This is a genomic window from Ruegeria sp. K7 (genome assembly GCF_056531785.1).
The window spans coordinates 1-57,671 of sequence record NZ_JBQFMJ010000019.1 but is presented as its reverse complement, the minus strand read 5'-3'; the positions used below and the strand labels follow the sequence as shown (position 1 = coordinate 57,671).

At 56.0% G+C, this 57,671-nt stretch carries 46 protein-coding genes and 3 pseudogenes (1 of these 49 running past the window's edge); 23 read left to right on the top strand and 26 right to left on the bottom strand.

Features of this window, described 5'->3' with window-relative positions; genetic code table 11:
- From ACR0FE_RS21710 to cobU, 7 genes are all read right to left on the bottom strand, one after another.
- Positions 1-532 carry the 5' end (the start) of an alpha/beta hydrolase gene (locus tag ACR0FE_RS21710; protein ID WP_170499405.1) on the bottom strand. 593 nt of this gene lie to the left of the window's left edge, so 532 of the gene's 1,125 nt are visible here — the first part of the coding sequence; its start codon is at positions 530-532; the stop codon falls past the left edge of the window.
- A gap of 474 nt (positions 533-1,006) precedes the next feature.
- Complete coding sequence (locus ACR0FE_RS21705) at positions 1,007-2,611, bottom strand: hypothetical protein (RefSeq protein WP_480915226.1); 1,605 nt, start codon at positions 2,609-2,611, stop codon at positions 1,007-1,009.
- A 365-nt stretch (positions 2,612-2,976) separates the two neighbouring features.
- Entirely contained in the window at positions 2,977-4,482 is a 1,506-nt protein-coding gene (locus ACR0FE_RS21700) for an LCCL domain-containing protein (protein WP_480915233.1), read from the bottom strand.
- A 325-nt stretch (positions 4,483-4,807) separates the two neighbouring features.
- On the bottom strand, positions 4,808-5,344 hold the full coding sequence (locus ACR0FE_RS21695) for a hypothetical protein (RefSeq protein ID WP_480915224.1): 537 nt from the start codon (positions 5,342-5,344) through the stop codon (positions 4,808-4,810).
- 919 nt (positions 5,345-6,263) lie between these two features.
- Positions 6,264-7,136, bottom strand: a complete 873-nt coding sequence (locus ACR0FE_RS21690) for a glutathione S-transferase N-terminal domain-containing protein (RefSeq protein ID WP_480915222.1) — start codon at positions 7,134-7,136, stop codon at positions 6,264-6,266.
- A gap of 58 nt (positions 7,137-7,194) precedes the next feature.
- Positions 7,195-7,773: a histidine phosphatase family protein gene (locus tag ACR0FE_RS21685; protein WP_170615706.1), complete on the bottom strand. Its 579-nt coding sequence runs from the start codon at positions 7,771-7,773 to the stop codon at positions 7,195-7,197.
- A complete protein-coding gene (gene cobU / locus ACR0FE_RS21680; RefSeq protein WP_170615708.1) occupies positions 7,770-8,291 on the bottom strand; it encodes a bifunctional adenosylcobinamide kinase/adenosylcobinamide-phosphate guanylyltransferase in 522 nt (173 codons plus the stop codon). The genes ACR0FE_RS21685 and cobU overlap by 4 nt, the downstream gene beginning before the upstream one ends.
- 98 nt (positions 8,292-8,389) lie before the next feature.
- On the opposite strand from cobU, the gene ACR0FE_RS21675 reads away from it, so the two are divergent.
- From ACR0FE_RS21675 to ACR0FE_RS21655, 5 genes are all read left to right on the top strand, one after another.
- The gene (locus ACR0FE_RS21675; RefSeq protein ID WP_480915220.1) at positions 8,390-9,268 is read left to right on the top strand and encodes an RNA polymerase factor sigma-32; all 879 of its coding nucleotides are present in this window, start codon (positions 8,390-8,392) and stop codon (positions 9,266-9,268) included.
- A complete protein-coding gene (locus ACR0FE_RS21670) occupies positions 9,265-10,089 on the top strand; it encodes a ChaN family lipoprotein (protein WP_480915218.1) in 825 nt (274 codons plus the stop codon). The genes ACR0FE_RS21675 and ACR0FE_RS21670 overlap by 4 nt, the downstream gene beginning before the upstream one ends.
- A 63-nt stretch (positions 10,090-10,152) precedes the next feature.
- A complete protein-coding gene (gene coaBC / locus ACR0FE_RS21665) occupies positions 10,153-11,349 on the top strand; it encodes a bifunctional phosphopantothenoylcysteine decarboxylase/phosphopantothenate--cysteine ligase CoaBC (protein ID WP_480915231.1) in 1,197 nt (398 codons plus the stop codon).
- A gap of 37 nt (positions 11,350-11,386) precedes the next feature.
- A complete protein-coding gene (gene dut, locus ACR0FE_RS21660) occupies positions 11,387-11,842 on the top strand; it encodes a dUTP diphosphatase (protein ID WP_480915216.1) in 456 nt (151 codons plus the stop codon).
- A complete protein-coding gene (locus tag ACR0FE_RS21655; RefSeq protein ID WP_480915214.1) occupies positions 11,842-12,885 on the top strand; it encodes a HesA/MoeB/ThiF family protein in 1,044 nt (347 codons plus the stop codon). The genes dut and ACR0FE_RS21655 overlap by 1 nt, the downstream gene beginning before the upstream one ends.
- 90 nt (positions 12,886-12,975) lie before the next feature.
- Here ACR0FE_RS21655 and ACR0FE_RS21650 read toward each other — a convergent pair whose 3' ends face one another.
- Complete coding sequence (locus ACR0FE_RS21650; protein WP_480915212.1) at positions 12,976-14,187, bottom strand: trans-sulfuration enzyme family protein; 1,212 nt, start codon at positions 14,185-14,187, stop codon at positions 12,976-12,978.
- Between the two features lie 142 nt (positions 14,188-14,329).
- Here ACR0FE_RS21650 and ACR0FE_RS21645 point away from each other — a divergent pair, with 142 nt between their 5' ends.
- Complete coding sequence (locus tag ACR0FE_RS21645; protein WP_480915210.1) at positions 14,330-16,345, top strand: M3 family metallopeptidase; 2,016 nt, start codon at positions 14,330-14,332, stop codon at positions 16,343-16,345.
- 13 nt (positions 16,346-16,358) lie between these two features.
- On the opposite strand, the gene ACR0FE_RS21640 is transcribed toward ACR0FE_RS21645, so the two are convergent.
- From ACR0FE_RS21640 to ACR0FE_RS21615, 6 genes are all read right to left on the bottom strand, one after another.
- Complete coding sequence (locus ACR0FE_RS21640; protein WP_480915209.1) at positions 16,359-17,291, bottom strand: 2-hydroxyacid dehydrogenase; 933 nt, start codon at positions 17,289-17,291, stop codon at positions 16,359-16,361.
- A 15-nt stretch (positions 17,292-17,306) separates the two neighbouring features.
- Entirely contained in the window at positions 17,307-18,446 is a 1,140-nt protein-coding gene (rodA, locus tag ACR0FE_RS21635; protein ID WP_170615727.1) for a rod shape-determining protein RodA, read from the bottom strand.
- Positions 18,443-20,392, bottom strand: coding sequence for a penicillin-binding protein 2 (mrdA, locus tag ACR0FE_RS21630; protein WP_170615729.1), 1,950 nt, complete (start codon positions 20,390-20,392; stop codon positions 18,443-18,445). The genes rodA and mrdA overlap by 4 nt, the downstream gene beginning before the upstream one ends.
- The gene (locus tag ACR0FE_RS21625) at positions 20,389-20,925 is read right to left on the bottom strand and encodes a rod shape-determining protein MreD (protein WP_480915207.1); all 537 of its coding nucleotides are present in this window, start codon (positions 20,923-20,925) and stop codon (positions 20,389-20,391) included. The genes mrdA and ACR0FE_RS21625 overlap by 4 nt, the downstream gene beginning before the upstream one ends.
- Positions 20,918-21,820 (bottom strand): rod shape-determining protein MreC, encoded by a 903-nt coding sequence (gene mreC, locus ACR0FE_RS21620; RefSeq protein ID WP_480915205.1) that lies wholly within the window; start codon positions 21,818-21,820, stop codon positions 20,918-20,920. Before mreC ends, ACR0FE_RS21625 begins: the two co-directional genes overlap by 8 nt.
- Before the next feature lie 61 nt (positions 21,821-21,881).
- A complete protein-coding gene (locus ACR0FE_RS21615; protein ID WP_039523195.1) occupies positions 21,882-22,928 on the bottom strand; it encodes a rod shape-determining protein in 1,047 nt (348 codons plus the stop codon).
- A gap of 156 nt (positions 22,929-23,084) precedes the next feature.
- On the opposite strand from ACR0FE_RS21615, the gene ACR0FE_RS21610 reads away from it, so the two are divergent.
- Positions 23,085-23,870 (top strand): 23S rRNA (adenine(2030)-N(6))-methyltransferase RlmJ, encoded by a 786-nt coding sequence (locus tag ACR0FE_RS21610; RefSeq protein WP_480915204.1) that lies wholly within the window; start codon positions 23,085-23,087, stop codon positions 23,868-23,870.
- Between the two features lie 167 nt (positions 23,871-24,037).
- On the opposite strand, the gene ACR0FE_RS21605 is transcribed toward ACR0FE_RS21610, so the two are convergent.
- A complete protein-coding gene (locus ACR0FE_RS21605) occupies positions 24,038-25,612 on the bottom strand; it encodes a 2-isopropylmalate synthase (protein WP_480915203.1) in 1,575 nt (524 codons plus the stop codon).
- A 286-nt stretch (positions 25,613-25,898) separates the two neighbouring features.
- Here ACR0FE_RS21605 and ACR0FE_RS21600 point away from each other — a divergent pair, with 286 nt between their 5' ends.
- Positions 25,899-26,564 (top strand): SDR family NAD(P)-dependent oxidoreductase, encoded by a 666-nt coding sequence (locus tag ACR0FE_RS21600; protein ID WP_480915202.1) that lies wholly within the window; start codon positions 25,899-25,901, stop codon positions 26,562-26,564.
- A gap of 7 nt (positions 26,565-26,571) precedes the next feature.
- On the opposite strand, the gene ACR0FE_RS21595 is transcribed toward ACR0FE_RS21600, so the two are convergent.
- Positions 26,572-28,044 (bottom strand): 2-isopropylmalate synthase, encoded by a 1,473-nt coding sequence (locus ACR0FE_RS21595; protein ID WP_170615741.1) that lies wholly within the window; start codon positions 28,042-28,044, stop codon positions 26,572-26,574.
- A gap of 156 nt (positions 28,045-28,200) precedes the next feature.
- Here ACR0FE_RS21595 and ACR0FE_RS21590 point away from each other — a divergent pair, with 156 nt between their 5' ends.
- From ACR0FE_RS21590 to amaB, 4 genes are all read left to right on the top strand, one after another.
- Positions 28,201-29,859, top strand: coding sequence for an NAD+ synthase (locus tag ACR0FE_RS21590; RefSeq protein WP_480915199.1), 1,659 nt, complete (start codon positions 28,201-28,203; stop codon positions 29,857-29,859).
- 301 nt (positions 29,860-30,160) lie between these two features.
- Positions 30,161-30,436 (top strand): hypothetical protein, encoded by a 276-nt coding sequence (locus tag ACR0FE_RS21585; protein WP_170615745.1) that lies wholly within the window; start codon positions 30,161-30,163, stop codon positions 30,434-30,436.
- Between the two features lie 399 nt (positions 30,437-30,835).
- Positions 30,836-31,942 (top strand): saccharopine dehydrogenase family protein, encoded by a 1,107-nt coding sequence (locus tag ACR0FE_RS21580; RefSeq protein ID WP_480915197.1) that lies wholly within the window; start codon positions 30,836-30,838, stop codon positions 31,940-31,942.
- A gap of 18 nt (positions 31,943-31,960) precedes the next feature.
- Entirely contained in the window at positions 31,961-33,457 is a 1,497-nt protein-coding gene (gene amaB / locus ACR0FE_RS21575; RefSeq protein ID WP_480915196.1) for an L-piperidine-6-carboxylate dehydrogenase, read from the top strand.
- A 148-nt stretch (positions 33,458-33,605) separates the two neighbouring features.
- Here the strand turns inward: amaB and ACR0FE_RS21570 are convergent, their stop codons facing one another.
- A complete protein-coding gene (locus tag ACR0FE_RS21570) occupies positions 33,606-34,805 on the bottom strand; it encodes an ROK family transcriptional regulator (protein WP_480915194.1) in 1,200 nt (399 codons plus the stop codon).
- A gap of 186 nt (positions 34,806-34,991) precedes the next feature.
- Between ACR0FE_RS21570 and ACR0FE_RS21565 the strand changes: the two genes are divergently transcribed.
- From ACR0FE_RS21565 to ACR0FE_RS21550, 4 genes are all read left to right on the top strand, one after another.
- The gene (locus ACR0FE_RS21565) at positions 34,992-36,011 is read left to right on the top strand and encodes a substrate-binding domain-containing protein (protein WP_480915192.1); all 1,020 of its coding nucleotides are present in this window, start codon (positions 34,992-34,994) and stop codon (positions 36,009-36,011) included.
- Between the two features lie 117 nt (positions 36,012-36,128).
- Entirely contained in the window at positions 36,129-37,199 is a 1,071-nt protein-coding gene (locus ACR0FE_RS21560; protein ID WP_170615753.1) for an ABC transporter permease, read from the top strand.
- The gene (locus ACR0FE_RS21555; RefSeq protein WP_480441651.1) at positions 37,199-37,981 is read left to right on the top strand and encodes an ATP-binding cassette domain-containing protein; all 783 of its coding nucleotides are present in this window, start codon (positions 37,199-37,201) and stop codon (positions 37,979-37,981) included. The genes ACR0FE_RS21560 and ACR0FE_RS21555 overlap by 1 nt, the downstream gene beginning before the upstream one ends.
- Entirely contained in the window at positions 37,978-38,649 is a 672-nt protein-coding gene (locus ACR0FE_RS21550) for a nucleoside triphosphate hydrolase (RefSeq protein WP_480915190.1), read from the top strand. Before ACR0FE_RS21555 ends, ACR0FE_RS21550 begins: the two co-directional genes overlap by 4 nt.
- 35 nt (positions 38,650-38,684) lie before the next feature.
- On the opposite strand, the gene ACR0FE_RS21545 is transcribed toward ACR0FE_RS21550, so the two are convergent.
- The 3 genes from ACR0FE_RS21545 to ACR0FE_RS21535 form a co-directional block, all read right to left on the bottom strand.
- Positions 38,685-39,653, bottom strand: coding sequence for a metallophosphoesterase family protein (locus ACR0FE_RS21545; protein ID WP_480915229.1), 969 nt, complete (start codon positions 39,651-39,653; stop codon positions 38,685-38,687).
- A 581-nt stretch (positions 39,654-40,234) separates the two neighbouring features.
- Positions 40,235-40,624 carry an ectoine synthase gene (locus ACR0FE_RS21540; protein ID WP_480915188.1) on the bottom strand — a complete coding sequence of 130 codons (390 nt, stop codon included), beginning with the start codon at positions 40,622-40,624 and terminating at the stop codon, positions 40,235-40,237.
- An 18-nt stretch (positions 40,625-40,642) separates the two neighbouring features.
- Entirely contained in the window at positions 40,643-41,392 is a 750-nt protein-coding gene (locus ACR0FE_RS21535) for an SDR family oxidoreductase (protein ID WP_480915186.1), read from the bottom strand.
- Between the two features lie 109 nt (positions 41,393-41,501).
- Here ACR0FE_RS21535 and ACR0FE_RS21530 point away from each other — a divergent pair, with 109 nt between their 5' ends.
- Both ACR0FE_RS21530 and aspT read left to right on the top strand, forming a co-directional pair.
- On the top strand, positions 41,502-42,383 hold the full coding sequence (locus ACR0FE_RS21530) for a LysR substrate-binding domain-containing protein (RefSeq protein WP_480915185.1): 882 nt from the start codon (positions 41,502-41,504) through the stop codon (positions 42,381-42,383).
- Positions 42,384-42,944: 561 nt separating this feature from the next.
- Entirely contained in the window at positions 42,945-44,645 is a 1,701-nt protein-coding gene (aspT, locus tag ACR0FE_RS21525) for an aspartate-alanine antiporter (protein WP_480915183.1), read from the top strand.
- 120 nt (positions 44,646-44,765) lie between these two features.
- Here aspT and ACR0FE_RS21520 read toward each other — a convergent pair whose 3' ends face one another.
- Entirely contained in the window at positions 44,766-46,397 is a 1,632-nt protein-coding gene (locus tag ACR0FE_RS21520) for a bifunctional aspartate transaminase/aspartate 4-decarboxylase (protein WP_480915182.1), read from the bottom strand.
- Between the two features lie 650 nt (positions 46,398-47,047).
- Between ACR0FE_RS21520 and ACR0FE_RS21515 the strand changes: the two genes are divergently transcribed.
- Together ACR0FE_RS21515 and ACR0FE_RS21510 are read left to right on the top strand one after the other, a co-directional pair.
- A complete protein-coding gene (locus ACR0FE_RS21515) occupies positions 47,048-47,512 on the top strand; it encodes a GNAT family N-acetyltransferase (protein WP_480915180.1) in 465 nt (154 codons plus the stop codon).
- Positions 47,513-47,849: 337 nt separating this feature from the next.
- Positions 47,850-48,959, top strand: coding sequence for an HlyD family secretion protein (locus ACR0FE_RS21510; RefSeq protein WP_480915179.1), 1,110 nt, complete (start codon positions 47,850-47,852; stop codon positions 48,957-48,959).
- Between the two features lie 401 nt (positions 48,960-49,360).
- Here ACR0FE_RS21510 and ACR0FE_RS21505 read toward each other — a convergent pair whose 3' ends face one another.
- The gene (locus tag ACR0FE_RS21505) at positions 49,361-50,332 is read right to left on the bottom strand and encodes an adenylate/guanylate cyclase domain-containing protein (protein WP_321254686.1); all 972 of its coding nucleotides are present in this window, start codon (positions 50,330-50,332) and stop codon (positions 49,361-49,363) included.
- Between the two features lie 407 nt (positions 50,333-50,739).
- Between ACR0FE_RS21505 and ACR0FE_RS21500 the strand changes: the two genes are divergently transcribed.
- Positions 50,740-51,054, top strand: a complete 315-nt coding sequence (locus ACR0FE_RS21500) for a hypothetical protein (RefSeq protein ID WP_480491486.1) — start codon at positions 50,740-50,742, stop codon at positions 51,052-51,054.
- A 302-nt stretch (positions 51,055-51,356) separates the two neighbouring features.
- Here the strand turns inward: ACR0FE_RS21500 and ACR0FE_RS21495 are convergent.
- Positions 51,357-51,993: pseudogene (locus ACR0FE_RS21495) on the bottom strand (IS6 family transposase); the annotation flags it as partial.
- A 372-nt stretch (positions 51,994-52,365) separates the two neighbouring features.
- Here ACR0FE_RS21495 and ACR0FE_RS21490 point away from each other — a divergent pair.
- Complete coding sequence (locus ACR0FE_RS21490; protein WP_480915177.1) at positions 52,366-52,884, top strand: hypothetical protein; 519 nt, start codon at positions 52,366-52,368, stop codon at positions 52,882-52,884.
- A 26-nt stretch (positions 52,885-52,910) separates the two neighbouring features.
- Here the strand turns inward: ACR0FE_RS21490 and ACR0FE_RS21485 are convergent, their stop codons facing one another.
- The 3 genes and pseudogenes from ACR0FE_RS21485 to ACR0FE_RS21475 form a co-directional block, all read right to left on the bottom strand.
- Positions 52,911-55,757: an AsmA family protein gene (locus ACR0FE_RS21485; RefSeq protein WP_480915175.1), complete on the bottom strand. Its 2,847-nt coding sequence runs from the start codon at positions 55,755-55,757 to the stop codon at positions 52,911-52,913.
- Between the two features lie 24 nt (positions 55,758-55,781).
- Entirely contained in the window at positions 55,782-56,411 is a 630-nt protein-coding gene (locus ACR0FE_RS21480) for a DUF502 domain-containing protein (protein WP_480915173.1), read from the bottom strand.
- A gap of 518 nt (positions 56,412-56,929) precedes the next feature.
- Positions 56,930-57,450: pseudogene (locus ACR0FE_RS21475) on the bottom strand (IS5 family transposase); the annotation flags it as partial.
- On the opposite strand from ACR0FE_RS21475, the pseudogene ACR0FE_RS21470 reads away from it, so the two are divergent.
- A pseudogene (locus tag ACR0FE_RS21470) lies at positions 57,404-57,671 on the top strand (hypothetical protein); the annotation flags it as partial. The pseudogenes ACR0FE_RS21475 and ACR0FE_RS21470 overlap by 47 nt on opposite strands.

The window sequence follows — 57,671 nt, the reverse complement described above, 5'->3', positions numbered from 1 at the left end:
AGGAGAACAAGACAGGCACGCCTTTAAAGTCCGTGTCTTCTACAAACTGGGCCAGCCTAAGGATCGAATCGCTGATAGTGTTGTTGTAGCCATGCACAAAGAACAGAATGTCGCGATCACCGGGTGGCAACTTGGCGAGCGCTCCATTCAGGGACCTGATGAATGCATCGTCGGTTTGATAGACTGTCGGTTCGATGACCGCAAATTCAGTTCTTGGGTCCGGCGGCATCCTCTTGGAACGCTCTAACTCTCCTGAAACATGATTAGGTGGTATCGATACTACAACCGATGCTAATCCCAGTTCTGGAGCTCTTTGGCCAGAGTAGAATGCTCCAACAACCTCTGTCGCTTGCCTTGTGGTGGTGATGAAAATCTTTTGCCGCGTTGCCTCCGTGACAGAAACGGCAGGGATCTTGGAGTTGTCGATACCAACCAGTTCTGGGGAACGGGAACAAGACGTAAGCGCACCAGTTATCAAAAGAACAGTGAGAAAACCTCGAAACCAATCCACAACGACACCAAAATGATTCATAAACATAATCTTCCCAAATTCTAGTTATCACGGGCAAACAAGGCTTCACGAGCTGACACCCTATGTATAGCCCAATAGAAGCTTGAAGCTATTGATCTCGATCACAGCACTCAAATCCAATGAATCGATATTTGTTATTAAGTCCTTTTGTCGCTATTTTCAGGGATTTCGATACACGGTTGCCAACGCAAAATATTGGTCATCTAAGGCTCAAAAGTGTAAATTCACCGCGACCGGCAAAAAGGTCGGGTTCGGGCCAGAAGCCGCCGTCGGGCCAACCAGAACGAAGGTCTGGAAAGTCCGCACTGTGGTCCTTGCCCCGTTTTCAGCCAACGTCCGCTGTCTAGAGAAGCGGTCGCTCGTTTATAGGTCCTGACCCTAGACTTACAATCAAACCAAGTGAAAGCAATCCAACTTACCCCTGACTTACACATAGCTAATTGATGCTACATAGCAGTGGCTACAGTAATGGAATTATTGCAAAACTGCCTGAGCGGTTGGTATTCCGTTAGGTGTTCTCGACCATGACCAAACATATAACCCGTTCGCCATTTGCGTTAAACTCGAGTAGCCACTGGCGCAATTTGATCCGCCAGAAACAATCTGCTCTTGAAAAACAGATTTCCCAGTTATTTCGCTGTGCAGTTGCCAAACTCCAGTACAGTTGAGCTCTGGATACGCGATTTCTATTGTATCGCCTGTCTTTGTTATCTTGACGCTGTAGCTTAACGACCCTTCACTTGCCGTTCCCGATAGACCTGCCTCAAGAGCAGACGAGATAGTTTGAGGAACAGACTCAATCGCCGGATCTACTTCTTGCTTTTTCGGTTCGGATGAGGACGACTGACTTGGTTTGGCGGATTCGACTGATACATCCTGATAAGGCATCCCCCAAATACCTTCTACGCCAGACACAGCGCACTTGTTTCCTCTCGCTAGTGTGGTGTCTGGCTTTCCCGGTAAACGTGTGAATTCGATACGCTGACTGCTTCGCTCCCAACTGCTCCAACTTGCATCAAACGCGGATTTCAGACTTGTGAGTGCTTCATTCGAGAATTTACCAAAACTCAAAAGATTCGTGATTGAAACGGCTCCAGGTAGTTGCGCATCATCATAATTGGCTAGTTCCTTCAAAACTACGTCATAGTTGCCCACGCTGCGCCCGGAACCATTGTGGATTTTATTTCCTTGGTTGTCGTTGTCGATACTCCAATCAACCCATAGAGCGTAAGGCATTACGAATATGCGTTCTTTTTGGTGGAACATACCTCTAACACGCAAGTCAACATCCGTAAAAATGAACTGTACAGGCACTTCCCGACCAAGGTCGCTTGTCTTTGCAACAACGGTTGATAAATGCTCGGTCGGGGTGGTCGCCTTACACAGACTATTGACGAATGCTTGCTGCGCATTTTGAAGTTCTGTGTTACGTCGCGCTACGGACTGACGATAAGACAGAACTCTTCTATTCATATAGTCAATGTCGGAATTGGTCATCTCATAGGGAGCACCACCTCCCTGCACCTTTAATTCGTTAATTCTCCAACCATCGTCGTATAATCTGACTTGAGCTTGCCCGATCCCGCCTTGCACTGCAAACGCCGCAATTTCAGTCGGTACACTCAAATACCTCCAATCAAACTCGACAAACTTTATGCTTGGCGAAGTTGTTTCCATGATTCCTGTCACCGCTACTTCTGTGCGAAACTTCGACGCCATTGCTGGCGTCATCATCAAGAGTACAGGTGAAGATCTTGGGGCAATAGCGAATGAATAATCTGGGTTTAAGTTAAAGTTGAAGCCTCCACGGGATGTCCATACACCCATCTCCAAAGCCCGTTGGTTTGCCTGCGAGTTTGTCCAGATTGACTGGGATGTGTACTTTGCGAAATCTGGGGACTCAACAATCATAGCCTTAGCATCAGGCCTGCTAAGTTTTGTTTGTGCTACAGCTGTCGCATAAGTTAAACCAAGTGAAAAAATCGACATGAATGCTAAGAAGAAAATGGCCTTCAACAACGCTAGACTTGCAAGGCGATTTGGAATTGTCGACTTACTCAAAACTTGTTTTCTGATCATAAATTCACTTCCCAAACACGTGGCAAAATACCATCTAACAAAATTGAGCTTACTTACCCCTTTGAAAGACGCCAAAATGGGCGGCCACAAGCTGAACCCGTCAGAATAATGCCCAAAACGAAAGTACAGTGATGGCCTTCGATGTTATCGGAGCCGTCAACGTAACCGGGTGATTCAAGACATTGTTATCTAAGCGCTCCGTAATATCAAGCTTTGGGACAGTACGCTCTCTTTGGGTACTTGTGTTGGGGGGGCGCGGATCGGACCACAAAATCTCATCTTCTTGATGTTGCGGACATTGGGCTCAGGACTTCATCGATTCTTGCTTTAGTCGGATTGCGTGAACAACATTGTTTGGTTGAAACTCACTTTGCGTTTCGCTGAAAGCGGCCCCATTCATCGAATACGCTGGAAAGTTGACCGTAGCTTTCCTTCAGAATCTCTAACGTTAATTCGGTAAGCTCTAGCTGCCGAGGCTCCATTGTTATCTCGCCGCGTCGGTGCGCAATGATCTGACTCTGAATGTCATTTTGATTCTCTAGGTTCGCATCCAGTTTAGATTCAACCTCGTCGTAATATGCCCGCAGTTCTATAAAATCTTGGACGGTCTCAATCGCTCTTTTTCCTGTTATTTGAACTGATGTAGCAATGGCTGGTATTGGACCAGCTTGTGAGTACGAAACCCCAATTTGAGCAAAATCCAGCAGCGATCTTGCCAGGACGTATTCTAAAGATCCTTTCCCTAACGATTGCGCGAACGCATCGTCGATCATCTCCACGATCGCATCCGTCGCCGCCGACACCACGATACCAGTTCCGAATTTTGCGAAATCCCTGTTTACCACCATTCTTTTAACAACACGTGTGGATCTCTCAGGGTCGAGTAAAAGCTCCAATGGTTCCCATAAAAACCTCTGAGCAGTAACATTTGTGGAGCCTTGGTAGACTGCGCCGCGAAGTAGATACCTCATCATCGAAAAATATACATCGAGGTAAGCATCTGTTACGTGGGCAGGGACGTCTTTGAGGTTTTCAGAAAAACTCATCAGAAACAGACGACGCTGTTCTTCCAAGAAGCGATCAAGTTCAGCGTCACTTAGCAACCATGGTTGAGCAGGCAGCGGATCAGTGGGGACTGAAGTGCCATTGGCTTTGGGGTAATCGACATCACCTACGTAACGATTGGGGACTACTGGAAGTGGAAGCCTCATTGGCGTCGAAGTTCGGCGACTAAACTGTTGCCCAATACCTTGCCTTCGACCGGACTGATCTATTTTGACCAGATTCATAAACTCGTCTTCGATAACTATTTCAGCGACCACGTTTCCCCAAATTTGGTCTTCAAACAACCAATGGCCCAAGATGCCTTTACTATTCTTTTCAGATGCGCGGAACAAAATTGCTCCAGGCGGGAAAGTTCCAAGATAACCCTCTTTGTTTGTGTTGATTTGACCAACTCGTCCGCGAACGGAAGAGAGAGCTATCATTCTGGATCCGTCGAAGTAGTAATCGTCTTCCCCGTCCGACCAAACACCTATTAAATTTGGGAAATATGCAAGCGGTCCAACTTGGTTCGCGCTTTCTTCTCTAATTCGATCAAGATCTGTGACGGAACTGATTAGGGAAACAGTGTAACCGGGGCCGCCAACTGAACTGTGAGTTCTGACACCGTTCTTAGCGGTCCCTTCATAGATCGACGAGCCAATATTCGGTTTGACCGCAATTACCCCACCGAGATCGCGTTGGATGGTTCCGTTGTGTATAGCTGCCTTGCACGGGTCCGAGCCTTGTTTGTAAATTGTATCACCCACGACCCACCCCAACGATCGTGAATTTGGTTCGCATTTGCAGATGGATACTCGCCATGGCATGCGAGACAAAAAACAACTGTCGATGTAGTCAGGATGAAGTGGTGAGACGGTTTCACCTGAAACAGCCGAGGCAAACAAGCAAAAGGCCACAACGCAGTTTCGAAGCGTTGGAATTCTTGTGCCGGAGGTCGTAGTGGTTAATCCTATTTCATACGGCAACATAGCTTACCATTGGGTAGAAATGAACTAAGGCAGTCTGCCGTTCTGCATTTGCGACGTCAATCTCAAGCCCTTTGCCTACATGTGGAAGTATGGGCTATTTTGGCTTGAAGCGATCCGTTGCTGTTGGTGTGTGGGCAATCGATTTCAAAAGTTAGTTGCCCTTCTACTCAGCCATATTGTGCGTGCTTGAAAATAGGTCTCCGGTACACCGATAAATTGAGCTATTTTTCTCATATATGTCAGCTTTTACTTGGAACATTTTGTCCAACTCCGCTCCCAGCTTTACTTTTTCAGAGCCATCCAAGTTGTCGCCCTCGCTTGAATTGAAGTGTTCAGAGAAGTGGGTGTGAGGTAGACTATTTAATAGTTTGCCGTCTTGCGGGTGAATTCCAGCACTTGCTCTGATGCCCCAAAAGAAGTTGTTGCAGGCAGCAAGTGAATCCGATTTGGAAGTTGTCTCAATACTTGCGCGAATCAAAATTACGTCTCGTGCAGGAAGGTATCTGACGCGGATATCGAATGGCGGATGCGGTTGTTGTGGGTTGCCCAGCGCAAATGACAAATTATGTTCGAGCATATGGGCACCCCAATCCATCATGTTGGGAGATCGCTCGAATAGGTCATTAATTTTCGCATCTGCTGATACTGATGAAGTTGAAAGAAGGGTTGCGAGAACGGCATTGGCGACGGAGATTTTCATTTTTCTTGTCAATCCTCTAAAGCAAACGCATATCTTAATAAGAGCAGTCTCTTCACTCAAGTCATATGGCACAATTCGACTTTGGACACCTTAAGAAGTTCGAACCTGACCAGTTCAACAACCATGTCACTACTAAACTGGAACTTGTGGCCAGAAACCTCTCGGAAGACTGGATTGAATCAATCACAGAAATTGCCGAGAGGGCGAAATAAAGAGCGTTACCGATCTTGAGATCATCGGTCTTGCTTAGCAAATCGAACAGCTAACATGGCCAAGGCCCGATTTTGTTGGGCGATTTTCCGATCTCTAATCCTTGGATTCCGCTCTTTGTTAACTTGGCGGGTCAACAGCTCGATCCGACCCAAAAGTTGTGTCACAGGGTCGACGGGTCGCTTTCTTTTCGTTCTAGACGCCTCCAGAAGACACCACTCCCGAAATCCGATAAGGCCACAGGGGGCGCTGGTCGCTGCGAGGGTGCCAGAAGACTTCGCATTGCTGGAACTATTATCGATCATAGAGACGATCCCTCCAGGAATCTCCTGCGTCCTCTGGCGGCAGATTGACGACATTTGGTTTTGATCTTTGCTCTTTAAGAAACTCCCGGATCATCAGGTTTAACCTTGCGGTCATGCTGATGTGTTGGTTCCGGCAAACCTTTTGGAAGTCAGACTTCAAGGAAGGTTGAATCCGGAAATTCATCAGGATTCCGGGAATTGGATCGTAGTGGGTAAGAGGGTTCATTGGTAACCTCGTTGCTTAGGGTGGCAACCCCGGTGAAACGGCGCACTGAACTTCGACCGGACGGGCATCAACCCCTTGAAATGCGACAGTGTGGGCGCGGGCAACCATTGTCTTCCTGTTGTTGGTTAACAGGACGTTGCTGCCATGGGTGCGGTTTAGGAATGGTTAACGGCGGTGTTCATTTCCCGACCATCGCCTTGAATTTCGGCCATGCTTCGGGGTCGGCGACCGTCTTGTCCCGACAAAACGCGTTGCAGAACCCCCAACTTGCGCCGTCAAGCTCCAGGAAGTGGGTGGCTACTTTACCGGAATAGGGACAGTTTTCATTGGCGGAGGGGCCGCTTGCAACTGGCCTGGCCTGTGAAACCCCGCCGATGGGCCACGGGATTGAAGAAAGGTCCTGCGCGTAAGGAAAAGGATCGTATTGCACGGTCAACCCCATGGCCCGCCATTGCCTTACGCAAGGGTCCGAGAGCAACTCCAGGCAATAGTCGCGGCTCGCCGAGGACACCGGCAGCCCATAGCCAATGATGCGGGCCGCAACTGGTGTATAGAATACATCTGCCAGAGAATACGCGCCGAACAACGGACCCGAAGCCGCACCGGACACCGAACGGGCGTGATCCCACAATGTTTCGATGCGCTTCAGGTCTGACAGGGTTTCGGGCGAAGGGTCCAAACCCACCCAGCAGTGAAGCAGTTGCATCGGGCATTGGCTGCGTAACGCCGAAAAACCCGACACCATTTCTGTGCAAAGCCAGCGCGCGGTTGCGCGGGCCGCCGGTTCGTTGGGCCACAAGCCTGCCTCGGGGTGCCGTTCAACCAGCGTCTCGGCCATGGCCAGGCTTTCACCAACCACAGTTCCGTCCGGCAAACGCAAGGCCGGCACAAGCCGTGCCGGAGCCAGAGATTTCATGTCTTCGTCCATTGTGCCGGAATACAGACCGATCAAATGGCTTCGATAAGGCAGGCCGAACTTTTCCAGCATCAGCCATCCACGCATGGACCAGCTGGAAAACAGGCGGTCCCCGATATACAGGTCATAAGTCATGCGGCAACGATGCCGCAGGGCTTTGCATCAGTAAATCAGAGAATTGTGGGCACTCTTATCACGGAATGTGATTAATAGACCCAACCGACCATGTGCTGCCGTCCCGCGAAATCCGCGTCACCGACAGATTGTCGATCCGGTGTGAAAATGCCTGTTGCGCATCCAGATCAAGCGCGCGTTGCACCTGTGTCAGGATAACGCCGAAATGGGCGACAATGACCAGATCCGCGCCTGTGTGCGCTGCGATCAGCCGATCAATGGCCCGGTCCACCCTCAGGCGCACGTCGTTCCAGCTTTCGCCACCGGGCGGGCGTATGTCGCCGGGATTGTCCCAATAGGCAAATGCAAGTTCGGGATCTTCCGCCTCGATCTCGGCAAAGGCGCGCATCTCCCAGCGGCCAAAGTTGATTTCCCGCAAATCACGGTGATGCGGCAACCGTCTCCGCGTGCCCTGAATGGCCGTTGCCGTATCCGCCGCACGGGACAAGTCGGATGACACGATCAGAGCATCTGATGGCAGGTGCTCGTGCAACCGGTCAATTGCGGCCTGATCGCTCAGATCAGCAGGCAGATCCGACCAGCCGACCATGGTTTTGGCATGTGTGGGCCCGTGTCTGACAAGAAACAAACGTGTCATGGCAATTGCCCCTTGAGGACCAGCGGCAATCCGGCTGTCACCTGCACGACCAGCTTGGCCTGCGCGGCCAGCGCAATGTTCAGACGCCCCTGCGCCTCGCGGAACCGGCGGGCCAGCGCGTTTTCGGGCACGATGCCATGACCGACTTCGTTGGACACGACAACCAGCCGGGCCGGGCAATCGCGCAGTGCGTTCAGCAAATCCTCCTGCGCAGATTGCAGATCGGATTCTGCAAGCAAATGGTTGGTCAGCCACATGGTGGCGCAATCGATCAGACAGATCTGATCCGCTGCCAGTTCGGCCAGAACCGGGGCCAGATCCATGGGCGCCTCAATCGTGGTCCAGCCTTCCCCGCGCTGATCCAGATGGCGCTGAACCTTGGCGTGCATCTCGCCATCAAGCACTTGTGAAGTTGCAAGATAAACCCGGCTTTTTGCAGTTGAAACAACCAGTTGTTCCGCAAAGGCAGATTTCCCCGAGGCCGCCCCGCCCAGTACAAAGGTTAAATCGGAGCTCACGATCCCTACCTTTCAAATGATCCATCTGGTCTTTCTGTGCGTATCGACACTAGGTCGGCATGGCAAGCCCGGCCCGCGCCTGTGAAGGGGAGATTTGCATGGCACTGGATAACGCAAAAGATTTTTCGATGTCCCGGCAGGCAATGAAAGCCGAGCTGCTGGACGCTGAAACCGAACTTCGGCTGGCTTATGCATGGCGGGATGAACGAGATGAGCAGGCGCTGCATCGCCTGATCACCGCCTATATGCGTTTGGCGATTTCAATGGCCGCCAAGTTCAAGCGCTATGGCGCGCCGATGAATGATCTGATTCAGGAGGCCGGGCTGGGCCTGATGAAAGCCGCCGACAAGTTTGATCCGGACCGCGGCGTGCGCTTTTCGACCTATGCGGTTTGGTGGATCAAGGCCAGCGTGCAGGATTACGTGATGCGAAACTGGTCGATGGTGCGGACCGGATCGACCTCTTCGCAGAAATCTCTGTTTTTCAACATGCGGCGTGTTCAGGCCCGGTTGGAACGTGACGCAGCGACCGAGGGTATGGAACTGGATCGCCATCAGCTTCACCAGATGATCGCGGCCGAAATCGGTGTCCCACTGCGCGACGTCGAAATGATGGAGGGGCGTCTGTCCGGTTCAGATTTCTCGCTCAATGCGGTGCAGTCAGCCGATGAAGACGGGCGCGAATGGATCGACGCGCTTGAGGACGATCGCGAGCAGGCCGCTGAAACCGTGGAAAGCCGTCATGACACCGAACAGTTGCGTGAATGGCTGCTGAAAGCGATGCAATCGCTGAATGAGCGCGAGCGTTTCATCGTGCGCGAGCGCAAACTGCGTGAACCTTCCCGGACATTGGAAAGCCTCGGGCAGGAACTGGGATTGTCAAAGGAACGGGTGCGTCAGCTTGAAGCCGCCGCCTTTGTGAAAATGCGCAAGAACCTTGAAGGCCAATCGCGCGAGGTGCAACACTTCATCGCATGAAACATTTTGCGATTCTTGTTTGGGCCCTGATCCTTACCTCTGGGTTGGCGCGACCCGGGCAGGCCGACAGCCTGATCCCCGATGATGTGACGTCCGCCATGCAGGCGGCGGATGTGGTCATACTGGGTGAAATTCACGACAACCCGCGCCATCACATGGTTCAGACCCAGGCGCTTGAGGCAGTTTCGCCTTCTGCCGTAGTTTGGGAAATGGTGACGGAAGAGGGTGCCAAACGTCTGGCTCAGACGGCAGCCTCCGACCCCGAGGAATTGTCACGTATTCTGCAATGGGCCGAGTCAGGCTGGCCACCGCTCAGCATGTATTACCCCGTCTTCGAGGCAACGGATGCGCCGGTTTACGGGGCGATGGTTCCACGAAAGGCCGCCCGAACTGCCATGGAACGAGGTGCCGCCACGACGTTCGGCGCCGATGCGGCGCGCTACGGTCTGACCGTTCCCCTGTCAGCCGATGATCAGGCCGCGCGCGAGGCCGATCAGCTTGCCGCGCATTGCAATGCGGTACCGACCGAGATGTTGCCCCAGATGGTTGCGATTCAAAGGTTGCGGGACGCAGTTCTGACCCGCGCGATCCTGCGCGCAAAGGATGAAACCGGCGGGCCGGTCGCGGTTATCACGGGCAACGGCCACGCTCGCAAGGATCGCGGTATTCCGACCTTCCTGTCGCGCCTGAGCCCCGGTCTGAAGGTTTATGTTCTGGGCCAGTCCGAAGACGGCGTTATTGATGGCACATTTGACGCTGTAATCGACAGCCCCGCTGCCCAGCGGGAAGATCCGTGCAAAGCCTTTGGTGTGCAGAATTAACAACTGGAACAACCTGCCTGCGTTGCCTAATGTCGGGGCCGACCGGGACGGGAAGGGCATATGATGCTGGCATCCAAACGCATATTGCTGATCATTGGCGGCGGGATTGCGGCTTACAAGTCGCTGGACCTGATCCGGCGGCTGAAAGAACGCGGTGCGGCGGTGACTCCGGTCCTGACGGGCGCAGCAGAAGAATTCGTGACGCCCTTGTCCGTGTCCGCGCTGGCCGGAGAAAAACTCTACCGAGATCTGTTCGATCTGACGGATGAGGCCGAGATGGGCCATATCCAGCTGTCCCGTTCTGCTGACCTGATCGTAGTGGCTCCGGCAACGGCGGATCTGATGGGCAAGATGGCTGCTGGGCTCGCTAATGATCTGGCCTCGACCCTGTTGATGGCAACGGATACGCCCGTGCTGTGCGCACCCGCCATGAATGTGCGTATGTGGGATCATCCCGCGACACGACGCAACCTAAGGCAATTGCAGGCCGATGGCGTCCGGTTCGTCGGTCCGAACGAAGGCGATATGGCTTGCGGCGAATACGGACCGGGCCGCATGTCGGAACCTCTGGAGATCGTGGCCGCGATCGAGGCCGCATTGGGCAAAGGCCCCCTGTCCGGCAAGCGTATTCTGGTGTCGTCGGGACCGACCCACGAACCCATCGACCCGGTGCGCTATATCGCCAACCGGTCGTCTGGCGCGCAAGGCACGGCCGTGGCCCGCGCGCTGGCGTCCCTGGGGGCCGAAGTGATCTTTGTGACCGGCCCAGCAGATGTACCTCCGCCCGATGGCGTGCAGGTCATCCGGGTCGAAACCGCGCGCGAGATGTCCGATGCGGTCGATGCAGCCCTGCCTGTCGATGCCGGCGTGTTTGCCGCGGCCGTGGCTGACTGGCGGGTTGCCAGCGCGTCCGATCGGAAGCTGAAGAAAAGCCGCGACGGCCTGCCCGCGCTGGAGTTTGCCGAAAACCCTGACATCCTGAAACGTGTGTCGCACATGACGGAAGGGCGACCCAGACTGGTTGTCGGCTTTGCCGCCGAAACCAATGACGTAGTCGAAAATGCGACGGCCAAACGCACGCGCAAAGGATGCGACTGGATCGTCGCGAACGATGTCAGCCCCGCCACGGGCATTATGGGCGGTTCGGAAAACGCCGTGACCCTCATCTCGCAAGATGGAGCCGAAAGCTGGCCTCGCATGGGCAAGGATGAAGTCGCCCGGAAACTGGCCGCCAAAATCGCCGACGCTTTGAAAGAATAAGATACCGGCCCCGCGTGGCACGGCAAGAGGTGCAGCTATGGTAGCAATTCGTGTAATCCGTGAAGATGGAGCGGACCCTTCGGTTCCCCTGCCCTCGTATGAAACATCGGGCGCGGCGGGCGCGGACGTGCGGGCCAATCTGCCGGGTGGCGCGCCGATACGGCTTGAACCCGGTCAGCGTGTGCTGGTGCCGACCGGGCTGCGGATCGAAATTCCCAACGGGTATGAGGTGCAGGTGCGCCCCCGTTCCGGGCTTGCGCTGAAACACGGAATTACCTTGCCAAACACGCCCGGCACCATCGACAGCGACTATCGCGGCCCGTTGGGTGTGATCGTTCTGAATTCTGGGCAGGATGTGTTCGAGATCACGCATGGCGAACGCATTGCGCAACTTGTGGTGGCCCCGGTTGTGCAGGCCGTGTTCGAGGCCGCGGTTGCCCTGTCCGACACCGAACGCGGGGCAGGTGGCTTCGGTTCGACCGGGCGCGGCTGATGATACTGGTTCTGGGGCTTGCCGCCGGGCTTTGGGGCATCGGGTATTTTGCCGGAGTTTCGCGCGGGGCGCGGACTGTATCCGTTGCTGTATTGTTGGCCGGGGTCATCATTGCCCAACTGGTGCTGCCGGATGGAAACCCGCTAAGGCAGGCGACCGGCGGATCGGCGGCCGTCTGGCTGATCCTGGGTGGCGCGGCCGGTCTTGCTCTGATTTATGGCAGGTTGTTGAGGGTGCTGCGCGCTCGCGCAGTGCCTGCCAAGGAGCCTGCCATGCCATCCGATCAATTCAGCCAAACCGAACTTGACCGCTACGCCCGACACATCGTTCTGCGCGAACTGGGCGGACCCGGACAGAAACGGCTGAAAAAGGCGCGGGTGCTGGTCATTGGTGCCGGCGGGCTTGGCGCCCCGGCCCTGCAATATCTGGCAGCGGCAGGTGTCGGCACAATCGGCGTGATCGACGATGATGAGGTCGAAAACGCCAACCTGCAGCGGCAGGTAATCCATCGGGACGCGGATATCGGCATGCCCAAGGTGTTTTCCGCCCAACAGGCAATGGAGGCGCAGAACCCGAATGTTGTGGTCCTGCCCTATCATCGTCGCCTGACAGACGACATCGCCGAAGAGCTGTTCCGCGACTTTGATCTGATCCTGGACGGTACCGACAATTTCGGCACTCGTTATCTGGCCAACCGAACGGCAGTGGCGCTTGGCAAGCCTCTGATCTCAGGCGCGCTGTCGCAATGGGAGGGGCAACTGAGCGTCTTTGATCCGGCTAGGGAAGGCCCCTGCTATCAATGCATTTTCCCCGAAGCCCCGGCCCCCGGGCTGGCTCCTTCCTGTGCCGAAGCGGGTGTCGTTGGCCCCCTACCCGGTGTGGTCGGATCCATGATGGCGGTGGAAGCCATCAAGGTCATCACCGGCGCGGGGCAGGCCTTGCGCGGCGAGATGCTGATTTATGACGCGCTTTACGGCGAAAGCCGCAAGATCACCCTGTCCAAACGCGACGATTGCCCGATCTGCGCAAGCGCCGGGGTTTAACCCAATCCGCCGCGCGCCAGCGGCGCGCGGCCCTGCCCAACCCCGCCGGGGCACATCTTTGATGTGTCCCGCGGGGGCGGGAGCATACCGTTAGCCCAATGCGCGATCCAGATCGGCGATCAGGTCTTCGGCGTCTTCCAGCCCGACAGACAGGCGGAAAATCCCGTCGCCGGCATAGGCGCGGTAGTCCTCAAGCTGCGCGCCACTCAGTTGGAAGGACGTCTCCATCAGACCATCGGTTCCCATCCAGAAAATCAGGCTGCGATGATGTCCCAGCGACACCGCGTAGTGAATCACCTCAAGCCGCTCGATCATCTGCTGCGCGATACGCTCGCCATCGGCGGCGCTACCTACCTGAAACGAAATCATGCCGGATTTGTTCGACATCTGCCGTTCCGCCAGGTCCGACTGCGGATGCGAGGCAAGACCCGGATAGATGACTTTCGAGACGCGCGGATCATTCTCCAGCCATTGCGCCACGGCCTTTGCACCCGCCTCATGCGCTTTCATTCGCAACGGCAGGGTCGAAGCCCCGCGCGCGATCAGCCAGGCGTTGAAGGGGGACAAAACGCCTCCATGATGAATACCCGCCTCGATCCGCATTTTCGCGATCAGTTCGGCGGACCCGGCAACGGCACCGCCAATCGCATCACCATGGCCGCCGATATATTTGGTAATCGAATGCATCGTCAGATCAACGCCAAGACCCACTGTGTCCATGCCCAAAGGCGATGCAAAGGTCGCATCACAGCTGAGCAACGCCCCGGCGTCACGCGCCAGTTTCGAGACGGCGGCCAGATCGGTCAGGCGGCCGATCGGGTTCACCGGCGTTTCCGTGTGGATCAGGCGGGTGTTGGCGCGAATTGCGACCGCCACCGAGGCCGGATCGGACATGTTGACCGCCGAGACTTCGATCCCCATACGCGGCAAAGTCTCGCGTGCCAGTTCCGCGACCCCTGCATAAGAAACATCCGACACGATCAGATGATCTCCGGCAGACAGAAAGGTGAAAAAGATCGCTGACGCAGAAGCCATCCCGGACGCGCTTGCCAGACAGGCTTCAGTCCCCTGCAACGCGGCAATCTTGGCCTCCAGACCCGCGACCGTCGGGTTCGCCCAGCGCGAATAGACAAACGGGCTGTCCGGCGTCAGGTCATGGGCCGAAAAACCCGCCAGATCCTCGGTCACATAGGTCGAGCTCATGTGGATCGGCGGAGCAGACGCGTTGGTCGAAGCATCCGGCGGATCGCCTGCGTGGATGGCCCTGGTCATGATCCCGGCAGGACGGTTCGGCTTGGTCATATCCTGTCTCCCTTTGCCGACGACCCTGCGTGCGCCACGCTGCCGATGCAAGCCGGATTGCGACTTTTTCAGGCGACTTGCGCGCCCGCCCTCTGGACCATCACAGGCAGGCTGCCTACCTTGTCGGACAAAGGAGATCTGAATGACCAACCCGATCCTGTCCGACTGGAACACCCCCTTTGCAATCGCCCCATTTGCCGAGATTTCGGACGATGATTTTGCCCCGGCGCTGGATCAGGCATTGGCCGCGCACACGGCCCAGATCGATACAATCGCGACAAATCCGGACGCCCCGACATTCGCCAATACAATCGAGGCACTCGAAGCCGCCGGGGAACAGCTGGACAAGGTTCTGGCGGTCTTTTTTACCGTCGCAGGTGCGGACAGCAACCCGGCGCGCGAAGCCCTGCAGCGCGATTTCTCACCCAAACTGGCGGCCCATTTTTCCGCGATCTCATCCAACAAACCTCTGTTTCAGCGGGTCGCCGATCTTTGGGCGCGGCGCGGTGAATTGGGCCTGACCGACGAACAGGCGCGTGTCCTGATGCTGACCCATCTCGGTTTTGTGCGCGCGGGTGCGGCGTTGCAGGGTGATGACGATACCCGCATGCAGGAAATCAAATCCCGCCTGGCCACGCTGGGCACATCCTTCACCCAGAACCTGCTGGCGGATGAAAGGGACTGGTTCATGGAGTTGACTGAGGGTGATCTGGCCGGTCTGCCCGGTTTTGTTACCGATGCCGCCCGTGCGGCTGGCAAGGAGAAAGGGCTGGATGGCCCGGTTGTGACTCTGTCACGGTCCTTGATCGTGCCGTTTCTGCAGTTCTCGCCCCGCCGCGATCTGCGCGAAAAGGCGTATCTCGCGTGGGCGGCGCGTGGTGCGAAAGGCGGGGAAACCGACAACCGCGAGATTGCCGCTGAAATCCTTTCGTTGCGCGAAGAACGCGCTACGCTTCTAGGTTATGGCAGCTTTGCCGATTACAAACTGGAAACGGAAATGGCCCGAACGCCGGATAGGGTGCGGGACCTGCTAATGCAGGTTTGGAAGCCTGCTAAGGCGCGCGCAGATGCCGATACCGAAACCCTGACGCAAATGATGCAGGAGGACGGGGTCAACGGGCCGCTGGAAGCCTGGGACTGGCGATATTACGCGGAAAAACGGCGCAAGGCCGAGCATGATCTGGATGAGGCCGCGCTCAAGCCGTATCTGCAGTTGGAACGTATGATCGAGGCGTCCTTTGCCTGCGCCAATCGGCTGTTCGGGCTGGAATTCAAGCCGCTGGATGTCCCGCTCTATCACCCCGATTGCCGCGCATGGGAGGTGACGCGCGATGGCAAGCATATTGCGGTGTTCATAGGGGACTACTTCGCGCGCGGTTCCAAACGGTCCGGTGCCTGGTGCAGCGCAATGCGCGCGCAGGCGAAATTCCCCAAGGAACAGGCGCCAGTTGTCATCAATGTCTGCAACTTCGCCAAAGGCGACCCGGCGCTGCTGTCCTACGACGACGCGCGCACCCTGTTTCACGAATTTGGCCATGCCCTTCATCAGATGCTGTCGAATGTGACCTATGAAAGCATCTCGGGCACAAGCGTTGCGCGGGACTTTGTGGAACTGCCCAGCCAGCTTTACGAACACTGGCTGGAAGTGCCCGAGGTACTGGCAGAATACGCAACGCATGCAGAAACCGGCGAACCGATGCCGCAGGACATGTTGGAGAAGGTACTGAAAGCGGCCAATTTCGATCAGGGCTTTCAAACCGTGGAATATGTCGCCTCGGCTCTGGTCGATCTGGCATTCCACGACGGCGCGGCCCCAGCCGACCCGATGGCGAAACAGGCTGAGGTTCTGGCCGAAATCGGAATGCCGCGCGCCATCGGAATGCGCCACGCCACTCCGCATTTCGCGCATGTCTTTTCCGGGGACGGATACAGTTCCGGCTACTACAGCTACATGTGGTCCGAAGTTATGGATGCCGACGCTTTTGCGGCATTTGAGGAGGCGGGCAGCGCCTTCGATCCCGATCGCGCCCAGGCGCTTGAGGACAACATCTTGTCCACCGGAGGCTCACGCGAGGCCGAAGATCTGTATCTGGCCTTTCGCGGCCGTCTGCCGGGTGTCGAGGCATTGCTGAAAGGGCGGGGCCTGATCGCCGCCTGAATTGGATGGGTCGTCAGTACCCCAACTGGCGATCCACCAGAAGCAGGAAGGGCTCACCTGCCTCACCGCGCCGGATGTTTTCGCAAATGACCTGCGCGGCAGTGATCTCGCGGGTTTCGGACGCGATATGAGGTGTCACAGTCACGTTGGGATGTGCCCAGTACGGATGCTCGGGCGGCAGTGGTTCGGTCCGGAACACGTCCAGCGTGGCATGACCCACTTGCCCTGAATTCAACGCATCCAGCAGGGCATCATCGTCGATCAACGGCCCGCGACCCGGGTTGAGGATCCGTGCACCTTTGGGCAACAGGGCCAGCGTTTCCGCGTTCAGCGTGTTTTCCGTCGCTGCCGTATCGGGCAGCAACAGAACCACAATTTCTGCCTGTGACAGCGCCGTTTCCAATCCCTTCTGCCCATGCAGACAAGTCACGCCGTCGACGTCCTTGGGCGTGCGGCTCCAACCGGTAACATTGAAATTCAGCGCGGCCAGTGCCTTGGCGCAGGCCAGCCCCAAAGCGCCCAGACCCAAAACCGTTACATGCCGTTGCTGCGCGAGCGGCGGTGCTTCGGGCGTCCAGACGCCGTCCTGGACGGTGATGTGACGATCCATCCCCAGATGGTAGCGCAGCACATGCCCGACGACCCATTCTGTCATACCTTGTGTCAGCCCGTGATCGACCATCCGGGCCAGCGGCACGGTCAGGGTTTCATTGTCCGCGATACTCTCGATCCCGGCCCACAGGCTGAGTACAGCCTTGAGCCGACTGAAGGGCCCGAAATCCCGCAATCCGCCCGTCGGTCCGTAAACCACGTAGTCGACCTGTTCCGGTGAAATCTCTGGCGACAACTCAAACTCCAGCCCGGCTTCGGACAGGCCCTGGCGCAGCAACGGCTCATAAACAGGCCAAAGCCCGGGACGTGCGGAAAACAGGACATTCACTGTCATGGATTGCCTTTCAGATTAACGAGGACGATGGATATGCGCGCTTTGAACGATGCCGAACGCGGCCATCAGAACCAGCATGGCCGAGCCGCCATAGCTGACCATGGGCAGCGGAACGCCGACAACCGGGGCAAGACCCATGACCATGGACATGTTGACGGCAAAGAACAGGAAGAAGTTCAGTGCAATGCCCAAAGTCACAAGCGATGAGAAACGGTCTTTGGTCGTCAGCGCGGTAACCATGCAGAAAATCAGGATCAGAGCATACAGGATCAACAGCGTGATGCCGCCGACGAACCCGAACTCTTCGGCCAGTGTGGTAAAGATGAAATCGGTATGTTTCTCGGGTAGGAAGTTCAACCGCGACTGAGTGCCCTGCATAAACCCGCGTCCGTTCCAGCCCCCGGATCCCAGGGCAATCTTGGACTGTGTAATGTGGTAACCCGCGCCAAGCGGATCGGTGGAAGGATCGAGAAACGTATCGATGCGCCTGAACTGGTAGTCCTTGAGCAATTGCCAGTCTGTCCCACGGCTATTGAACACTGTGGCGATCAGCCCGACACCTGCTGCAATCACGGCGGCGAAATAGGCCCAGTGGACACCAGCCAGAAACATCAGGCCACCGCCAGCAGCCAGCAACAGGATCGACGTACCCAGATCAGGCTGTTTGAGCACCATGAACGTTGGGATCAGGATCAGGGCAACAGGGATAAGCACCCAAAGCGGGCGCGAGGTCTTGTGCGACGGCAACCAGTCGTAATAGGCGGCCAGCACCATGACCAGGGCAACCTTCATGACCTCGGACGGTTGAAGCCGCATGAACCCAAGGTCGATCCAGCGCTGCGCGCCCATGCCGACCGTGCCGAAAAGCTCGACAAAGATCAGCAGAACGATCGAGCCGAGATAGGCCAGAACCGACATGTTGCGCCAGAACCAGATCGGCACAAGCGCCACGATGAACATGGCCGCCAGACCCATCCCGAACCGCTCCATCTGCGGTTCGGCCCACGGGGTCCACGAACCGCCCGCCACCGAATACAGCATCAGGAACCCGGCACTGGCCGTGCTGATCAACAGCAGGGTCAGCGGCCAGTTCATATACAGAAACTTGCGAAACCCCGACGGCGTGGATTTGACGGCATATTCAAGATAGCTCATGCGCGGTCCTTTTCATCCGGACGCGCTTTGGGGCGGCGATCGCCCTCCAGCCGTTTTTGCTGTTCCTTGATGCGCTCGCGGTCGGCAACCGGATACGCCTCAAGCGGGGGCGTACCGTTGTAGAGCGCCTGAAGCATGATGTCCCGCGCGACAGGGGCCGCCGCCTTGGACCCACCGCCGCCATGTTCAACGACGACGGCTATGGCGTATTTCGGATTATCGTACGGGGCAAAGCTGACAAACAGCGCGTGGTCGCGCCGTTCCCAGGGCAGGTCTTCGTTTCGGATCACGCCAGCGGCGCGTTCAGCTTTGGTAATATTGCGGACCTGACTGGTACCCGTCTTGCCCGCCATGCGAAACTCATCTGCGATGATACGGCTGCGGTAGGCCGTTCCGCGCCGGTCATTGGAGACCGAGAACATCGCTTTGCGCACCTGTGACAGGTTCCGCTGATTGACCGCAAGTGGCTCACCCGCGCCCGAGGGCTGTTCGACCCCGTTGACCGACCGGACCAGGCGCGGCGTCACGGCGCGGCCTGTGGCGATCCGCGCGGTCATGACGGCGAGCTGCATGGGCGAGGCCAGCATGAAGCCCTGACCGATCGAGGCGTTCGCGGTGTCCCCGACCAGCCATTCCTGCCCGTGGACCCGCTGTTTCCATTCCTGATTTGGCGCCAGCCCCCCTGCCACGGCCGACATCGGAATATCGTGCTTGATGCCCAGCCCGAAGGTTCGGGCCATGTCGGATATCCTGTCGATGCCCACGCGCAGGGCAACATCATAGTAGTAGACGTCGCAACTGCGTTTGAGAGAGGTTTCCAGATCGACCGTACCGTGCCCGCCGCGCTTCCAGCAATGGAACCTGCGGCTGCCGACTTTCAGATGACCGGGGCAATATACCGTGTTGCCGGGTCCGATCACACCGGCCTCAAGCGCAGCCATGGCCGTGATCATTTTGAACGTCGACCCCGGTGGATAGGTACCCTGTACCGTCTTGTTTGCCAGCGGGCGATACTTGTCCTGTGTCAGCGATCTGTAATCGGCGACCGAGATACCACGTACAAACAGGTTGGGATCAAAGCTGGGGGCCGAGGCAATCGCACGCAGATCGCCGGTTTCGCAGTCAATCACAACCGCCGCCGCGCTTTCCCCGGCCAATCTGGCCTGTGCGTATTGCTGCAGATCGGCGTCGATCGACAATTGCAGGTCGGCCCCGGCTTCACCCTCCTGGCGGTCCAGTTCCCGCATCACGCGACCGGTCGCGTTGACCTCGACCCGCTTGGCCCCGGCCTTGCCGCGCAGGGTGGCCTCCTGCTTGGCCTCCAGCCCGACCTTGCCGATCTGAAACCGGGGGATGCGCAAAACCGGCTCGGGGTCTTCCATTTGGCTCAGGTCGTAGTCGCTGACCGGGCCGACATAACCGACGATATGGGCGAAATCCTCATACCGGGGATATTGGCGGGTCAGACCGACTTCGGGCGTCACGCCGGGCAGGGCCGGCGCGTTCACCGCCACTTTCGAGATGTCCTCCCACGTAACCTGATCTGCCAGCGTGACCGGCAGGAAGGGTGCGGACCGGCGCATTTCCGTGCGGGCACGCTCGATCTCATCCTCGTTCAGGGGGATCAGTTCCGAAAGCTTGGCAATGACCGAGTCGATATCACCCGCGTCTTCGCGCACGATCACGATCCGGTAGGACGGCGAGTTCTGGCCAATGACCTGTCCGTTCCGGTCATAGATGCGCCCGCGTGTCGGCGGGATCAGGCGGATGTTGATCCGGTTCTCTTCGGCCAGCAGCCGGTACTGATCGGCCTGATCAACCTGCATAAACCGCATCCGCGCAGCCAGACCACCGATAAAGACCGCCTGCAAACCACCCAGAACCAACGCCCGGCGCGGCAGACGTTTGTAGGCAAGACCCTGGGATTTGGTGCGTTTCTGCTTCATGCCCGCGCCCCGACAATACCGGCATCCGCAGCTGAAACACGGCGGACGCCCATACCATTCTGACTGATCAGCACAATCAAGGGATAGATGGCGATGGTCAAAATCAGTTGAACAACTGTCGGCCAAAAGGCGGCCTGCTGGACCGACAGAACCGACAGAATGAAACGGTTCAGCACAAAGATACCGGTCATCACCGCCGCGACCGAGCTCCATTCGCCAAAAAATCCGATATCCCGCATTCCCGGCGCTGCCGAGCGCAAATAGTTTGTTGCGACAACGACAAGTGCCGCCAGCAACCCCGGCGGCCGTTGCAGAAGCAGGTCGGCCATCAGCATGACAACGGCCACAGTTGCGATGGGCGTGTATTCGGGGCGCCGAAGCACCCAGGCGAATGTGAGGGCGATCAGAACATCCGGAAACGGCCAGCGGTCCGGCTGCGTGTTCAGCGGCAACAGATGCAGAAACAGCACTAGAACCACCAGAAAAACATAGAGGCAGCGCATGGCCCAGAGATGGGAAACAGCCTTATCCATCTGCGGCCTCATCCGGAGTCAGGGATGCTTCGGGCCGCAGCGGACCAACGATATCCCCGGAATCACGAATGGCGGGCGCCGACTGGTAGCGCAGCACGCGCAGAAACTCGAGCCGCTCGAAATCGGCGGACAGACGCACGCGCAACCTGCCACCCGGATCGGCGGTGATCTGACCGATCAGCAATCCTGCCGGGAAAACGCCACCGTCGCCCGACGTGATGACCCGGTCGCCGGGTCGGACGAGTTCACGGTTTTCCAGAAACTCGACCAATGGCACTGCCGTATTGTCCCCCTTGATCAAGGCGGTCTGCCCGGACGGCTGGATGGTGGCAGGAATAGCGCTCGAGGCGTCCGTCATCAGGATGACACGCGCGGTGTCGGCGCCGACGCCAGAGATGCGCCCAACCAGCCCGATCCCGTCCATGGCGGCCCAGCCATCAACAACGCCGTCCCGCCGGCCCACGTTAAGAAGAACAGACTGCCGGAAGGGGGAGCCGCTGTCGGCCATGACTACACCGGTGATATAGGTCAGGCGCGGATCCAGCCGGACGTTGTTCAGGTCCAGCAACCGGGCGTTTTCCTGTTCCAGTTGCAGCGCCGCCTCTTTCCAGGCGCGCATCCGGCGCAGTTCACTGCGCAATTCCCGGTTCTGCTCGCTCAGCCGCTGATAGCTCTGGAAATCGCGGACCAGGTTGACCGTGGCCGTGACCGGCACCATGGCCCATTCCATCGAGGGCACCACGGCATCCACGACCTGAGCGCGGAATCTCTCGACCCGTGGGCTGTCAATGCGCCAGACCAGAAAGATACCCAGCAGGCACAAAACAACGATCCCCAGCAACAAGCGGCGTAAGGGGGTGGTGTATTCGTCGCGCTGTGATCGGTCCTTTGCCACAGGACTCCTTCCCGTGCTGCTCGCGCCCGATTGTTAACCCTGTATTGTAAGGGTGCGCGCCTTAGCTTTCGTAGTCAATCGCGTGGCGCAGTTGTTTTTCGTATTCCAGCGCCTTGCCGGTTCCCAAAGCCACACAATTCAGGCTTTCATCGGCAATCGACACGGCCAGACCGGTCTGTTCGCGCAGCGCCAGGTCCAAATCACCCAACAGAGCGCCACCGCCGGTCAGCATGACGCCCCGGTCCACAATGTCCGCTGCCAGATCGGGCGGCGTGGTTTCCAGCGCCGTCATCACCGCCTCGCAAATCTGCTGGACAGGTTCGGACAGCGCCTCGGCCACCTGAGCCTGGCTGATCTCGATTTCTTTCGGGACGCCGTTCAGCAGGTCACGGCCGCGGATATGCATCGACTGGCCACGGCCATCATCGGGCATCCGGGCGGTGCCGATGGTGGTTTTGATACGCTCGGCGGTCGATTCGCCAACCAGCAGGTTCTGCTGACGACGCAGGTACGAGATGATGGCCTCGTCCATCCGGTCCCCACCGACGCGAACCGAGCGGGCATAAACGATGTCGCCCAGCGACAGAACCGCAACTTCGGTTGTACCGCCACCGATATCGACAACCATGTTTCCGGTCGGATCGGTGATCGGCATTCCCGCGCCAATGGCGGCCGCAATGGGTTCAGCAATCAGACCCGCGCGACGGGCCCCTGCGGACAGAACCGACTGTCGGATTGCGCGCTTTTCGACCGGAGTCGCACCATGCGGAACACAAACGATGATTTTCGGTTTCGAGAAGGTCGAGCGCTTGTGCACCTTGCGGATGAAATGTTTGATCATTTCCTCGGCGGTGTCGAAATCGGCAATGACCCCTTCGCGCATCGGGCGAATGGCCTCAATGGAACCGGGGGTCCGGCCCAGCATCAGCTTGGCGTCTTCGCCCACAGCCAGCACTTTCTTCACGCCATCCTTGACGTGATAGGCGACCACAGAGGGTTCGGACAGAATGACGCCGCGCCCTTTGACATAAACCAGCGTGTTCGCCGTCCCAAGGTCAATGGCCATGTCCGCTGTGAACAGGCCGCCCAGATTGCCAAAGATCCCCATGTTTCCCCTGATCCTGTCTGTCAGAATTTTCTACTGCCCGCGACTCGACGGTTCCGGGACGGATGACTTATAGGGTGCCAACACGCCCGATTAAAGGCCTGATTCCGTGACAATCAGCGCCTTTTCGCCTCATTGATAGGGACTTTAGAAGGCAAAATGCTTTCATATCAACATATTTACCACGCCGGGAATCTGGCGGACGTGCAAAAGCACGCTTTGCTGGCCTGGACGCTGCGTTATCTGACGCAAAAAGACAAACCGCTGAGCTACATCGAAACCCACGCCGGACGCGGGCTATACCACCTGGACTCGGAGGAGGCCCGCAAAACCGGCGAAGCGGACGCGGGCATCGAAAGGGCGCGGCGCGAGGCCTGGTTCGATCCGGAACACCCGCTGGCCCGGGCAATCTCGGACATACAGGCCCGGTATGGACCGGCCTGTTACCCGGGTTCTCCCATGATCGCAGCCAGCCTGTTACGCCCACAGGACAATTTGCATTTCGCGGAACTGCACCCACAGGAATACGCGGCCCTTTCAGGCGCGCTTACGGCCCGAAACGCACGGGTGTATCGGCAGGATGGCTATGAACTGGCGCAGTCCCTGCTGCCGCCCACGCCGCGTCGTGGAATGTTGCTGATCGATCCCAGCTACGAGGTGAAGGCCGAATATGGTCGTTTACCGGGGATCGTCGCCAAACTGCACCGCAAGTGGAATGTCGGGGTGATCGCGCTGTGGTACCCGATTCTGGCCGATGACCGTCATAAGCCTATGCTGGCAGCCCTGACCAATCAGGCATTGCCAAAGGTGATACGCCACGAAGTGATCTTTCCGCCGGCCCGGGAAGGGCACAACATGATCGGTTCAGGGATGTTCATAGTCAACGCACCCTACGGTTTCGAAGATGAAACCGCACGGCTTACGGCCCTGTTCGACAGGATCTGAGAGACGTTCGCGCAAACAACGGGGGAACCCCCGCCCCGTTTGCCGACATCAAAGATGCAGTCAATTGGTTTGGGCCCGGCACCGCGCCAAAGCGCGGCGCCGGGCCCAAAGCCGCAAGGTGGTTCTGCGCAGCCGGACCGCCGCGGGTGCGGGAGCATTCGCGCCCTTCAGGTCAGGTCCTTGTAGCTGATCTCACGCGTGTCCGCCCCGGGCCCGGCTTTTGCACGGCGCACGACCAGGCGGTTGAGAGCATGGATATAAGCCTTGGCCGAGGCCACAACAGTGTCGGTATTCGCCGATTGGCCGGTTGCAATCATGCCATCCTCTTCCAGCCGCACCGAAACAGTGGCCTGGGCGTCCGTCCCTTCGGTTACGGCATGCACCTGATAGAGCTGCAGATGAGCCTCGTTCGGGAAAATCGCGCGGATTGCCCTGAACGTCGCATCAACCGGGCCGTCACCGTATTCCGTGGCGATGACATCCTTTCCGTCAACCTCAAGCTCAACCGTCGATTCTGCCTGACCTCCGGTGCCGCAGGTGACTTTCATCGACACCAGTTGCAGAAAGTCGTTCGCTTCGTCATCATCCAGCGTCATCAGCGCGATGATGTCGTCGTCAAAGACCTCTTTCTTGCGGTCAGCCAGATCCTTGAACCGAACAAAGATGTCCTTGAGCTGGTTGTCACCGACCTCATAGCCCAGCGTGTTCAGCTTGTCCCGCAATGCCGCGCGGCCCGAGTGCTTGCCCAAGGGCAGCGAAGTACCGGACAATCCCACATCCTCGGGGCGCATGATCTCAAAATTGTCGCGGTTTTTCAGCATCCCGTCCTGATGGATACCGCTTTCATGGGCAAAGGCGTTCTTGCCGACAATGGCCTTGTTGAACTGCACGTTGAAGCCCGACACCGTGGCGACCCGGCGCGAGATATGCATGATCTTGGTGGTATCGATCCCGGTGCGGAACGGCATGATGTCGTTGCGGGTCCGCATGGCCATCACAACTTCTTCCAGCGCGGTATTGCCCGCACGTTCGCCAAGGCCGTTGATGGTGCATTCGATCTGACGCGCCCCGCCGATCACGGCCGCCAGAGAGTTCGCGGTCGCCATCCCCAGGTCATTGTGACAGTGGGTCGCGAACACGACTTCATCTGCGCCGGGAACGGCTTCGATCAGGCGCTTGATCAGATCGGCGGATTCCAGTGGTGCCGTATAACCGACAGTGTCGGGTATGTTGATCGTGGTTGCGCCTGCCTTGATCGCGATCTCGATAACGCGGCACAGGTAATCCCATTCCGTCCGGGTCGCGTCCATTGGCGACCACTGCACATTCTCGCACAGGTTGCGGGCATGGCTGACCGTTTCATGGATCTTTTCCGCCATCTCGTCCTGCGTGAGGTTCGGAATGGCGCGATGCAGCGGAGAGGTGCCGATGAATGTATGAATGCGGTTCTGTTCGGCGTGTTTGATCGCCTCCCAGCAGCGGTCGATATCCGCGAAATTTGCGCGGGCCAGACCGCAGATGCGACTGTTTTTTGAACGTTGGGCGATTTCGGACACCGCTTTGAAGTCACCCTCAGAGGCGATTGGAAAACCGGCCTCGATGATGTCGACGCCCATGTCGTCCAGCAGCTCGGCGATCTCAAGCTTTTCGTCATGGGTCATGGTGGCGCCGGGGCTTTGCTCGCCGTCGCGCAAAGTGGTGTCAAAGATCAAGACGCGGTCTTGGTCGGTCACGTTGGTCATGGGATTCTCTTTCTTCTTCTGTCCTAAAGCCTATGGCGCGCGGGCGTCCTCCTCTGAGCGGGCGCGCCGAATGGCACGCTCAGAGGCGGATTAGGATCAGTAGGCCACGCAGCGACGCACCGCAAAAAGCGGTGTCGGCATAAGGGATATCTGCGCGGTTGATCATGACTGTGAGGTTATACAGAGCCCGCAAGGAATGAAAAGAACCAATTTGCGATCCTCTGACCGGACCCGGCCTTTTCAGCCGGGCATTGATTCAGACGGGTATCCTTCTAGGTTGGCGCACATGAAATCAGCATTGATCATCGGCTCAAGCGGAGGAATTGGACGCGCCATTTGCAGGCAGCTGGACCTGCAACAGGTCAGCGTGACCGGGTTGTCCCGCTCTGCCGGTGGATTTGACATGACGAAACCCGACACAGTTCACTCCGCGCTGGACAAGCTTCAGGGCCCGTTTGATCTGGTGCTGGTCGCCACGGGCGCGCTTGAGATCGATGGCCACGGGCCGGAAAAGACCATCCGGTCGCTGTCTTCAACGGCGATGATGGACCAGTTCGCGTTGAACGCGGTTGGGCCAGCCCTTGTGCTTAGCCACGCAAATCGGTTGCTGCCCCGGGATCGGCGTTCCGTATTTGCCATCTTGTCCGCGCGCGTCGGTTCCATCGGGGACAACCGGCTTGGGGGATGGATCAGCTACCGCGCCGCAAAGGCAGCGGTCAATCAGATCACGCGCACCGCTGCAATTGAACTGGAACGCACGCATAAACAGGCGATTTGCGTGGCGCTGCACCCCGGTACGGTCAAAACCGAGTTTACGCGGAAATATCTGGGGCGGCACCCGGCGGTCGAACCGGATGAAGCTGCCCGCAATCTGCTGTCCGTCATCGAAGGATTAACGCCTGCGGATAGCGGCGGCTTTTTTGACTGGGCCGGTGAACGGATACCCTGGTAGGTAAGGGTCACCCATCCGAAGCGGCCGGTTCCTCTGCGTTTTCCTGCGTTGGTTCATCCGCATCCGTGGCGTCCTGGGATTCGTCAGCCTTTTCCGCCAGCGCACCATTTTCCCAGACACCGGTTTCTTCCAGCCCGTTGGCATATTTCATGGTGCCGTTGCCTTGCCGTTTGTTGTCAACAAAGCTGCCTTCATAAACGTCGCCGGTTGCGTAGGTGGCAATACCATCACCACTGATCTTGCCGTCAATCCAGCCGCCCGTGTAGCTGAACCCGTTTGGCGCTGTGATCGTTCCTTCGCCGTGGCGCTCACCGTTCCGGAAATCACCCTCGTAAACGGTGCCGTCAGCGAAACTGGCCTTGCCCTTGCCGTGCCGTTCGCCGTCAACCCATTCGCCCTCGTATCTGTAGCCGTTGGCAAATGTCAGAACGCCCTGGCCATGGCTGCGGGCATTCTTGAATTGTCCGGTGTAGACGACGCCGCTGGGATAGGTCGCCTTGCCGTTGCCTTCGAACACGCCGGCGATCCAATCGCCTTCGTAGATCGTACCGTCCGCAAAAGTGTTCATACCCTTGCCGTGCGGCAGGTCAGCCTGAAAGTCCCCGACATAGGTTGATCCATCCGGATAGATCAACTCACCAAATCCCTCAATCTGGCCTTCGGACCACTCGCCGTTATAGTCGAACCCGTCCGCGCCGAGAAACCGGCCTTTGCCGTGGCGGCGATCATCCACATAGTCGCCTTCATATGTCGCGCCATTCTTGTAGGTCGCCTTGCCTTTTCCTTCGCGCCGACCTTCGACCATGTCCCCTTCGTAGACATCGCCGTTGGCCTGGGTGAGACGGCCTTTGCCAGTGATCAGATCCTGTGACCAGTCCCCCGTGTAGATCATCCCGTCAGAAAGCGTCAGCGTACCCTGGCCATGACGCAGCCCGTTTTCGATATCGCCTTCATAGACGCCGCCTTCGGCGTAAGTTATCCGGCCTTTGCCCTGCTTCACGCCGTCGACCCAATCACCGTCATAGACATAGCCGGCAGGATCCTTGATCATGCCCTTGCCGTGATGGCGGTCATCCTTGAACTCGCCTTCATACCGCATTCCGTTTGCGTATTCGGCGATACCTGTCCCGTTGATGGATCCGCCGGCCCAATCGCCTTCGTAGCTGCCGCCATCGGCAAAAACGATCTTGCCGCGCCCCTCGGGCTGGCCTTTTGCAAACATCCCTTCATAGACCGAGCCATTGGCGTAGCGCGCGATGCCCTTGCCCTTGATCTCGCCTTCGAACCATTCACCGGAATACTCGAAACCGTCAGGCAGGCGATACGTGCCGGTCCCATGACGTAGTCCATTTTCAAACGTGCCCTCGTAGACGCCGCCAACCTCGTCATCGGCGATGATGACGTCGTCACCCTGCGCGGCCACGTTGACCGCCGTCAGGGCCAAAAGTGAAACGGCTATAGATATGCGAAACAAGTTCATGGGTTTTCACGCCTGGCCGGTCATGCTTTGAATGCGTTCTGTTGCGCAAAACTAAGGCACCACTCAGGGCAGGGCAACGGCTTTTGCCGCATTTGTCTTTTCCTCACGGTGCGATCTGGTAAATGGCAATAGGACAGTCGAGGGCAAGAGGGCAGTATGGCCGACCGTTTCCGCATCACTCTGGCGCAACTCAACCCCGTTGTCGGGGATATCGACGGCAATGCTGCCAAAGCCCATGCCGCCTGGGAACAAGGGCGCGATGCAAAGGCCGATCTGGTGGCGTTGCCCGAAATGTTCATCACCGGGTACAACACGCAGGATCTGATCCTGAAGCCGGTGTTTCACCAAGCGGCCATGGCTGCGGTCGAATCGCTTGCTGAACGCTGCGCCGATGGGCCGGCGCTGGCAATTGGCGGTCCGTGGGTCGAGGATGGCAAACTGTTCAACGCCTATCTGATCCTCAAGGGCGGGCGGATTTCCAGCAAAGTCCTGAAACATCACCTGCCCAATGAAACGGTTTTCGACGAAGTCCGCCTTTATGACGCCGGACCGCTGGGTGGCCCCTATTCGGTGGGCAACACCCGCATCGGCAGCCCGATTTGCGAAGACAGCTGGCACGAGGATGTAACCGAAACGCTGGCAGAAACCGGCGCCGAGTTTCTGCTGATCCCCAACGGATCACCGTATTTCCGCGACAAATACGACATACGCCTGAACCACATGGTGGCGCGCGTTGTCGAAACCGGACTGCCGCTGATCTACCTCAACATGGTGGGCGGTCAGGACGACCAGGTTTTTGACGGCGGAACATTCGGCCTGAATCCGGGTGGAGAGCTGGCTTTCCGGATGCCCGTGTTTGATGAAGCGATCACACATATTGATCTGGAACGTGGCGAAGATGGCTGGCGCATTGCACCGGCAGAAATCTTGCCGCAACCGGATGAATGGGAACAGGATTATCGCGCAATGGTTCAGTCCTTGCGCGATTACATGGGGAAAACCGGGTTCGGCAAAGCCCTGCTTGGTCTGTCAGGCGGCATCGATTCCGCGCTGGTGGCGGCAATAGCGGTGGATGCGCTCGGGTCGGAAAACGTGCGCTGCGTGATGCTGCCGTCGGAATATACCAGCCAGGCCTCGCTGGACGACGCCGAGGCCGTCGCAAGGGCGTTGGGCGTGCACTACGATTTTGTTCCGATCTCGGAAAGCCGCGCCGCTGTCACCAATTCGCTCGCCCCGTTGTTTGAAGGTCGAAACGAAGACCTGACCGAAGAGAATGTTCAGTCTCGCCTGCGTGGACTTCTGCTGATGGCGATTTCGAATAAGTTTGGCGAGATGCTGCTGACAACCGGCAACAAATCCGAGGTCGCGGTGGGATATGCCACCATTTATGGCGACATGAACGGCGGTTACAATCCGATCAAGGATCTGTACAAGACCCGCGTGTTCGAGACCTGCCGCTGGCGCAATGCCAATCATCGCGACTGGATGATGGGACCAGCGGGTGAGGTCATCCGCCCGTCAGTTATCGACAAGCCCCCAAGCGCAGAGCTGCGCGAGGACCAGAAGGACAGTGACAGCCTGCCCAACTATCCGGTTCTGGATGCCATCCTGGAGATCCTGGTCGACCAGGACGGCTCGATCGCCGATTGCGTGGCGGCAGGTTTTGACGAGGCCGAGGCCCGTCGGGTCGAACATCTGATCTACATCAGCGAGTACAAGCGGTTTCAGTCTGCGCCGGGAACAAGGCTGACCAAACGCGCCTTCTGGTTGGATCGCCGGTATCCCATCGTGAATCGGTGGCGTGACACCGATTGAGTATCGGAACTGACCGTCGCGATTATGGGCAGAATACGTTCCCATAATTGAGCAACGGGAAACAGTTCCATCAAAAATCGTCCCTTTGTTTGCTAAGATGGTCAGTTTGAACGGTTTTTTGCCGTCCGTTGCCGCTGCAGGCTTGTCCGATTGACAATGTTTTGCCACATTTAAGCTGCAATGCCGCCGCATGTGGGGCGAGTGTAACGCATTTCTGGCAGAACAAGTTTTCAGGCGATGTGTTGGATTCAAGTGTGGCGCATTGATCTGCGAATGTCTGAGTTAACGGTTTGGTGTTACAATGCATGAGGAATATGAAAGGCCGTATTACCCGTATCTGCGTCTAAGGACGATGGAGTCCCCGGCGCAGGAATTGGACGAGGCCGAGTTGGAGGCCGCAATTGCCGCGGTCATGTGTGAGGAACTCTCGCAAAGCACTCCGTCGCTTCAAACTGTACGTTCCGAGTTTCCGGTGCTGGCTTCGGCTGAAGAGATTTCGGAGCAGGCTGAACCTCAGCCAACCGGCCTGACGGCGACACTTCGTCAGAAGTGGGCCGAGTTTTCGGGCGCGGCGTAGTCCAGCTCATAGCTTTTCGCTGGAAACTTAGATCGCATTGCTTTCAATTGCGGCTCGAGCTGGAGGGCGCGATCGAAAGCAACTGCGCCACGCCCCCGGATCGCCTCTGATACACCGCGAACGGTCGCCAAATCATGAAGTCTTCGGAAAAAGAGACGGGTGCCCGGCGTCTTGTCACCGCGCCCAGAAGGCCTTCTGCTGTTTGAGCCGTTCGTGATTTCAACGTCATGACAATTTGCAACCCTCGTTACGTGCCACGGTGCTTTGCAACCGACCTACCGAACTGACAAAAATTCCGTCATTTTGACGGCTTATGGATGCAATTCGTCAGATTGGTCCCTATGAAGCGTAACCCCTTTCAGGCATTTTCCACGCAAGACAGTTTTTGTGGAGAAACTGATGTCCTGGAATATTTGTGTCATCGGGGCCGGCAAGATCGGCCAGATGATCGCGACGCTTTTGAAAGGGTCGCCGAATTACAGTGTTACCGTTGCGGATCATGACCTGAAAGCCTTGGGCGATATCGCGAAAATAGGCGTTGGCACCAAACAGTTCGACGCCACTGACGCGGACGGCATGGCCAAAGAGCTAACGGGATTTGATGCCGTCATTTCGGCAGCACCGTTCTTTCTGACCCCGACCATTGCCAAGGCAGCCAAGGCTGCGGGCGCGCATTATTTCGACCTGACCGAAGATGTCGCCGCAACCCAGGCGGTGCGCGAGCTTGCCGAGGGCAGCCAGACGGCGTTCATGCCGCAATGCGGCCTGGCACCTGGCTTTGTCGGGATTGCCGGCGCTTCTCTGGCGGCAGAGTTTGACGAGATCGACAGCCTGCATATGCGGGTGGGCGCATTGCCGCTGTATCCGACAAATGCGCTGAAATATAATCTGACCTGGTCAACCGACGGGCTGATCAACGAATACTGCAACCCGTGCGATGCCATCGTGAACGGCAAGCTGGTCAAGACTGCACCGCTGGAAGATTACGAGGTTCTGGGCCATGACGGCGTGGAATACGAGTGCTTCAACACTTCGGGTGGCTTGGGCACATTGCCGGAAACGCTGGAAGGCAAGGCGCGGGCCGTGTCCTATCGCTCGATCCGCTATCCGGGCCATTGCGACATTCTGAAATTGCTTCTGAACGATCTGGGGCTGGAACGCCGCCGCGATCTGCTGAAAGAGATTTTCGAAGCCGCATTGCCCCGCACCGACCAGGACGTCGTTCTGGTTTACTGCACCGCCAAGGGCAGGATTGACGGGGTGCTGCGCGAGAAGTCCCTGATCAACAAGTCCTTTGCCCGCACTATCAACGGACAGGTCTGGAGCGCCATTCAGGTCACCACCGCCGCAGGTGTTCTGGGCGTAGTTGACCTGATGCGCATTGGCGCACTGCCCGCGAAGGGGTTTGTCCGGCAGGAACAGGTCAAACTTGATGACTTCCTCAACACCGAATTCGGCCAGCTTTATCGCGCTGGTGACGTCACCAAACAGAACAAGGCAGCCTGAGATATGAAAGACATTGTGATGACAGCCCAAACCACGCTTGCGAATTTGGATCTGACCGAGGCCGAACTGAACGGCGGCACGCTCAAGGTGACGTCTCCGATCGATGGCAGCCTGCTGGCCCAAGTTCACGAGACACCGGTTGCGGAGATGGACGCTGTTTTTGCCCGCGCGCAATCGGCTTTCAAAGCCTGGCGTGTTGTTCCTGCGCCACGCCGCGGCGAGTTGATCCGCCTGCTGGGCGAAGAACTGCGGGCCGCCAAGGATGATTTGGGCGCTCTGGTCAGCTGGGAAGCTGGCAAGATCACCTCGGAAGGTCTGGGCGAAGTGCAGGAGATGATCGATATCTGCGATTTTGCTGTCGGCCTGTCGCGTCAGCTTTATGGTCTGACCATCGCCTCCGAGCGCCCCGGTCACCGGATGATGGAGACATGGCATCCGGCCGGTCCCGTCGGCGTGATCTCGGCCTTCAACTTCCCGGTCGCGGTCTGGTCCTGGAACGCGGCGCTGGCCCTGGTCTGCGGCGATCCGGTGATCTGGAAGCCGTCCGAGAAGACGCCGCTGACCGCCATGGCCTGCCAGAAGATTTTCGAACGCGCGCTGGCCCGGTTCGGCGATGCGCCTGACGGCCTGCTGCAAACCCTGATCGGAGGCGCCGCGCTGGGTGAAGCGCTGGTGGCCAGCGAGGATGTTCCGGTGATCTCGGCCACCGGTTCGACCCGCATGGGCCGCGCGGTGGCCCCCATCGTGGCGCAACGTTTCGGCAAGTGCATTCTGGAGCTGGGCGGAAACAACGCAATGATCGTTGGCCCTTCGGCCGATCTGGAAATGGCGGTTCGCGCCATCGTGTTCTCGGCTGTTGGCACCGCCGGTCAGCGCTGCACCACCCTGCGTCGCCTGATCGCACACAACTCGATCCGCGAGGAACTGGTGAGCCGTCTGAAGAAGGCCTATGCCGGTCTGCCCATCGGCAATCCGCTGGCCCAAGGCACCCTGGTCGGCCCGCTGGTGGATGAAGCCTCGGGCGCGGCCATGACCGCGGCGCTGGAGGCCGCAAAAGCCGAGGGCGGAACTGTCTTTGGCGGCAATCGGGTGACCGAAAACGTGCCGGCCGGCGTCTACATGGAACCTGCTATCGTCGAAATGCCCGGTCAAAGCGCGGTGGTGAAGACCGAAACCTTTGCGCCGATCCTTTATGTCATGGGATATGACGACTTTGCCGAAGCGCTGGACATTCAGAATGATGTGCCGCAGGGCCTGTCATCCTGCGTGTTCACCCTGAACATGCGCGAGGCCGAGCAATTCCTGACCGCGGCCGGATCGGATTGTGGCATTGCCAACGTCAACATCGGACCTTCCGGCGCCGAGATCGGTGGCGCGTTTGGCGGTGAAAAAGAAACCGGCGGCGGGCGCGAAAGTGGCTCGGATGCCTGGAAGGCATACATGCGCCGCCAGACCAACACCGTGAACTACTCGGCCGAACTGCCGTTGGCGCAGGGCGTCAAGTTCGACATTTAGGCTTTCGTCAATTGAGATTGGCCGATTAGCCGATCTGACAGGTCAAGGATACAGAACTGAAATTCCCCTGGGTGCAGATGCTTGGGGGAATTTTGTTTCGAATGGGTTTTGCGAGCTTCTGCTCCAAGATGCCTGTAATGCGCTTCCGCTACATTCCGGAAAGCCCCGCATTGGTGTTCAACAGAAACTGGCGAAAGATCGGACTGCTCGCCGCGCCTATGCCGCGCGCGTTTTCCCCGACCGCTGCACTTTCAACGACCGGCGGGATCAACCCCCGCTTGTCCTGGTTGGCCAGATAGCGACGCACCCTTGAAACCAGTTCTTCCCTGACCTTCGGCGGGAATGCCCCATCTATGAAGATTGCCTCGAAATCAATGACAGCACAGATCGAAAGCGCGGCTTTGGCCAATTCCTGAGCTGTCGTGCCAATCCACGGCTCAACATACCGGGAAATGCTGCTCCAATCCTGCGGCTTCTTCCAGAGAATGCCCGGATCGACGCCCGCTTCGACCAGCCTGTCCTCAAGCAAAAACAGCGAGGCGGTGTCGATAAGCTGCTGGCTTTCGCCCAGGGGGCCGGTGGTGCGCATCGCGCCCAGGGCCCCGGCGTTGCCCTGGTTGCCCTCGAACACCGTGCCATTCAAAGCGACCCCGCCGCCGATCATCGAGCCGATGAAAAAGTAGAAATAGTCGTGGTATTCCGCGCCGCGACCGTAGAGATGTTCGGCGTGACACGCTGCTGTTGCATCGTTGACGACAAAAACAGGCAAACTGCTGAACCTGGCCACCTCGGTAAAGAAGTTTACGTTCTTCCAGGACCGGAACTGTTTGGCCGCCAGCCCCGTCAGGTCGTGCCACTTCCAAAGCTCGAATGGGGTGCCAATTCCAATCCCGCACACGCGGTCCCGCAGTTTCCGGGGCTCATGCGCCAAAAGCGTTTCCAGGCCAGCCTCCAGAAACCCGAATACGGCTTCTGGCAGCGGGTAGTCATAAGTGGTGGAAAGCTGGCGGCGCGGCTTGCCTGTAAAGTCGATCAAAAGCAGGTCTGCACTGCGCCGCCCAATCTTCATGCCGACCGAAAGGATGCCTTCCGGGTTCAACTCCATCGGGACCGAAGGCTTGCCAACTTTCCCACGTAAAGGGGTTCCACGTTTGAGAATCTCATCCTTTTCAAGTTTGCGCAGGATGATTGAAACGGTCTGAGGAGAAAGGCCGGTCAACCGGGCAACATCCGCACCCGCTGCCGGTCCATGGCGTTGTAAAACCGTCAAAATCAGGCGCTCGTTATGATCGCGAACACCGCTTTGACTTACCCCGCCGGTCAGCATTCTAAGTGCTTCTTTCTCCATAATCCCGAACATAACCACCTTGTTTTCTTATGAAAAGATATCTGATCGAATTAATAAATAAACTTTATTTACTTATTGACATCGAGGCTCGAATCGCGGTTTGTTGAATACGACCTGCATTGGAGGATGGAGGTAGGTCTCGCTGGCGCGCCATGCGGGACGACGATGATTTTATGGGAGGACAACATGAGAAATTTACTCAAGCTTGCCGCATCGGCGACTGCACTCACACTGGCTGCCGCATCTGCGCAAGCGGCCGGTGAGACCGTCTGCCTGATCACCAAGACTGACACCAATCCATTTTTTGTAAAAATGAAGGAGGGTGCGACAGCGAAGGCGGAAGAGCTTGGCATGACCCTGAAGGCTTTTGCCGGCAAAATCGATGGCGACCACGAAACTCAGGTCCAGGCGATTGAAACCTGCATCCTCGATGGCGCCAAGGGAATTCTGCTGACAGCGTCTGACACAAGTTCGATTGTCCCCGCGGTTCAGCAGGCTCGGGACGCTGGTGTTCTTGTGATCGCATTGGATACGCCGCTCAGCCCGATTGACTCGGCGGACGCGACATTTGCGACAGATAACTACAAGGCAGGTCTGCTGATCGGGCAATGGGCGAAGGCCAAAATGGGTGATGCAGCAGCGGACGCCAAAATCGCGACGCTTGATCTGAATGTCAGCCAGCCGACCGTGGACGTTCTGCGCAATCAGGGCTTCCTCGACGGGTTCGGAGTGGAATTGGCGGATCCAAATGTTATCGGCGATGAAACAGATGCACGGCTGGTCGGCAGCGACGTGACCGACGGAAACGAAGAAGGTGGACGCCGTGCCATGGAAAACCTTCTGGCCAAGGATTCAACGATTAACGTGGTTCACACGATCAATGAACCGGCGGCGGCGGGTGCCTATGAGGCTCTGAAATCCATCGGGCGTGAAAACGACGTATTGATCGTTTCGGTCGATGGCGGCTGCCCCGGCGTACAAAACGTTGAGGCCGGAGTAATCGGTGCCACAAGCCAGCAATACCCCCTGCTGATGGCGTCGCTTGGTGTTGAGGCCGTGAAGAAATGGGCCGACGTGGGCGTGAAGCCAGAAAACACACCCGGTAAAGACTTCTACGATACCGGCGTTGCGCTGATTACCGATCAGCCCGTTGATGGTGTGGAATCGATTTCGGTCGCTGAAGGCTTGGAGCTCTGCTGGGGCTAAGCGCAGGCCTGTTGGATGAGGCGCGCCGAAGCGCCTCATCATTCCTTTCGCCAGCAAACCGAAACTTCCTGTACACTAATCTCGTGGGCGGCATAACGCCCACGAAAAGGGGGAGATATGTCCGAAGCAAACCAAAGCGCCCAGGGATTTGAATCCGCAGCCAGCAAAACAGAAACTGTTGCGACTTTTGAGGATCATCGCCACGGCGTTCTGGGGAAGTTGCAGCATCTTCTGCATGTTAACCCGTCCTTTGTGCCGCTAATCGTCCTGGTCGGTGCGATTTTGATTTTCGGACTGCTTTTGGGCTCAAAGTTCTTTTCGCCCTTCGCGATGACCCTGATCCTTCAGCAGGTGCAGATCGTCGGCATCGTGGCCGCAGCGCAAAGCCTGGTCATTCTGACCGCTGGCATCGATCTGAGCGTCGGCGCGATCATGGTGTTTTCTTCTGTCATCATGGGGCAGTTTTCCTTCCGATACGGCATTCCGGTGCCAATTGCCGTTATGTGCGGATTGGCCGCCGGAACCATGATCGGAGCGCTCAATGGCTGGCTTGTCAGTCGCGTCAAGCTTCCCCCCTTCATCGTCACACTTGGAATGTGGCAGATCGTTCTGGCCACAAATTTCCTGTATTCCGCGAACGAAACCATTCGCAGTCAGGACATCGAGGCAAACGCCCCCTTCCTTCAGTTCTTCGGCACCAAGTTCAGCATCGGTGGAGCAACCTTCACCGTTGGCGTCATATTCATGCTCGTGCTGATCTTTGTGTTGGCCTACGCGCTCAAACACACGGCCTGGGGCCGACATGTCTACGCAGTGGGGGACGATCCAGAAGCCGCAGAACTATCAGGGGTCAATGTCCACAGAACATTGATGTCGGTCTACATGTTGTCCGGTCTGATCTGTGCTTTCGCTGGCTGGGCTCTGATCGGGCGTATCGGATCGGTCTCGCCGACATCCGGGCAATTGGCCAACATCGAAAGCATCACCGCGGTTGTGATCGGGGGTATCTCGCTGTTTGGGGGGCGCGGTTCAATTCTGGGATCCCTGTTTGGTGCCCTGATCGTCGGCGTCTTCACGCTTGGCCTCAGGCTACTGGGCGCGGACGCACAGTGGACCTTCCTGCTTATCGGACTCCTCATCATCGCGGCGGTTGCGGTTGACCAGTGGATCAGAAAGGTATCGGGCTGATGTCAGACACAACTCCAGTCGTCCAGGGCCGCGGGATCGTAAAACGCTATGGCCATGTAACCGCCATCGACCATTCCGATTTTGAGCTGCGTCAGGGCGAAATCCTGGCGGTCATCGGGGATAACGGCGCGGGCAAATCATCCATCGTCAAAGCAATCTGCGGCGCCACGATCCCGGATGAGGGCGATATCCTGATAGAGGGGAAGAAGGTCAACTTCACCTCTCCGATTGACGCGAGGAACATGGGGATCGAGATCGTCTATCAGCAGCTTGCGATGTCCCCTGCCCTTTCGATTGCGGATAACATGTTCATGGGCCGCGAGATCCGCAAACAGGGCTTCATGGGAAAATACCTGCGTCAGCTCGACCGGCCAGCCATGGAGAAGTTCGCGCGTGACAAGCTGACCGAGCTTGGTTTGATGACCGTTCAATCGATCAATCAGGCAGTCGAAACCCTGTCCGGAGGCCAGCGCCAGGGCGTGGCCGTTGCCCGTGCCGCTGCGTTTGCGACCAAGTTCATCATCATGGACGAACCAACAGCCGCACTGGGTGTGAAAGAAAGCCGCAAGGTGCTTGAACTCATCCAGGATGTTCGGGCGCGGGGCATTCCGATCATCCTGATCAGCCACAACATGCCCCATGTTTTCGAAGTCGCCGATCGTATTCACGTACACAGGTTGGGCAAACGGCTCTGCACAATCGATCCCAAGGACTACACGATGTCCGACGCGGTCGCTTTCATGACCGGCGCGAAGGAACCCCCGAAAGAGGACGCCGCGTGATCGAGCAGGACGTAAAACACGTTTGCGACCTGATCGCCGCCCGACGGCAGGCCGGTGCCCGGATGATTGTCGCAATCGCCGGCCCCCCTGCATCCGGAAAATCGACCCTGGCGGAGGCCGTCGTTCAATCGCTCAACACTGATCAGGGCTCGGGGGTTCCACAGGCAACGCTGGTGCCCATGGACGGTTATCATCTGGACAACCGCGTCCTTGAAGCACGGGGACTACTGGCAAAAAAAGGTGCCCCGGAAACCTTCGATGCGGTTGGGTTCTGCAAGGCGATCAAGGGCTTGCAGTCCGCGCAGCATGAAGTCTTTCACCCAAAGTTCGACAGGCAGATGGATCTGGCGATTGCAAACGCGATTGCCGTTCATCCAGAAACTCCGATTGTCGTCGTTGAGGGGAACTACCTTCTGATGGACAGTGATCCCTGGAATGCATTGGCGGATGTCTTTGCTCTGACGGTTTTTGTCAGCCCGACATTGGAAGAACTCGAAAGCAGACTGCAACAACGGTGGATCAAACACGGCCTCGACCCCGTAACGGCACTGCAACGCGCAACCGGGAACGACCTGCCCAACGCCGAACTGGTTCTTGGAAAAAGTCGGAAGGCCGATCTGGTCCTAAATCAGAACTACACCGAATTCGGCGTGCGCTACGCGTTCTGAACCGGTGCGATGAGTAGTTGTGCCATCCGGTGACATCACTCGCAAGAAAGCGCGCGGCTTCTCAGGAGGCATCGATTTAGTGCGTTTCCTTTTGCGTCAATCGCCTCCATCGACCAACTGTCTCCAACCTCTCTGGTCAACATCAGGAAGCCGAAATCACTGTTGTTGACCACGAGACTTGCCAGGCTTCCGGCGACTTCAACATTGGTCAAAGCACCTGTTGGCATTGGATCCAGCTGTGTCCCGCCGTTGCCGCTTATCCCCTGCACCGGCCCATCTGCCAAATCGATTGCCTGAAACGCGTGAATATGGCCAGACAGGACAAGGTTCAATGGTCCTGGCATGGCCTCGCCAAACGCCGCGCGCTGTGTGTCGTCGCCATCGATCAGTTCACCGAAGGCACGCATGTTTACCCAAAGTGGGCGATGAGTGAGAAACCAGGTTTCGCCACTGATGTTTGCAAACAAATCCCCGGCCATTCGACCATATTCGGGCAACAGATCGGGGCTGCTTTTTGGGGCAGGACCGGCGGACGAGTCGAATGCGATCAGATCAAACCCGTCGACAGAGGCTACCCAGGGTTCAGTCACAGCCGGACAATCATCCGGAACGAGACCAGGTGCAAAATACCGGAACCACCCTTTGTCGCCGCGCCCGCAACTTTCATGATTGCCTCTGACAAATATGAAGGGGGCAAGAGCGAACAGGGTTTCGGCCGGGTCCAACCAATCTGCAGACCAGGCCCGGAAATTGTCACCAAAAGGGGAACCACCGCACTTTTCCGGGTCTGGGCACTCACTTGACCGGTACAGGTAATCGCCAACGTGGATGATCAGATCCGGTGATCTGGATGCAATTTCTGCCGCGATCGATTCCAATGGCCAGGCAACCGGGTCATTGCAGGCCTGAGCCCTGCCGCCCCGAATGCGGCAGCCGGTATCTCCAATCACGACAATCCGCTGGACGCTTGGATTTAGAATTGGCAGCGCGTTTCCCTCAAGCATTATCTGTTGCGCCCTTTTTGGCGCGCGATGCTCGCAGACGATTTCCGGAAACTGGCTGTCTGGTATCGCCCTTTTGTTCATGGCGACCAAATGGCCATCGACTTGCAAGTTGGGGCAGTCAGGCGATGTAGAGGTTGCGCGTACAACAACTTCGTCATCGGGCCCAAGCTGGACCCAACGGTGCACTACATCAGCGACAGAAGACGCAGCGCCGAAACAAAACAAACACCATACCCAGAAAACGAGTGAACCGATCCTGACCAACACGCGGGCACCTCTTTCGAAGAATGTCACAAATCTACGATCGACCTTTCGAAAGTCCAGTGAATTGAAATCCGGTTGATGCTGGCCGGAAGGAGCAGCTGCAAAGCAGTATTAGGGTTGGTGACCAAGTCCAATAGCTGTCAACGAAGAGTTTAATCCTAATCAGGACAACTGATCTATAGAATTGGATGACTGCCGTGTCCGCGAAGCGGGCTCTCACAATGCTTCGGTTGATGGTCGCAATGACCCCGGAATGGACTATTGGCAATGCGCCCTTTCCCCGAGCTTGGAAACTTGGAAATAACTCACTGTGCGCGTCAGGATTCAATTGGCGCATAGCTTCCGTCCTCGCGATGAACCTCCCTCCCGGTGAGGGGCGGGTTGAAGACGCAGACGAGCCGGAGGTGACCGTCCAGAGCTTGTACCAGGTGTCTGTCGTTTTGATCCAAAGCGTATAGCGTGAAAGGTTCCAGTGCGTACCATTTCGCTTCGCCAAATCGCCTGATCTGACCTCTGCCTTCGATACAGTAGCAGGCTTCCAGGTGATGGGTGTATTCAAGCTCGAGGACCGCATCCTTTTCGATGATTGTATCGGTCATCGAAAATCCCATGCCATCGGACGCGAGCAAAAGCCGTCTGCTGTTCCATCCCGGGCCGGTAATATCCCGCTCTGTCCCGACAATACCTTCGAGCGATCTTACGATCATGCCTTTACCTTCCCAAAGTCATCGAACCGCACGGTTCATCCCTCCATCCGACAGGATGTTCTGCCCGTTAATGTAACGCGCTCCTTCCGAGGCAAGGAAGACACAGGCTTGGCCGATCTCGGCGAATGTTGCCGGGCGTTGCGCGGGGATGGACCGTCTTGCAATATCGGACAGATTCACGTTCTCGCAAAAACCGGGCATCAGGTTGTTCATGTTGATGTTGTGGCGGGCATACCGATCTCCGAACAGCTTGGCGAAACTATGCAGCGCACCGCGCAGCATGCTCATCGGGTAGGGCGCGCGCGGTTCAACCGTGTTCATGGACGATATGTTCACGAATGAACCGCCGCCTTGTTCAATCATGATCGGGGTCACAATGCGCGCTAGCTTGACCACGTTCAGAACATACATGTCGAGACTTTCGTGCCATAGCTCATCCGGCAATTCCAGCAACGGCCCGTCGAAGTCCGGATCAAAGCCAACCGTCTTGATTGCCTCTGGTACGCCGCCACCATGGCCCATGTTACTGACGACGGCATCGATCCTTCCGTACTTATCGAGTGTGGCGTCCACCATCGCTTGCAGATCATCGGTGTCGAGGACCGAACCCTGGCGTCCAATCCCGCCCAATTCCTCTGCCAAGGCTTTGGATCGCGTCGATGGGGACATCAGCGAGACCTTGTAGCCCGCTTTCGCCATCTCGACGGCGCACCCTTTTCCAATGCCCTGGCCAGTTCCGGTCATCAGGGCCACTCTGACACCAGTCATCTCACTTTCTCCGCCATGAATATTTTGCCTTGTGCTGACTAAGATATGCGGAATCTAGCCTATAATAAAACGACTTTACGACACATAGATGTGAGATAAAATCACAGTCATGACGATCATCAGACATCTTCGAGCATTACAAGCCTTCGACGCAGCCGCATCACGCTTGAACATCAGCAAAGCAGCCGATGACCTTGGCGTGACGCATGGCGCGGTAAGCCGCCAGATCAAGCAACTTGAGCAATACCTGGATGTTAGGTTGCTGCGAAGACTGCCGGGTGGTGTCGAACTCACTGATGCAGGGTCACGTCTGCATCTGGCGACACAGGACTCATTCGCAACGTTGCAACAAGGGATTGGAGCGATTAAGCGCGCGAAAACACGGCGCTCGCTCACGGTATCGCTTTCGTCTTCCCTGGCGATCAAATGGCTTGTGCCGAGGCTTCCGGAGTTCCGCAAGCGCCACCCCGGCATCTCCATTCGTCTGGATACCGATGATCAAATCACCGATTTCTTTGACAGCGAGGTCGATGTGGCCCTGCGGTACGGCGGCTATCCGTCGAGTGGGCTTTACTGCGAGCGCCTTTGGAAGGAACGCCTCGTCGTTGTTGCCGCGCCTTCCTTGGTGGCGGAAGGTCCGGTTGCCGCTGACACCATAATTCAGCTTCCACTTTTGCATGATCAGTTTCATCCACACTGGGACAAATGGGCGACACAGGCCGGAATACGCCACCCGGATGTTCAAGCGAAAAGTTCGGCTTTCCCAAATTCTGCCGTTTTGATTGCGGCTGCCATCGATGGGCAGGGTGCCATCCTTGTGCGCCAGATTCTGGTCGCTGATAACCTGGCGGCAGGACGGCTGGTCTACCTCAGTGATGTCAGCGTTGAAGACGAGAACGCCCTGTGCTTCGTTTGCCGGGACGGCGACCAACAGTCCCCTCCCATCAGTGCGCTACGCTCGTGGCTCACTGAGATCGGCTCGCCGCCGTGACCAAAAAACTAAGTGGACCGGGTATTCTGAGTGGCAGCCGAAATTTCATCACCAAGACTTCTCGCACCAAGCTTTCGCGCCGCAGCCGCAAGGCGTTTTCTAAAGGATGCTGGCTTTGTTGATAACAACCAAACGCGGCCAAAACTTTCGCGGGACGAGAGACAGAAACTCTGCAACGCGAATGATCACTTCTAAAGCAAATATCGGATCGGTCGATCCGCTCCGGATCGCCGGACCTCGTCCCGGGTCTGGTCGAACGTATCTTGGTCCGGCAAGTGAGGGACGGCGTGCAGATCAAGTGGGGGCGGACCGACAGTGACAATAAACTGGCTGGAAATGAACAAATCCGTCCTGAAGTGGCTCGTTTGGCGCAGAGTTCCGTACGAGAGGCTGCGAACACGCATTCGGTTTTGCCGATATGTCCGAATTTGACAGAACTCACTCTCGATGCTTACCTGTCAGCGACATAGCGGCATGAGTTTAAATCTATTGTCTTTTCAAGGTGCTGAGACGTCATGAACAATGCCGGCTCGAGCAGTATAGAAGCCCAGGGGTTTGATAATGGAATTGATCACTGAACAACTACGCGCCTTTCCAATAATGGCGCTTTTTTTGTGTCTGGGCCTGGGCTACGGAGTCGGGAAATTCCGGGTCGGCAAGTTTGAGCTGGGCGGCATCGCGGGTACTTTGCTTGTGGCCGTATTTGTCGGTCAGATTGGCGGCATAAACCTGAGCGCGGATGTTCAGAACGTCTTTTTTTCATTGTTTATCTTCATGGTGGGCTACAACGGTGGCCCTCAGTTTTTCGCAGCATTGAACCGCACGGCGCTGACCAAGCTTTTGGCCGCCTTTATGATGACCTTGTGGGGATTGTTCTTTGTTGTCGTCGTGGCCAGACTGGCGGGACTGGACAAAGGACTGGCTGCGGGTCTGGCGGCTGGCGGTCTGACACAATCGGCCATTATCGGAACCGCAGGAAACGCTATCGATCTGCTGGGTCTGACGTCGGATGAGGCCGAAAAGCTAAAGACAAACATCGCTGTCGGTTACTCGGTTACCTATATCTTTGGCTCAATCGGTCCGATTCTGGCCGTCAGTGTCATCCCGATCATAATGCGCGTTGACCTACGACAAGAGGCGATCAAACTGGCTCAGAAACTCAGCGGTGGTGGTCACAAGCTGGAAGAAGGCGAGTTCCTTCCAATGAACCGCTTTGAAGCCCGGGCATATCAGGTGAACGCCGATGCAGCCATTGTTGGAAAACCGGTTAAGGACATTGAGAGCGGTTACCAGGGCGATCTAGTGGTCGAACGGTTGCTGCAAAACGGTGCTCCCGTCGATCCAACACCGGAGACGTCGGTCAATGCCGGGGACGTCATCGTTGTCTCAGGCCTTGTCGCAACTCTCACTCAATTCGAAGGCACTGTCAGTGGTGAAATCGGTGAGTATCCGCCGGAACTGACAGTTGTGGAAGAGCGTCGCAACGTTGTGGTCACCAACCGCAAACTGACCGGCAAAACCCTTGCCGAACTGCGCGCGGCGCTTACAGCGGATCAGCGGCGCGGTGTCCATATCTCGAAAATCACCCGAATGGGCCATGACATACCGGTTCTGCAAAACACCGAAATCCATGCGGGTGACGAGATCAGCATCGTCGGCCATAAGGACGATCTGAATCGGGTTTCGAAGCTTGCGGGCTATGTGCCTCCGTCGGCCTCGGTCACGAATTTCGTGGCGTTGGGGATCGGTGTGGCGATCGGTTATCTGATCGGCGAGATCAGCTTTAGCATCGCAGGTACCAAAGTGGCACTGGGCTCGGGGCTAGGATGCCTCGTAACGGGGCTGATCATCGGCTATTTGCGCATCAGACGACCCAAGATTGGCGGCATTAATCGGGGTGCGGCGAATTTCCTTCAAAGTTTCGGATTGGCCGTTTTCGTGGGTGTCGTCGGCCTGAATGCCGGGCAACCTGCGCTGCAAGCGATTCAGGAATACGGCATCACCCTCCTGCTTCTGGGAATCCTGGTGACGTTGATGCCGATAATCGTACAATTCCCGATCAACTATTTTGTCCTGCGCATCAAGAACCCGGTCGAGGCCTGCGCCGTTGTAACCGGCTCACGATCCGGCAACCCGGGTTTTGCAACGCTGCTTGAAAAGACGGGCAATGCGACCCCAACGCCCGCCTTTACAATGACCTACGCCGTGGCAAACATCTTCCTGACCCTCTGGGGACCGCTGGTCGTGGCATTTGTTCCTTAAGCCGATCCTTAGGAACACGGCCCCCAAGCGCAGCGGCCCATAGGTGATGGCTAGGCTGCAAAGTATCGTCAGGCAGGGAGATGGCCAAAGCTTTGCCCGCTCAGCTTCTTGCGCCCGCACCTAGCCGTGTAACGGCAACCCTTTCGACGCGCGGTAAGCTTGCACATACCCAACGGCCACGGCCCGGACCGCGCGACCAATCTGCCGATACGCGCTGTCGTCCAGGTTGGCAAAGGACACCCGCGCCGACCAGTTGGGGGCATCAAAACCCGATCCGTTCAGCAGAACAATCCCGTGATCCTGTGCCAGCTTGAAGGAAATATCGAGGGGGTGGACGTTGTCTTTGATCCAGGCAACCACCTCTTCGCCCACGTATTTCCGAAGCCAGAACTCGAAATCGATGATGCCGTAGTATTTGTCGAACAACGGGTTGTCGGGCACTTCAATGCCCAAGCCTTCGACCAACTCATCAAAGCGGTGTTTCAAGATACCCCAGCAGAATTTCTGATAGCCTTTCTGTTCATCCATCAGCTCGACCAGCGAGAACAGTGTCATCATCACTTGCTGTGGCAATGACAGCCCCGCCGTGTGGTTCAGTGCCACATCGCGGCTGTCGGCCACAATGCGGTCGATAAACTTGAAGGACGAAGGATCCGGGGTCAGCGACTCATACCGCGCGTTGACCACGGCCTTTGTCTCGGCCGGCGCCTCGGCAATCATCCTGTCGAAGATGTTGTTTTCGGCCACCAGGATTGCGCCAAGACGCCAACCGGTGCAGCCGAAGTACTTTGAAAAGGAATAGACCCCGATCGTGTTCTCGGGCAGATGCCCCATCACCGACTGGAAGTTCGGAACGAAAGTACCATAGACGTCATCCGTAAGGATGATCAGATCCGGGCGACGGGTTTTGACGAATTCGACCAAGCGGGCCATGACCTCGGAACTGATCGCGACCGAAGACGGGTTGCCCGGATTGACCAGAAACAGAGCCTTGACCTTCGGATCGGCCAGTTGCTCGAGGTCGTCATCAGTCAGCTGGAAATGATCTTTCTCGGACGAGGACACATCCACGACATTCAGCCCATAATCCTCGAGCACCGGCATTTCCAGATAAGGCGTGAATATCGGCGTGCTCAATGCGATGGTGTCACCCGCATTCAGCAGACGCTGGTTCTTGAGCGCCTTGAAGATGTAACACATCGCAGCCGTGCCGCCCTCGACCGCGTAAATGTCGAATTTCGCGTCGGGTCGGTGACCAGCGCACATCGCCCACATCACGTATTCATGGACAATCGCCTCGTTGTGCTGCATGCACCGGTCAGGCATCGGGTAGTGGTCACCGACAATGCCGTCGGTCAATTCCAAAACAAAATCGTCTGGGGCAAAGCCGAACTTCTCAATCGCGAAGTCCACCACATCAACCAGAGTGTCAGCACCCGGAGGGCCATTCTTATCTATCGAATCCGCACAATACGTCTTGAGCCGGTCATAGCATCCATCCCCCTGCGGCATTCCGGCCAAACCGACCTGCTGTTCATTGCGATGGCGCCGCGCTTCGGTCATCGCGAATTGACCAAGAAGAAAAAACGCCTCGCGTGCCTGTGTTGCGATCCAGTTGGGGTTGCCACGTCCCGCATTCAGATAGGGAAGAGCCATCTGGCGCGACTCTTTCTGTGCCAGCTTGATGAGTTCGTCTTTGATTTGGAAAGGACTTAGATTTTCGTACTTATGCAGGTCCAGCGTTTCTGGCATGGCATCAAACCCTTTGTTTATAAAGTCGGAAATATTCGACCGGATCGTACGCAATGAACTGTGCCTGTGTAAACAATACTGTGAGGAGCACTACTGAAGAACACGTTGACGGCGATGATTGGTCTGGCTCGGAACGATCAATGCTGCCCTTTGGCGGCTTGTTCTTTAGAAGTGGCTGCGGGAGTAGGATTTGAGCCTCTGACCTTCAGGTTATGGCCCTGACGAGGTGACGACGTTAAGCGATTGATCCAGTGGATCAATTGTAGTCTGAACGGGCTGATCTGGGATTTTCCGACGCTGGTTGCGGGAGCAGGATTTGGCCTATACCGAACGTTAACGGAACTATTAATCTAAAAAGCCATCTCTACGCATTCCCTGTCTGTTTAAAATAATGGCCGCTTTGGACGAAAAAGTGACAATCAAGAAACCCGTTTCAAGGTCCGCACTGAGCCCAATGTGACAAATGCTGCGCTGCGTACGAACGTCTACAATCGTGATAGCGCCCTCTGATCCGATAGCCGGCAGGACACATCATGAAGATTATGAATCCACCCCCTTTGTGAAAGACAAAGAGCTGTCCAAAGACGTCTGCCATTTCGCCATCATTGTCAGCTTGTCGATGTCGCATGTCCCGGAATAGGGTTGGTGTGATGAAGTCGCTCAAATTCCGAAAGGCTACGGTTGCCGATGTGGTTCCGCTTAGCGGGCTGATCCAGCGCACAATCCGCGTTTCAAATGCCAAGGACTATGATCAAAGATCAATTGATATGCTGTGCGCGATTTTTGAACGGGAGCCGCTCACCGAAAGAATCAAAAATGAGGCTATTTTCTTGTGTTTCGCGGGTGCCAATCTTGTTGGAACGGTGGGGCTGAAAGGTGACTATCTGCGATCATTGTTCGTGGACCCTGCATTTCAGGGGCAAGGGCTAGGCAAAGTGCTGACTGCAAGAATTGAAGAAGAAGCGCGACAGAGAGCAATCCCGGAAATGATGCTTCATTCCTCACTAACAGCGCGGGAGTTTTACGCGGCTCTTGGCTATGAATTTGTGGAATTGCAATCATACCCGGAAGGACCATTCGTCTTGATGAGAAAGCCTCTTAACGTGCGCCCGTGAAATACCTTGCGCCACGACACAACGGCAGTGATGTTTGCCGATGTGTGTTGCGACCGTCCGATAACGCCTCAGATCGGAGCAGACCTTCGTTTCCGCAAGGCCGAGGGTCGCTTTGTCCCGCCAAACCGACCTTGGAGGCCCGAAGGCCCCTCAGAAAGCGCCAGATGACTGGTTTGAGCCCAAAGCGGATTTTCAAAATTCTTAACCTGTATGGACGACGAGCTGACTGTGGGCATTGGAAAATCGCATAGTATTGCGAGCGTGCTACGGCCTATCCCTAGATTTTTGTCGCTTCCTTAATGCTATATTGGACCGGCATGGTTTCGGAGGTTAACTGATGCTCATCGTCTTAAGTCTTTACTTCGGCTTGATTTGGTTGGTGTTTTCTAAACTCCAATGGCTCCCGTGGAACGGGTTTTGGAAAACGGTTGTCTACTCTGGCGCAGCAGTGATTGCTCTTGTCGTAATAGGAGCTCTCAATCACACGACACCCACTGGTCCAGTTTCAGTTCAAGGGATTGAGACAAACATTGCACCTAACGTATCCGGAACTGTTGTCGAGGTGGCTGTCGAGGCCAATCAATCGGTTAGCGAAGGTGATCTACTATTCAAAATTGATCCTGAGGTTTTTGCTGCTGAGGTGTCACGTCTCGAGGCCTCTCTTGAAACGGCTAAGTCTTCGGCTGACCAGTTGCTGACTGATCTCGCTGCAGCCGAGGCAGAAATCGAGTCTTTGAATGCCCAGCTTCTCTTTGGGCAGCAGAGGCGCGACGACATCATCCAATTGGAAGAGCGAGGCGCATCTACAACCTTTCAACTCCAAGAAGCCGTTGCTACGATTGATCAATTGACCGCGAATATCCGAGCAGCTGAAGCGCGCAAGAAGGGGCTGGAGCGTCGAATTTCCGCTACGATTGACGGCCGAGACGCCGCAGTTGTGGAAGCTGAAATGGCGCTCGAGCAGGCCAGATGGAGTCTTGAAGAGACAGAGGTTCATTCACCCGGAAATGGCGTTGTTTCTGCTGTAACACTACGGCCTGGAAACCGCGCCACCACTTTTCAAGGTGCGATAACCTTTATTGACCCATTGGATTTCGCCATTGTAGCCTCCCTCCCGCAATCCAGTCGTGACAATGTGAATATCGGAGACGAAATCAGGTTGGCACTGCGTACGCAGCCGGGCACGGAGCTCTCTGGCACCATTGTTGCTTTGCCGGTCGGATCCGCAGAGGGGACACTGGATCTGCGTTCAGGCCTTCCTTCAATACGAGAGCTAGCCGGTATTTCTAGTTATCCGGTGCTGATCGAGTTATCTGACAGTTCCGATTTCGAAGATCTACCTTTTGGTACATCTGGAACAGCATTGGTAATGACTGAAAAAGCAGGTGCAATCGGGATTCTTGCCGAAATCCTATTCTGGGTAACTAAACAGCTGAATTATTTGTGACCGTTAATGGGTGCCATGCTGCAACGAATGGCAGCATTGTCCGCAGAGCAGACGATCAGTCAAATTTGTCGAGCGTCCGCTCGGAGCCCAAAGCAGACGTGGAGAAAACGGCGATATGTGATAGCCAACAGGGTATAATTCAATGTTGAGTGCCAAATGGTTTGCAACCCCGTACCTAAGAAAGTCACCCATATTCCGGATTTATTTGCCCTTGCTACCTGTCCATTTTGCCGCGATCAGCAGGTTGTTTCCCACCGTGATTTAAAGAGCAAGGGCAGGCCAATTGATGGAACTGCGGAGTGGGTGTGTTCACTTTGCAAGGGCATTCCGCGAAAAGAGCAATTTGATTGAATTATCCCCCGGGGGCGGGGCTGATCTTCGAGGTCATACCCAGCGAGCAGCTATCGCCTCCATTGCAAACGGTAGACTGTGTGATCATCTGGAAGTCCTTTGAGGACCAAAGATCGTACGGCCGCAAATTCGAACTCGTGATTTCCCCCAACTATGGCTCTCGTCACATCCGACACAAGAATTTCACCCGGATTGGCCGATGAAGTTATGCGAGCCGCTTTGTTGACCACGGTTCCGAAGAAGTCGCCACGCGCCAAAACAACGTCGCCGGTATGAATGCCAACTCGTAGGCCCAAGCGCGGTTCCACATCGCTCAAAGCCACGGCTTCCTGTATTTTGATCGCCGCCAGAAGCGCTTCAGTCGCTGATTGGAAACTGGACAATGTCCCGTCTCCCAGCGACTTCACGAATTGCCCCCGATGTGTTGCGACGATACTCTCAACAGTCTGAAAATGCTGATCTATCAACGCCGACCAACCCTGATCTCCCATGGCCGCCGCGAGCATCGTACTGCCTTCGACATCAGTAAACAGCACCGAGGCCAAACCTTCTGCCTGAAGCAATTCCGGACCTTCTTCGAGCGCAGCTTTCACAAGAGTTTGAATGGCCAACTGTTCGCTACCTACAAAATCTATGTTTGGGTAGGGAAGAGAGGCGTGACGATTAATGATCCTCCATGACGCACCCTCTAAGACGAATACCAGCACCGTGCGGACGATGTAATCATCTCGAAGCCCGGGAAACCCAACCCGATGTAGAAAAGCAGACCAGCCCGTCTCTCCGTTCTCGAAGGCTTCGGCTTCGAGAACTTCCCACACATCCGGCTCTGGCATTTCGCCGATGAATTCGCCGACTCCATCGCGGACAACCTGACCTTTCCAAAACTCATTCTCGCCAGTTCCAATGAAGCGCAGATCGACCGAGTCGGAAAGGTAGTCCTTCAAAACGTGCGTATTTAGGGTCCTAATCGCCTCAAACCAGCGTTCTGTAACAGCAAGTATCTCAGGAGAAGCCTTGACCACAACTGATACTCCCAACACAGGCGAAACAAGCGCAAAGTAAATTCGTCGATCTGGAATTAGCCGTACTGAACTCTACCACCTTTATGCTGCCCACGCACAAGCATGTAATCAAGGAAGAAGATGGTAGAGGCGTCAAGCACACCTTGGACCATGCAGACCTGAGACAGAGTTGTTGAAGCTCCGTCTCGCCGGCGCACTTAGGGCTTGCTTCGAGTTTCAGCTTTGTCCGCATCGCTGTCGCTAGCGAAGTTTCGGCGAATGACCAAACCGAGCACGAAACGTCCTATTAGGCTGCTGACAATATCTGTAGTTTTGACTCCTGCAAATTTGAAATTTGCATTGTGAATTAGGTCACATCTCAATGAGTTTCATTCTGATATTTTGTTAGTATCGAGGGAGATTTAATCATGAACATGGTTGCTGCACTCGCACTGCTATCTGCTCTTTTTTATTGTATTGCTATGGTCGCCATGAAGTCATGGTGGACACTACCCAGCCTGGGCGTGGCAACCATAATCGCTGTTGCCTTACTGACAGCTGGCGCATTCGAAGTTGCTGCTCTGGGGCGTGAAAAACTGGGGCTGATTTACGTGGCTGTAATGGGAGCTGAAGTCATAATTTTAGGTGTAGTCTCTCATTTTTTCTTCGAAGAGGTGTACTCAGTCAAAGAAGCTGCCGGGATGGCACTAGTTCTTGTTGGAACAGCTGTCGCCTGGACTTAGCCCTTCGATTTCACAACGATCTTGCTGCTCAGCGACCTCTTTGAGCGCCCCTATAGTTCGCATAGCAGACATTCACGTTTCGCAAGTTTAGGTCTGCCATCCGTCCATAAGCGGATATCTGACCAAATGACTACGATGTCCGCGTTGAGCCCAAAGCAGTCGGGAGATCTCTATTAATTTGGGTTCGATAATGTGTCCTGAACCTAGCAAACCTTCGAGCTCAGTCGAAATAACTTCCTGGGTGCCGTCAGACGAATTCGAACCAGTCTCTGATAGGCCAGCGACGCTGTCTTTTGTCCCGCACCAAGTTCGCGCCACTCGGCAAGAGCGGCGGATCGTGTCAGCTTGAAGGTGTTTGGGCTGGTGAGATATCTTTCCTGGTTGAAGTGGTTATAAACAGAGGAATGGACGGCGGCGAATTTCTGCAAACTTTGCATGCGCCGGACACGTTGCATGGCGCGTTCTCTTCGTCGAAACAGTAGGTGTGAGTTCTCAACACGGTTGTTCAGCCACCTGCCCGTCGTTTGTTTGTCCAGCGCACCCAATTCTCTGAGCGCTGCTATGTAAGATGCGAAACGGTCGGTGACGATTTCTTCGGCGCAGCCATAGCGCTTTATTAATTTCTTGAGAAATTTCAGTGCTGCAGCTTTGTTTCAACGTTTCGTGACGACGGCTTCGAGCACCTCGCCTTCGTGATCCACAGCCCGCCAAAGATAATGTCGCTTGGCATTCATCTTCACAAAAACCTCGTCCACGTGCCACTTGCATTTCGAGAATGCACGAAGTTGCTGGACCCGTTTGCGTCTAATCTCAGAAGCAAACATTGGGCCGAACCTGTTCCACCAGTAGCGGACGGTTTCGTGGCTGACATCGATCCCACGCTCATGCAGGAGCATCTTCGACATTCCTAAGCGAAAGCGGAAACCGAATATACAGCATCACCGCCAGGCGGATAATCTCAGGGCTGGTTTTGAACTACTTGAAGGAGACAGGTCTGGTCATGGGCAAAAGCTATGCAACCGCCCTGCCCCGCTCAAGCAAAGTTCTTCTGACAAGACCCTTCTCAGAGCAGACATCCTCTGTACTTCATATCAGCGAAAACTGACTGATTGTGCAACTGGGGGAGGAAACGTAAACGCCCCGAAAACCGCGAAGCGACGGTTCTTCGTTCGATGAATTGCGATGAAATTGCGTCTGCAGACGAAACTCGGAGCTAGTTTACGCATCTGCAGAGTCTTGGTTTTTGCTGTTGGCCGAATCGGTATTGGAGCTGCAGTATTGACCCCGAAATGAAAGACAGGGAGCATAGGCATGTTAAAGCAAGCTTTCTGTGCCGTCGCTATGATATCAACGTCCGCTTTCATTGCGAGTGCTCAGTCCAACCAAGACATAGATTTACACAGCGAATGGGGGAAGAGCGGCGGCTGGGTAATCAAAATTGATCCTTCGGTTGGCAATGGGTGTTACATTGAAAGTACGCTGGAAGACGGAACACTCGTCCGGGTTGGTTTCGTGCCAGATCGAGAAGGCGGCTTCTTTGCCGCTTACCACGCTGAATGGATAGATATCGAAGATGGGGTCGCCGGCACCATCCAATTTGACTTTGTTAAGTCGCTTTTTGAGGGCGAATATGTCGGGGTGATCAAGGGTGACCTTCACGGCGGGTACGCATTCTTCAATAATCCCGAGTTTATAAAAGAGTTCGGGAAACGAGACGAAGTGTCGATCAAGGGTGACGGAGAAAATGCGCTAGCCTTCAAACTCAACGGCACTGCCAAAGCTATCAATGCCGCGCGGACTTGCGATGCGGAGCAATCGTCAGCACAATAGTCACATAGCAGGAACGAACTAAGCGGCTACTGTTGGATATCAGGCTTGCAGGGTGTTCGGGCGGCAATCGGGCCTTTTTCTTCTCTTCGGGCCTTTTTTCCGTTTTTTTGGTTCGACCTTCCCCCGATCTTGAAGTCTGGGTTGGAAAGTCGCCCGGTCACCTCGAAGGGCCAGGCGCTCCGGGCCAAAGGACGACCAACCGGTCTGGGTTCGGCGCTTATCGCAACCCGATCGTTCTTCCAATCGGCAGAACCCGCTGCCACCAACTGAACACTCTTGGTTTCGACTACGATCGCATTCGAAGATACTTTGCCGGCGTCTATGCGCAGCGGGGCGACTAAACAAACTATGCTCGTGTACCCTTGTTGTAGTTCTTTAGAAAATAGCCACGGGAAGAGGCCCAGTCCCGCCAGGTCAAGCAGACTCGTCGCGATCGCGCCATCCACCATCGAGATCGTAACCGCTCCGGACATTGAATCGACAAAGCCCTGTGCTGATTTGTTATCGCCAGTCAGATCGAAATCCGCCCGAAGCTTGCCTCGTGCTGGGATACCGGCCCCAACTTCATGGAGTATCGCGCCAATATCCCACCCGCTTGTTCCGCCGTATAAGCGTACGACATTCGGAGCCTCGACGAAGTCGACTTCGGCAGCAAGTTTGAAGAATCCGCCACCATACCCAAACTCAATTGGGCCCAGATCAACCTTGCCATCCTTCGAGATGATGCCGCTGGAGATCTTTGAAATACCCGCTTGCCCGACAATCTCGGCAATCTCGATCGTGATTTCGAGGTCAAGGTCACGCCCAATACGTTCCAGGTCAAACAGATCCTTCGGATCGCCGTCGGTAGGTGCATCCTCGAGAACCAGCGGTTGGACGATCCGACCCGAAGGACCCACATCTACTGTATCCGTTTGCGAGGCTCGGTCTTTCGCGTCTAAAACCAATTTCTGAACGAGACGCCCGTCATCACGTTTTGTTTCTATTTCGGGTTTCGGCTCCACCTTTGGTATGTGCAGCACCAAAGGCTGCACCTTGCGCTCGCTTGATGCTTCTGTGCCGTCGGAAGCCGCACCCATTGAGGCAAGCTGAAGACCTGCCTCAACGACGTTTCCCAATTCTTCCAAGTTCAACCGTTCACTTTGGATACTTCCGTGAACCGTGGTCCGTAGGTCTTTATCAAAAGTCGTCCTCAGGTTTGTTTGCAAACGTGATTGAGCGGTACCAATGGCCACAAGCGTTTCTAGGCCGGAATCGACGCCTTCAACCGCCACCGACAAGCTTAGTGGACCGGCGTCGACTTTCTGAAGTTGCAGTGCAGATAGAAAAGCGACTGTATCCGGAACGTCCAGATTCAGTTCAAAATCAACACCGTCAATGCTTCGTACCGTTCGGACCGCGGCATTGGCCTGCAGGTTCCAAAGCTTGGTGTTTTCGGAGTATGCTTCCAGTTTAGTTAGGCTTAATTGACCCATCGAGTCGGACACTTCGAAATCTGCGACCAGGCTACCAAAGGCCTGATCCATATCATTTTGGAGTTCAGGCAGTAAAAGCTTCGCAGGAGCGTTTACTGATCCCTGGAAGTCAAGCTTTTCGAATTGAAGAAGGTCTAGGATTTCGCCTCTAACCAATACGAAAGGCGCTTCATGTGGCCCGATCTGCGCTAGTACATTTTCGAGCGCGAGGCCGCCATTCTCTGTCCGTCGCACCTGCCCAACCGTGGTCGGTCCGATTTCACGGAAATCTCTCTTTGAGTAGTTGGTTTCAAGAAGGACCTCTTTGATTTCCATAGCCCCCTTTTTGCTCAAAAGATTGGCCGTGAACTTCGTCAACTCCAAGTCGCTGAGTTCTGTCGCTCTGGGCGGTTGTTGGCCTTCGGGGAAAAGTCGGCCACCGACCGTGATGTCAAAATCGCGTGACGCCAAAAGGTCGTCCGCAAATCCATCCAAAGTTATCTCCGTGCCGTTCTCGAACTCAAGAACAGAGCGAAGATCCTGAACGGCTAACCCAGTACCTTGACGCACAAGATGTGCCGAAAGCTGTCCAAACCCTTCCAGCGTTCTTTCTAGTTTAAGGATGTCAAGAAGGTCACCAATTTCGCCGGTATCTAGCGTTAGATCTCCCGAATACCCGCCCCCTTGTTCTTTTGGAATGGTGTGTCCTTCGAAGCGCAACGTGAGATCGCCCATCGTTATGGACGTCAGAGATGCATCACTGCGGCGATAGTTGCCATCAATCTGGAACGGATGGCTATTTATCGTGCCATGGCTTGAAACTACAACAACAGCGCCATTGCGCTTTTGCTGCAGGCTTAAGGCCTTTAGGTCAAAATGGAATTCGAAGCCAGAGCGCAGGTTTTTGACGTCAAGGACAATTGAGCTTACCGCAGCATTCTTGTCGCTTAAAAATGCAATGATGTCGTTCTCAACATCAAGCACATCTACGTCCTCCGGCGCATCAACTTCAGTATTGTCAGGCTGGTCGGACCAACTTGTTGTACCATCTTGCTGCCGCACCAAATTGACACGAAGATCTTTGATTCTGATATTGTCAAAATTCAAATCGCCGCGAACAAGTCCTAGAAGATCCAGGTCAAGCTCAAGCGTCCCGAGCTCTGCGAGGTTCAAGTTGTCGATCTGTTCACTCGGGATCACAACATCGCTCACCGCAAGATACGTCGTTCGCGCGATGACGGCCCGGACATCAGACTCGATTAGTAGAGTTTGGCCGATTTCTGCAGATAGAAAGTTCTGAACAACCGATTTCCGCAGATCAGAAAAAAAGGGAGCTGCGAGTACCAGCCAAGCAAAGGAAATTAACGAGAGCGCAATGCCCAGTACCCAATACGTCGTTCGCTTAACCCATCTTGGCATGCAAAGGTTTCCAATTTGCAGCGGTCACTTTTTTAACGTCTGCTCCGTCTCATACAGGTCGCGCCCGTAGAACCGAAACGCATGTTCCATCTTGTGCGCAGGCATGTCCTCGAACTCTATCTCTGACATCGGCAACTTCCCAAGGATACCGGACTCTGTATTGGGTGCGCCCGGCAAGAACACTAAGGCTTCATCGCTGTCTTTGAATTCGTGCATGAGAAGCCCGTACCGCCGAAGCCCGCCGACTGTCGCCGTGATGACTTTAGGGGTTTCGATGTCATTGTTGTCTGAAATAGTTGCGGCAATACGAGCTCGAAGCATTCGATACCCTGGAATAATAGCTTCCAGAAGCTGGTTGGTGCGCGCAGAGACACCGGACAGCATAGCGCTTCGCGCCATCATTCCAGCGACGAAACAAACAACGAGCAACAGGATTACGGCAAGTATTAGACCAATGGAAATACCCAGGTAGTCTTCTTTTGGGAATAGCTCTGCAATTGGATCGACAAGGAAAAGGGCCAACTCAAAAACTTTGCTCAGAATAAGAACCAAAATACCTAATGGTATCAGGAACAGAATACCTCCTATCAGCGTGGTCCGAAGCATGCTTAACTCTTTATGAAAAGAAATCGTATCGGGAATCCAACTTTCCACTCGGGCACGTTGGTTGGCCGCTCGACACTGAAATATATTTCAGCGTCGGATTTGACCGGCTGCTTCCACCAGTTCGTCACTCTGCCAATTCCACCACCGATCGGCATCAGCAAGTGACCCCCTTAAAAAATTCCATTTTCTTAGTCCCCTGTTTTTTGCATTTTTTGAGTGGCCGATTTCGGGCTGCAAAAGTAGCTCTGAGCCAGAAACGAGCGTCTAGTTACATGTTCTTGGCGTGCAACGTCTTGTATTGGGAGTTAGCGCCGTAACTTAGGTGCGGTGAGCATTGCTTTCATTGATCTGTGTCAATGGTAGATTTCGATATGTCATCGTATAGGTGTCAATGCCCGGAGACAGCCGGTAGGACAAAGCGACAGTTGAAAAACGGCGGTTCGCAGAATACGGATTACTGTGTCACAGTCACTGATTTCTACAGTTTTTCGCTTTTCCGCACATGCACCCGATTGGCTCGGGGTTATCAAATAGAAGTTGGAAAAACTGATGACTAGGGTCAGGACTCATAGCCAATAGATGACGGTAGCCGCCAGTGCGATGGCTGAGAGGAAGACCCTTGGGCACCTGTCGTATCGGGTTGCCACTCGCCGCCAATCTTTCAGCCTTCCGAACATGATCTCGATCCGATTGCGACATTTGTAGCGACGCTTGTCGTACTTCACCGCTTTCTTCCGCTGCTTCCGGCCTGGGATGCACGCACGTATCCCTTTGTCTTTCAACGCTTCCCGGAACCAATCGGCATCATATCCGCGATCCCCAAGCAGCCATTCGACATCTGGCGGGCTGCTCAACAATGCCCGTGCGCCGATGTAATCGCTGACCTGCCCAGTCGTTACAAACAAGTTGAGTGGGCGTCCCTTGTTGTCGCAGATAGCGTGCAGCTTCGTTTTCATGCCGCCCTTGGTCCGACCGATCAGGCCCCCCTTTTGACGCCCAAACTGGTCGCTGTGCGGTGCGCCTTCAGGTAGGTCGCATCTATCATCACGGTCTTATCTTCGCCGTGCTCAACGGCCAAGGGGACCATGAACCAACTGTTCCTCAAAGATCTGGCCGACAAAACCCGGCGCGGTCTGCGCGGGCGGGTGGAGCTTGGACGCTCCGGTGGCGGCAGCAGCTATGGCTACGACGTCGTCCGGCGTATCGGGCCGGACGGCCAATCCATTCGCCGCAACGTCTTGGAAGACGCTGTGTTGGATTTGCTGCGCCGACGTCTGATGCAGCCCGACGCTGTGGCCACATTTGTCA

What these genes read in the sequence shown, in the direction of transcription:
- ACR0FE_RS21675 (WP_480915220.1), top strand. Translation starts at nt 8,390, where the DNA reads ATGGCACTGGATAACGCAAAAGATTTTTCGATGTCCCGGCAGGCAATG.
- dut (WP_480915216.1), top strand. Translation starts at nt 11,387, where the DNA reads ATGGTAGCAATTCGTGTAATCCGTGAAGATGGAGCGGACCCTTCGGTT.
- ACR0FE_RS21565 (WP_480915192.1), top strand. Translation starts at nt 34,992, where the DNA reads ATGAGAAATTTACTCAAGCTTGCCGCATCGGCGACTGCACTCACACTG.
- amaB (WP_480915196.1), top strand. Translation starts at nt 31,961, where the DNA reads ATGACAGCCCAAACCACGCTTGCGAATTTGGATCTGACCGAGGCCGAA.
- ACR0FE_RS21695 (WP_480915224.1), bottom strand. Translation starts at nt 5,344, where the DNA reads ATGAAAATCTCCGTCGCCAATGCCGTTCTCGCAACCCTTCTTTCAACT.
- ACR0FE_RS21545 (WP_480915229.1), bottom strand. Translation starts at nt 39,653, where the DNA reads ATGCTTGAGGGAAACGCGCTGCCAATTCTAAATCCAAGCGTCCAGCGG.
- ACR0FE_RS21530 (WP_480915185.1), top strand. Translation starts at nt 41,502, where the DNA reads ATGACGATCATCAGACATCTTCGAGCATTACAAGCCTTCGACGCAGCC.
- ACR0FE_RS21605 (WP_480915203.1), bottom strand. Translation starts at nt 25,612, where the DNA reads ATGACCAACGTGACCGACCAAGACCGCGTCTTGATCTTTGACACCACT.
- ACR0FE_RS21560 (WP_170615753.1), top strand. Translation starts at nt 36,129, where the DNA reads ATGTCCGAAGCAAACCAAAGCGCCCAGGGATTTGAATCCGCAGCCAGC.
- mrdA (WP_170615729.1), bottom strand. Translation starts at nt 20,392, where the DNA reads ATGAAGCAGAAACGCACCAAATCCCAGGGTCTTGCCTACAAACGTCTG.
- ACR0FE_RS21515 (WP_480915180.1), top strand. Translation starts at nt 47,048, where the DNA reads ATGAAGTCGCTCAAATTCCGAAAGGCTACGGTTGCCGATGTGGTTCCG.
- coaBC (WP_480915231.1), top strand. Translation starts at nt 10,153, where the DNA reads ATGCTGGCATCCAAACGCATATTGCTGATCATTGGCGGCGGGATTGCG.
- ACR0FE_RS21685 (WP_170615706.1), bottom strand. Translation starts at nt 7,773, where the DNA reads ATGACACGTTTGTTTCTTGTCAGACACGGGCCCACACATGCCAAAACC.
- ACR0FE_RS21585 (WP_170615745.1), top strand. Translation starts at nt 30,161, where the DNA reads ATGCATGAGGAATATGAAAGGCCGTATTACCCGTATCTGCGTCTAAGG.
- ACR0FE_RS21640 (WP_480915209.1), bottom strand. Translation starts at nt 17,291, where the DNA reads ATGACAGTGAATGTCCTGTTTTCCGCACGTCCCGGGCTTTGGCCTGTT.
- rodA (WP_170615727.1), bottom strand. Translation starts at nt 18,446, where the DNA reads ATGAGCTATCTTGAATATGCCGTCAAATCCACGCCGTCGGGGTTTCGC.
- ACR0FE_RS21485 (WP_480915175.1), bottom strand. Translation starts at nt 55,757, where the DNA reads ATGCCAAGATGGGTTAAGCGAACGACGTATTGGGTACTGGGCATTGCG.
- ACR0FE_RS21570 (WP_480915194.1), bottom strand. Translation starts at nt 34,805, where the DNA reads ATGGAGAAAGAAGCACTTAGAATGCTGACCGGCGGGGTAAGTCAAAGC.
- ACR0FE_RS21535 (WP_480915186.1), bottom strand. Translation starts at nt 41,392, where the DNA reads ATGACTGGTGTCAGAGTGGCCCTGATGACCGGAACTGGCCAGGGCATT.
- ACR0FE_RS21610 (WP_480915204.1), top strand. Translation starts at nt 23,085, where the DNA reads ATGCTTTCATATCAACATATTTACCACGCCGGGAATCTGGCGGACGTG.
- aspT (WP_480915183.1), top strand. Translation starts at nt 42,945, where the DNA reads ATGGAATTGATCACTGAACAACTACGCGCCTTTCCAATAATGGCGCTT.
- ACR0FE_RS21600 (WP_480915202.1), top strand. Translation starts at nt 25,899, where the DNA reads ATGAAATCAGCATTGATCATCGGCTCAAGCGGAGGAATTGGACGCGCC.
- ACR0FE_RS21670 (WP_480915218.1), top strand. Translation starts at nt 9,265, where the DNA reads ATGAAACATTTTGCGATTCTTGTTTGGGCCCTGATCCTTACCTCTGGG.
- ACR0FE_RS21490 (WP_480915177.1), top strand. Translation starts at nt 52,366, where the DNA reads ATGTTAAAGCAAGCTTTCTGTGCCGTCGCTATGATATCAACGTCCGCT.
- ACR0FE_RS21705 (WP_480915226.1), bottom strand. Translation starts at nt 2,611, where the DNA reads ATGATCAGAAAACAAGTTTTGAGTAAGTCGACAATTCCAAATCGCCTT.
- ACR0FE_RS21595 (WP_170615741.1), bottom strand. Translation starts at nt 28,044, where the DNA reads ATGAACTTGTTTCGCATATCTATAGCCGTTTCACTTTTGGCCCTGACG.
- ACR0FE_RS21520 (WP_480915182.1), bottom strand. Translation starts at nt 46,397, where the DNA reads ATGCCAGAAACGCTGGACCTGCATAAGTACGAAAATCTAAGTCCTTTC.
- ACR0FE_RS21690 (WP_480915222.1), bottom strand. Translation starts at nt 7,136, where the DNA reads ATGACTTATGACCTGTATATCGGGGACCGCCTGTTTTCCAGCTGGTCC.
- ACR0FE_RS21700 (WP_480915233.1), bottom strand. Translation starts at nt 4,482, where the DNA reads ATGCCATGGCGAGTATCCATCTGCAAATGCGAACCAAATTCACGATCG.
- ACR0FE_RS21625 (WP_480915207.1), bottom strand. Translation starts at nt 20,925, where the DNA reads ATGGATAAGGCTGTTTCCCATCTCTGGGCCATGCGCTGCCTCTATGTT.
- ACR0FE_RS21540 (WP_480915188.1), bottom strand. Translation starts at nt 40,624, where the DNA reads ATGATCGTAAGATCGCTCGAAGGTATTGTCGGGACAGAGCGGGATATT.
- ACR0FE_RS21555 (WP_480441651.1), top strand. Translation starts at nt 37,199, where the DNA reads ATGTCAGACACAACTCCAGTCGTCCAGGGCCGCGGGATCGTAAAACGC.
- ACR0FE_RS21650 (WP_480915212.1), bottom strand. Translation starts at nt 14,187, where the DNA reads ATGACCAAGCCGAACCGTCCTGCCGGGATCATGACCAGGGCCATCCAC.
- ACR0FE_RS21500 (WP_480491486.1), top strand. Translation starts at nt 50,740, where the DNA reads ATGAACATGGTTGCTGCACTCGCACTGCTATCTGCTCTTTTTTATTGT.
- ACR0FE_RS21655 (WP_480915214.1), top strand. Translation starts at nt 11,842, where the DNA reads ATGATACTGGTTCTGGGGCTTGCCGCCGGGCTTTGGGGCATCGGGTAT.
- ACR0FE_RS21615 (WP_039523195.1), bottom strand. Translation starts at nt 22,928, where the DNA reads ATGGGGATCTTTGGCAATCTGGGCGGCCTGTTCACAGCGGACATGGCC.
- ACR0FE_RS21590 (WP_480915199.1), top strand. Translation starts at nt 28,201, where the DNA reads ATGGCCGACCGTTTCCGCATCACTCTGGCGCAACTCAACCCCGTTGTC.
- ACR0FE_RS21510 (WP_480915179.1), top strand. Translation starts at nt 47,850, where the DNA reads ATGCTCATCGTCTTAAGTCTTTACTTCGGCTTGATTTGGTTGGTGTTT.
- ACR0FE_RS21645 (WP_480915210.1), top strand. Translation starts at nt 14,330, where the DNA reads ATGACCAACCCGATCCTGTCCGACTGGAACACCCCCTTTGCAATCGCC.
- ACR0FE_RS21580 (WP_480915197.1), top strand. Translation starts at nt 30,836, where the DNA reads ATGTCCTGGAATATTTGTGTCATCGGGGCCGGCAAGATCGGCCAGATG.